A 56,157-nucleotide genomic window follows, 5' to 3' on the forward strand; every position below is an offset into this window, starting at 1 on the left:
GTTCGGTTGTTCCTCCAAACAGCGTAATAGGGTGGGAGCAGGCCATTCCATTAAAAAAGCCCCGGGCCCTTGATCAGGGCACCGGGGCGGCCTGCCTGCGGGGTCCTGCCGTTACGGGCGAACCAGCACGTAACCGGCGTCGACCAGGTCGAGGATGCGGGCGATGCCTGCCTCGACCGGCTCGGCGGCCGGGTTCATCGCCGGTTCCTTGCCGAGCTTGCGGGTCGCGCCGGCAATCGAGTTCTTGCAGGCGGAGAAGCGCACGCCCTGGTCGGCCAGCGACTGGATGCGCTCGGCGTGATGGTTGTTGGCGAACAGCATGCTGATGCCGGGACCGAAGGCGACCACCTCGACGTCGATCTGGTCGGGGCCACCGCGCGCCTTCATCACGTTGTTGGCGACGTTGAGTACCAGGTTCTGGCGCTGCAGGTCGCTCTCCGTGATCTGCAGGACCAGGTGTTCCTTGGCCAGGGTGTTGCCACCGACCTGCTCGATCTTGTCGGCGTCGGCGGCCTGTGCGGCGGTGCCGAAGGAAAACGCGGCGAGCAGCATCAGCCAGGCGGCCGGGAACAGGGAACGGGTTTTCATGAAAATCCTCCTTGAGCGGTTTTTCGTCGGTTTTTGATTATCACGGGCATGAATTGCATCCCGCCGGTCAGCATACGTGCCGGAGCAGAAAACGGGGCCCATTTCGGGACCACTTCGCCGGTTAATTTTCGAATGGGGTATCAAGAAAATCTTGGCGGGAAACGGTGCCGAACCGTTCGCGTATCCCTGCCCGGCGCATGCGGGTGCCCGGCAGGCCAAGCTGTTGACCTGACGCTATTTTTTAGCGAACATATCGATTATTCGATCGGCAGGCCTTCCGCCCGCCCCGTCCCACGTGGTTGCGATGTCGCCCGACTCGCCGCCGACTTGCGTCCCGGACGGACCGTCGAGCCAATCCAACCGTTCATGCCACGCCGGCCCACCCGCGCGTGGCGTGGCAAAGGCGTGGTTGCTTAGATTACATGACGTTATTCAAACAGCTTTTGAAAAACCCGCGCGGTCGGGATTTCATCGTCGGCGATCTGCACGGCAGTCGGCCGCTGTTGGAAAAGATCCTCGACAAGCACGACTTTTCCCCGGAACGGGATCGCGTCATCGCCGTCGGTGACCTGATCGACTACGGCGAGGATTCGCTGGGCACCCTGCGCCTGCTGGGCGAGCCCTGGTTCTTCTCGGTGGCTGGCAACCATGAGCGGGTGATTGCCAATCACCGCGATGCCCTGGCCGAACGCCAGTTGAGCAAGGCCCAGCGCGCCGACCTCGAGGCGATGGGCTCGGCCTGGCTGCTGGAGTCCTACGACAAGCTCAAGGACGACAAGTGGGACGACCTGATCACCGAGGTGATGAACCTGATCAGCCAGATGCCGCTGATGATCCAGGTCGGTAACGGGCCGGCCGCGGTGGGCGTGGTGCACGCCGAACTGCCCCTGTGGGACTGGGACCAGAACATCGCCCGTCTCGAGCGGGTCAAGAAGATGACCTACTGGGCCTCGACCAAGGCCGACCCGCAACTCGACACCCTGCTGTGGGGACGCTCTCAGGTCCACGAGGTGCTCGAGGGCAAGCGGCCCGAACGCAGCGTGCGCGGGATCGACTGGGTCATCGCCGGGCACACCATCACCGGCCAGCCGGTTCGTGACGGCAACCGCCTCTGGATCGACTGCGGTGCGTGGGACGAACGGCCCGGCCGTGGGCTGGCGTTGGTCGAGGTGGGCGATACCCTCGCCGTCAGCGCGCACTACCATGACCCCAGCGTGCGAACGCATCGGTTCGTGCGCCGCGGCCACCACTTCCATTCCGTGATCGACGCCACCGGTTGAGCCCATGCCCGATCTTCACCGCCTCTCACTGACGGAACTGCGCCGCCTGATCGAGGTGGCGCGTGCCGAGTTGGATAGCCGCGAGCGCGAGCCGGTCGACGAACAGACCGTGCTCAAGTCGCTGGAGTTGGACTTGAAGCGGCACCACCGCCGCAAGGACGAGGATCGCTTCAATCCGTTTGCGTGACTCGGGCGCCGTTTCCGGCCCAAGAAAAAAGCCCCTCGATCGAGGGGCTTTTTCGTTGCCGGGATGGCGCTCGCTCAGTGGCGGAAGTGACGCATGCCGGTGAACACCATCGCGATGCCGTGTTCGTCGGCCGCGTCGATCACCTCCTGGTCGCGCATCGAGCCCCCCGGCTGGATCACGGCCTTGATGCCCGCCTCGGCGGCGGCGTCGATGCCGTCACGGAACGGGAAGAAGGCATCCGAGGCCATCACCGAGCCCTCGACCGGCAGGCCGGCATCGGCCGCCTTGATGCCGGCGATGCGCGCCGAGTAGACGCGGCTCATCTGGCCGGCCCCCACCCCGATGGTCTGCTGGCCGCTGGCGTAGACGATGGCGTTCGACTTGACGAACTTGGCCACCTGCCAGGCGAACAGCAGATCCTGGATCTCCGCCTCGTCCGGCGCGCGTCGGGTGACGATCTTCAGATCCTCCGCACCGACCAGACCATGGTCGAAGTCCTGGACCAGCAGCCCGCCGCCGATGCGCTTGAAGTCCATGCCGGGGGCCGGCTTGACCGACCAGTCGTCGATGGCCAGTGCGCGCACGTTGGGCTTGGCGGCCAGCTCGGAGGCGGCATCCGCGCCGATCTCGGGGGCGATGATCACCTCGACGAACTGGCGCTCGACGATACTGCGCGCGGTGTGCGCGTCCAGCGGGCGGTTGAAGGCGATGATGCCGCCGAAGGCCGAGGTCGGGTCGGTGGCGAAGGCGCGATCGTAGGCGGTGGTGATGTCGTCGCCGGTGGCCACGCCGCAGGGGTTGGCGTGCTTGACGATCACGCAGGCCGGGCGATCGAACTGCTTGACGCACTCGAGTGCCGCGTCGGCATCGGCGAGGTTGTTGAAGGACAACGGCTTGCCCTGGACGATGCGGGCACGGGCCAGCGTGCCCGGCGCGGCGTCCGGCTCGACGTAGAAGGCCGCCTTCTGGTGCGGGTTCTCGCCGTAGCGCAGGTCCATGGACTTGTTCAGCGGCAGGTGCCAGGTCGGGGCGAACGCGCTGTCCTCGAACTGGCGGCCCAGGTAGTCGGCGATCATGCCGTCGTACTGGGCGGTGTGGCTGAAGGCCGCCCCGGCCAGGCGTTGGCGGGTGGCCATGGAGATGCCCTCGCCGTTGATCTCCCCGAGTACGACCTCGTAGTCGGCCGGGTTGACCACGATCGCCACGTCGTTGTGGTTCTTCGCCGCGGCGCGGACCATGGCCGGCCCGCCGATGTCGATGTTCTCGATCGCCGTGGGCAGGTCGCAGTCCGGGTCGGCGACGGTGCGGGCGAACGGGTAGAGGTTGACCACCACCAGGTCGATCGGGGTGATGCCGTGGGTGGCCATCACTTCGTCGTCGGTGCCGCGACGGCCGAGAATGCCGCCGTGGATCAGCGGATTGAGCGTCTTGACCCGCCCGGCCATGATCTCCGGGAAGCCGGTCACGTCACTGACCTCGCGCACCGGCACGTCGTTCTCGCGCAACAGACGGGCCGTGCCACCGGTGGACAGCAGTTCCACGCCAGCGGCGTGCAGGCCCTGGGCCAGCCCCAGGATTCCGGTCTTGTCGGAAACGCTCAGCAGGGCGCGGCGCGGCTTGACGGCATGATGGCTCATGGTGGGTACCCGGTAATCTCAGCGGTAAGTGGTGTCGGCTGCCCCGACGGGCGGGACGCAAACCGCGCATTGTACCCGCTCTTAGGGAAGGTCTGCACGCCTAGCCAACGCCCCTGGCTTACCGGCTTGTTCGCCATCAAGACGCCGGACCGAGGACGGGCTCATTGCCCGTCGAGGGACGGCTGCGCCGAGTGCGGGCAAACCCGCGAGCCAGAGATGCCATGGAATCGTGCAGATCTTCCCCGACCCTTGTTGAGCCGCCGCGCCCCCGTCGAGGAGGCTTAGTGCGTGGTGGCCTGCTCGCGCACGATGCTCTCGAACAGCGAGGAGTAGTCGTGGTTGCCGTGGCCGGCGTAGATCCCTTCCTCCAGCACGTGCTGCAGCCCGATCAGCAGGTGGGTGTCGATGCCCTGCCCGCCGGCGCTCTGGGTGAACAGGCGGATGTCCTTGAGCAGGTGCTTCAACGGGAAATTGGCCTTCTCGAACGAGTGGCCGAGCATGTTGTCGAGCTTCTTGTCGAAGGTGGGGGCGTAGAGGGCCGACTCGCGCAGCGTGGCCATGAACTTGTCGACGTCGACGCCTTCGCGCTGCACCAGCCCGAGGCTCATGGAGAAGGCGGCGGTGAGCGAGCCGATCAGCTGGTTGAAGGCGAGCTTGGCACCGGCACCGCTTCGAATCTCACCGAAGTGGGTCGGTGTGCCCAGCGTGCGCAGCAGCGGGTCAAGGCGCTCGACCAGGTCGGCCTCGCCGCCGAGCAGCAGTTGCAGGGTGCCGCTTTGCGCCTGCGGGATGGAACCGAGCACCGGGGCCTCGAGGTACTGGCCGCCCAGCGCCTCGACCCGGCGGGCGATCTCGGCCGACTCGGACGGAGCGATGGTCGAGCTGTTGATCACCACGTGGTCGCGAACGCCGGCCTCGCCCAGCGTGTCGATCACCTCGCGACAGGCCTTGTGGTCGCTGACCATGAGCCAGAGCGTTTCGGCACGATCGGCAAGTTCGGCCAGGTTGGCGGCGGTGGGGATGTCCTCGATCTCGCGCGGGTGACGGTTATACCCGGTCACCGCCCAGGCCGACTGGGCGAGGCGTCGGGCCATGGCAGTGCCCATCAGTCCGAGGCCGATCACTCCGATCGTGGTGTTCATGGCAGTGCCCTCTTCGCTGTTCGGTGCTGCGGATGGTCGCTCGCCACAATCGCGCGGGGCACGGTCCGTCGTCGGGTGGATTGCGGCGGGTGTACGTTATGCTTGCGCCAGCGGCCGTTCGTTTCCCTGTCGCCACTGGTGGGTTCACGGGCCTTTCAGGCCTCTGATTCGGCCTAAGGAGGCTAGCAGAAGCCGGTGGTGATTTCCGGGGTCGACAGGCCCATGTTCCGACTAGTCCCAGGCCACTCTCCCAAGGATGCGTGATGAGGCAGGATCTCGACAGCCACTGGCGCCGCTGGCTCAATTCCGACCGCCGCCGACCCCGTAGCGGGCAGGGTAATCTCCTGGCGACGGTGCCGGCGCAGACGCGCACGGCCATCGAGCGCGACTACGACCGGGTGCTGTTCTCCACCCCGGTGCGGCGCATGGCGGACAAGACGCAGGTCTTCCCGCTGGATCGGTCCGACAGCGTGCGCACCCGACTGACGCACTCGCACGAGGTGGCCAACCTGGCCCGCTCGGTGGGCATCGATCTCGTCTTCCACCACGGCGTGGCCGCGGGCTTGCCCGAGGCATTGCGCGACGTCCCCGCCCTGCTGGCCACCATCGGCCTGGCCCACGATCTGGGCAACCCGCCGTTCGGTCACCAGGGCGAGGATGCGATCGCACGCTGGTTCGAGATCAACCGTGCCGAGGTGCTGGATGCCGAGCCGGCGCTGAGCGCGGCGATGAAGCAGGACTTCCTGCGCTTCGAGGGCAACGCCCAGACCTTGCGCCTGCTGACCAAGCTCCAGCTGATCAACGACGACTACGGCCTGAACCTGACGCTCGCGAGCCTCGCCGCCCTGGTGAAGTACCCTGCGGCCAGCGACGAGATCGACCGGTCGCGCGTCACCCACAAGAAGCACGGCTATTTCCAGTCCGAGCGGGCCCTGATGGACGAGGTCTGGGCCGGGACGGGACTCGCTCCCGGCCAACGCCACCCGCTGACCTGGATCATGGAGGCCTGCGACGACATCGCCTACTCGGTGCTGGATGCCGAGGACGCGGTCAAGAAGGGGTTGCTGTCGTTTTCCGATACCATCGCCTTCCTGCGCCACGAGGCGCCCGACGACCCGGTGGTCACGGCGGTCTGCGACGCGGCGGCCGCCGAGCACAAGGCCTACCGCCAGGAGCGCCTTTCGCCGGACGAGCTCAACGACATCTCCATGCAGACCTTCCGCATCCGCGCGATCGGCGCGTTGATGGAGGCGATCGGCGAGGTGTTCATCGATTCGCTGCCAGCCATGGCCGAGGGGGGCTTCGAACAGGAGCTCGTGGACGCCTCGCGTGGCGGGCGTCTGCTGGCCGCGCTCAAGGCCTGCAACTGGCAGCACGCCTACCGGCACAAGTCGGTGCTGCGCGTCGAGCTGACCGGCCTGAGGGTCATCCACGGCCTGATGGACGCCTTCTGGTACGCGATCACCCGGCGCGATGATCCCGACGACCCGGCCAGCCAGCGATCCACGCCGCTGGCCGGCTACCTCTATCAGCGCATCTCGGAGAACTACCGGCGGGTGTTCGAGTCACCGGGCAACCCGATGCCGATCCGTTATCGCGAGGCGCAGCTGCTGACCGACATGATCTCCGGGATGACCGACAGCTTCGCCGTCAGCCTGTTCGAGGAATTCCGCGAGGTGGGTTTCCGCCCGACCACGCAGGCCTGAGGGCGGTGGCGCCCCGCTTGGCCCGGTGACGATTGCCGACCGACTTGCCAGAAATTGACCAGGAGCCCGATGAACGATTCCGACCAGAGTCCCGAGAAAAGCCACTTCTTCGCCTACCTCTCGCGGATGAAGTACATCTATCGCTGGGGGCTGATGCGCAACACGCGCAGCGAGAACGTGCAGGAACACAGTCTGCAGGTGGCGATGATCGCCCATGCGCTGGCGGTGATCGGCAACCAGGAGTTCGGCGAGGCCAACGACGTCGGCCGGGTGGTCAGCGTCGCGCTCTACCACGACGCCTCGGAGATCATCACCGGTGACCTGCCCACGCCGGTGAAGTACTTCCGCGAGGACATCCGCGATTCCTACAAGGCCCTCGAGGCGCACGCCGAGCGCAAGATCATCGGCCTGCTGCCCGAGTCATTGCAGGAATCGTTCGCCGAGGTGATCGAGAGCGCCCGTATCGAGCCCGGGGTGCTGCGGCTGGTCAAGGCCGCCGACTCGCTGTCGGCCTACTTGAAGTGCATCGAGGAGCGCGCGGCCGGCAACCAGGAGTTTCGCCGCGCCGAGGAGTTCCTGCAGGGCAAGCTCGACGAGATGACCGACCTGCCGGCGGTGGGCTTCTTCCGCGAGCGCTTCGTCGACGCCTTCGAGCTGACCCTCGACGATCTCAGTCACGACTGAGCCGACCCGTAAGCGGATCACCTTGCGCCCTGGGGCACCCCTATCGGTCGGCGTGGGCGGCGGGTTCGCCCTCGTCGCGGTCGGCGGTCGCGTCCGCGGTCTCGTCGTCGTAGAAGGTCCGCCGCGAGATCTGGCAGAAGGCGCCCTGGCGCTTGATGAAGTGGATCGAGCCGGCCACCACCAGTCCACCGATCACCAGCAGCAACAGGCTGCTCTGCACGTAGCCGAGCGTGACGATGGCCACGCCCACCAGGCCGACGTGGCGTGCCTGGATGCGCAGCAGGTCCTCGTGCGGCTGGGACAGGGCGGCCAGGGCCGCCCATTCGATCGCCAGCACGATCAGCAGCACCAGCGGGGCGACGGCCACGGCCGGGTAGGCGACCGCGATCGCGCCCAGCACGCCGATGATCACCAGCACCGCCCACTGGGCGAGACGCTGGTTGCGCGAGCCCCGGTTGCCGGCGCGCAGCGTGCCCTTCAGGCGTAGCCAGTGGATCAGACCGGTAATGCCGGTCCAGACCCCGATGAAGATGCCCAGCACCGCCGCCAGGCGCAGATCCCAGGCACCGACGTAGCGGGTGGTCTGCTCCCAGCCGATCACGCCCAGCAGGGTGATGGTGATGCCACTGCCGATCAGCACGATCGCCGCGCCGCGCACCAGGTCGATCAGGCGGGTGTCCTGGTCACGGCTGGCGCGATACCACGGCGCGGCGGCCACGCCGAAGGCGAGTGCGGCGATCGCGAGCCACGCCTTCCAGCCCATGCCGGGCAGGTCACCCGCTGCGCCCGGGAAGAGCGCACCGGCGAGCACGATCAGGATCGCCAGCGGCAGGGCCCACATCCAGACCCGCCGGCGCCCCGGGTGGGTCAGCGCCGAGAGGGTGATCAGCACCAAGCCGAGTGCGAACCAGCCGGCGTTGTCGATCATCAGTCCGATACCCATCACGCCCCCTCCTTGCCGGTCCGCTCGTGGGCGAACTGCCGTTCACGGTCGGCCTCGTCGAGCAGGTCCTGCTCGTCGGGCTCGTCCGCCGGCTCGGCATGCACTTCCTGGCGCAGCAGCAGGAAGGCGGTCGCCGCGGCCTGCGCAGCGAAGAACACCGCGACGGTCGACAGCACCAGCTCGAGCGCGCTTTGCGAGGTCAAGAGCGCGCTGACGGCCGCGACCACCAGGAATCCCGCCAGGGTGGTCACGATCAACAGCCCCCGGCCGCAGTGTTCCCGTTCGGCACGCAGCGCGCCGGTCAGGCCGAGCGCCAGTGCCAGCAGCACCACGTAGGCGGCGATGGTTGGATCCATGTCGGTGTTCCTTCGGTCGTGATGGCCGGTCGTCGGACCGGCCGGATGAAGCGGCGAGTCGTGCCGGATCAGTCGTCGAGCTTTTCCAGGAACGCCTTGGCGTCCAGGGCGGCCATGCAGCCGGTGCCCGCCGAGGTGATCGCCTGGCGATAGACGTGGTCCATGACGTCACCGGCGGCGAACACCCCGTCGACCGAGGTCGCGGTGGCGTTGCCGTTGGTGCCGCTCTTGACGCTGATGTAGCCGCCCGGCATGTCGAGCTGGCCCTCGAAGATGCCGGTGTTGGGCGAGTGGCCGATGGCGATGAACACGCCGGAGAGCTCGAGATCGGTGGTCTCGCCGGCCTTGTCCTTGATGCGCAGGCCGTTGACGCCCATCTGGTCGCCGAGCACCTCGTCGACCTCGTGATTCCAGTGGATCTCGACGTTGCCGTCCTCGGCCTTCTTCATCAGGCGATCGATCAGGATGTCCTCGGCCCGGAAGCGGTCGCGGCGATGCACCACGTGCACCTTGGCGGCGATGTTGGACAGGTACAGCGCCTCCTCGACGGCGGTGTTGCCGCCGCCGACCACGGCGACCGTCTGGTTCTTGTAGAAGAAGCCGTCGCAGGTCGCGCAGGCGGACACGCCCTTGCCGCGGAAGGCCTGCTCGGATTCGATGCCGAGATAGCGGGCCGAGGCGCCGGTGGCGATGATCAGGGCATCGCAGGTGTAGGTGCCCTGGTCGCCGGTGAGCGTGAACGGGCGTTCGTCGAGTTTGGTGGTGTGGATGTGATCGAAGATGATCTCGGTATCGAACTTCTCGGCGTGCGCCTTCATGCGATCCATCAGGGCCGGGCCGGTCAGGTCGTCCGGGTCACCCGGCCAGTTCTCCACCTCGGTGGTGGTGGTCAGCTGGCCGCCCATCTCCATGCCGGTGATCAGGACCGGATCGAGGTTGGCTCGGGCGGCGTAGACCGCGGCGCTGTAGCCGGCGGGGCCGGAGCCGAGGATGAGCAGTTTGCTGTGGCGGGTGTTGCTGTCGGCCATGGTGTGGGAGCGCTCCTGAAATGATTGGTAGTGATGCGTCGCCGAGGGTAATGGCGATACCCGGATGCATGAGCTGGCACGCGATCCGGCAATAGGTGACTCGTTTGCCTAGAATGACCCGGTATTCGGGTTCGGCGATGCCTCGCGAGGCGTCGACCGGGCACGACCAGACTGTAGGATACTCGTCGAAAATTGTTGAGGCCATCGAATGAATTACCAAGGTGAACCGGACTACAAGCACGGCAGCGCGGAACGACTGGGGGTGCTGCTGCTGAACCTCGGTACGCCGGACGCACCCGAGGCGCCGGCACTGCGCCGGTACCTGGCGCAGTTCCTCTCCGATCCGCGCGTGATCGAGCTGCCCAAGTGGAAGTGGTGGCCGATCCTGCACGGCATCGTGCTGCGCACCCGCCCGGCGAAATCCGCGGAGGCCTATCGCTCGGTCTGGGATCACCACGGCGAGGGCTCGCCGCTGTTGACCATTGCGCGAGCGCAGCAGAAGGGACTGCAGGCGCGCTTGAGCGAACAGATGGCCGGCCCGGTGACCGTGGCGCTCGGGATGCGCTACGGCAACCCGTCGGTGCCCTCGGCCCTGCACGAATTGCGCGAGGCCGGCTGCCGGCGCGTGGTCGTGCTGCCGCTCTATCCGCAGTACGCCGGCGCGACCACCGCCTCGACGCTGGACGCGGTCTTCGACGAATTCATGCACTGGCGCTGGGTGCCGGAGCTGCGCACCATCAACCAGTACCACCGCGACCCGGGCTACCTCGATGCGCTCGCGGCCAGCATCCAGGAGCATTTCGACGAGCACGGCAAACCCGACAAGCTGATCATGAGCTACCACGGCGAGCCCAAGCGCTACCTGCTCAACGGCGATCCGTACCACTGCCAGTGCTACGTCACCTCGCGTCTGGTCGCCGAGCGTCTGGGCCTGTCCGAGGACGACTACATGGTCACCTTCCAGTCGCGCTTCGGCCCGGAGGAGTGGCTCAAGCCCTACACCGACGAGACCCTCAAGGCCCTGCCCGGCCAGGGCGTCAAGCACATCGCCGTGGTCTGCCCGGGCTTCTCCGCCGATTGCCTGGAGACCATCGAGGAGATCGGCGACGAGAACCGCGAGTACTTCGAGGAGGCCGGTGGCGAGACCTACCACTACATCCCGGCGCTCAACGACCGCGACGATCACCTCGACGGGCTGGCCCGGCTGGTGCGCCAGCACACCCAGGGCTGGGTCGAGCACAGCGAGTTCGATGCGGTCGAGGACCAGCGCGAGCGTGACCGGGTGCGCGAGAACGCCCTGAAGGTCGGTGCCAAGCAGTAAGGTGTCCGGCACGATGGTGGGGCGCGAACGTGTTGGCTGACGAGGGTCGAAGCGGCCCGCTCTCGGGCATCGGCGTGGTGGTCATCGGCGACGAGATCCTCTCGGGCCGTCGCCAGGACCGGCACCTCGCCGCGGTCGCCGAACGGCTGGCTGCGCGCGGGTTGGTGGTCGACTGGGCCCAGTTCCTGCCCGACCGCGAGGTCACGATCGTCGACCTGCTGCGTCGCAGCCGGGCCGACGGCGCCACCGTGTTCTGCTTCGGTGGCATCGGCGCGACCCCCGACGATCTCACCCGGGCCTGCGCGGCCACGGCCTTCGGGCGGCCGTTGGTACGCCATCCCGAGGCCGCGGCGCTGATCGAGGCCCAGTTCGGCGAGGGGGCCTACCCCAAGCGCATCCTGATGGCCGACCTGCCGGAGGGGGCCGACCTGGTGCCCAACCCGTTCAACCGCGTGCCGGGCTTTGCCCTCGAACGGCACTTCTTCCTGCCCGGCTTCCCCGAGATGGCGCACGCCATGCTCGATCACATCCTCGCCGGCCCGCTCGTTGGGCTCGGGGATGCGGGCTACGTGGAGCAATCGCTGTGGCTGGTGGACACCCCGGAGAGCGAGCTGGTCGACCTGATGGAGGCGTTCTGCGCCGCCCATCCGACCCTGCGACTGTTCAGCCTGCCGGTGCTCTCGACCGAGCGTCGTCTGCTGGAGTTGGGCTTCAAGGGCGAGCGCTCAGAGGTCGAGCGGGCCATGACCGCGCTGGTCGTCGCCCTGGGCGAGCGCGAGATCGTGGCGCATGACCAGCGGCCCGAATGAGACCGATGGGCAGCTCCATGGGGTGTTCCGGGGGGATTGAACTTCATGCGGCCAGCCCTATCTCATCGATTTGGCCCCTCTCGACGGCCCCTTTGCGTTGGCCCGGGGCCTGGCTGTTACCTTTTGCATGATTCCGAACCGGAATAGGAGTTGGTCGATGAAGGCATTCGTGACAATCCGCCCCGCCGCGGCGCTTCTCGTGGCCGTTGCCGCGACGCTGTTGCTGCTGGGGTCGCCCGCCCAGGCGCAGTACCCGGATTTCGCCAAGCTGGCGAAGGACAACGCGCCGGCCGTGGTCAATATCAACACCGTCACCAAGGGTCAGCAGCCGGGCCGTTCCGGCCAGCGCCCGCAGATGCCCAACCTGCCGCCCGGGCCGCTCGGCGACATGTTCCGCGATTTCTTCGAGCAGATGCCGCAGCAGCCGATGCCGCGCTCCCGGCCGGCCCAGTCGCTGGGATCGGGCTTCATCATCAGCGAGGACGGCTACGTCATCACCAACGCGCACGTGGTCGGTGGCGCGGACGAGATCAGCGTGCGCCTGAACAACCAGAAGGAGTACCGCGCCGAGCTGATCGGCGAGGACCGCCGCACCGACATCGCCCTGTTGAAGATCGACGCCGAGGATCTGCCCACCGTGACCATCGGCGATTCCGACGACGTCGACGTGGGCGAGTGGGTGCTGGCGATCGGCGCGCCGTTCGGCCTGGATCACTCGGCCACGCACGGCATCGTCTCGGCCATCGGCCGCGACCTGCCCAACGAGACCTACGTGCCGTTCATCCAGACCGACGCACCGGTCAACCCGGGCAACTCCGGCGGTCCGCTGATCAACGCCGACGGTGAGGTGATCGGCGTCAACTCACAGATCTACACCAACTCGGGCGGTTACATGGGTATCTCGTTCGCGATCCCCGTGAACGTCGCCATGAACGTCGCCGAGCAGTTGAAGGACACCGGCGAGGTGCGTCGCGGGTACCTCGGCGTGATCATCCAGCCGGTCACCGACGAACTGGCGCGCTCGTTCGGTCTCGACGACACGCAGGGGGCGCTGATCGCGCAGGTCCAGCCGGACACCCCGGCGGCCGAGGCGGGCCTCGAGTCCGGCGACATCATCACCGAATTCAACGGCAAGCCGGTCAAGCGTTCCGGCCAGCTGCCGCGCCTGGTCGGCGCCGCCCCGGTGGGCGAACCGGCCGAGGTGACCGTGATCCGCGACGGCGAGGAGATGGCGTTCGAGGTGGTGCTGGCCGAGCTCGATGCCAGTGCGGCGGCCGGCGGCGGTGCGCTGTCGTCGTACGGGTTGTCCGTCATGCCGCTGGAGAAGGACGATCGCGGCAGCCTCGGCGTGCGCTACGGCATCGAGATCGAATCGGTGGCCGGCGACTCGCCGTTCGCCGGGGCGCTCGAGCCGGGTGACGTGCTCCTGGAGGTCAATCGCCGCCCGATGCGCAGCGAGCAGGATCTGGTCGAGGCGCTGTCGTCGGCACCGGAGAATCGCCCGGTTGCGATCCGGCTGCTGCGCCGGGGTCAACCGCTGTTCCTGGCGGTCGACCTCGACTAATACCCGCGGTTCGACCGGAGGAACTTTTAACGGGCTAACCAATCCCACTAAGTGGCTCCTCATGGAAGAACCGCTGCCCCGGCCCGCTGGCCGGGGTTTTTTTTGTCCGCGGACGGGCACTGGCGACCGTCAGGGGCATTGGGCATTCCTGCCGACCTTCCTTAGAATCCACCCATTTGGACGAACGCATGCGGGTAATCAGTTTCAACGCCAACGGCATCCGCGCCGCCGCGCGCAAGGGGTTCTTCGACTGGCTGGCCACGGCGGACGCCGACCTCGTCTGCATCCAGGAGACCAAGGCCCAGGCCTGGCAGCTGGAAAAGGACCCGACCTTCTGGCCCGAGGGCTACCACTGCCGCTACGTCGATGCCGAGCGCAAGGGCTACAGCGGGGTGGCCATCTACAGTCGGATCGAGCCCAGGGCGGTGACCACCGAGATGGGGCTGGCCGAGTTCGATGCCGAGGGCCGCTACTGCGCCTTCGACCTGGGCGATCTCACCGTCGCCTCGCTCTACCTGCCCTCCGGCTCGGCCGGCGACCACCGCCAGGCCTCCAAGGATCGCTTCCTCGAGGCCTTCCTGCCGATGCTGCAGCGGGTTCGGGACGAGGAGCGTTCGCTGATCCTCTGCGGGGACTGGAACATTGCCCACCGCGAGATCGACCTGAAGAACTGGCGCGCCAACCGCAACAAGTCGGGTTTTCTGCCCTATGAGCGCGCCTGGCTCGATCGCGTGTTCGACGACCTGGGCTTCGTGGATGCCCACCGGACCCTCAAGCCCGACGTCGCCGAGTACACCTGGTGGTCGAACCGGGCGAATGCCTGGAACAACAACGTCGGCTGGCGGATCGACTACCAGATCGTCACCCCCGACCTGCGCGAGCAGCTGGCCGACGTGCAGGTCTATCGCGAGGAGAAGTTCTCCGATCACGCCCCGCTGATCATCGACTACCGCTGAGCCAAGGGGAAACTCGGCACGATTCGATGGTGCCCTTGGCGGCCCGCCCGAAGGGGCCGGTGGGTTTGCCCGCACTCGGCGTTGCCGTCCCTCGCCGGGCAATGAGCCCGCCTTCGGCTCGGCGCCTTGATTGCGAACAAACCCGCCAGCCGGAGACACCATCGAATCGGGCGGAGTTTCCCTGGGGAACCCTGCGGTGCGCGTGGCATCTGACTTATACTTTTCCAGTAACTCGTCAACGCGCACGGAGGTTCCACATGAAACACTGGATGACCCTGGTCCTGGCCGTGGTCGGCCTGGCCTTCCTGTCCGGCTGCGCCAGCAGCCTCTCGAGTGGTGCCTACTCGCGCGATTCGGCCCGCCAGATGCAGACCGTCTACTACGGCACGGTCGACAGCATCCGCACGGTGCAGATCGAGGGCACCAAGACCCCGGTCGGCACCGGTGCGGGCGCCATCGCCGGCGGTATCCTCGGCAACCAGGTCGGCGGTGGCAGTGGCCGCGCGCTGGCGACCGTGGGTGGCGCGCTGCTGGGTGGCGTGGCCGGTTCGGCCGCCGAGGAAGGCATCACCCGCCAGCCGGGCTACGAGATCACCGTGCGGCTGGACAACGGCCGGACGGTCAGCATCGTGCAGGCTGCCGATGTATCCTTCCAGCCCGGCGAGCGCGTGCGAGTGATCGAGGCGCGTGACGGCACCACCCGCGTGACTCGCTGAGACCGACGGCGCGTAAAACCCGAACGCAGGAAGATGGAGAGACGATGACGGCAACGCCGCGTGGACAGCTATTCGTGATTTCGGCGCCCTCCGGGGCGGGCAAGACCAGCCTGATCAAGGCCCTGCGTGAACGTCGGCCGGAGCTCGCGCTGTCGGTCTCGCACACCACCCGTCCGCGGCGGGACGGTGAGGTCAACGGCGAGCACTATCACTTCGTCGACATCTCGCAGTTCGAGGTGATGCTGGCCCAGGAGGCCTTCGTCGAGCACGCCAAGGTGTTCGACAACTACTACGGCACCAGCAAGGCGGCAATCAGCGAGGAGCTCGAGCGCGGCCGCGACCTGATCCTCGAGATCGACTGGCAGGGCGCGGCCCAGGTCAAGAAGCTGTTCCCCGAGGCGATCTTCATCTTCATCCTGCCGCCGAGCAGCGCCGAGCTGGAAAAGCGCCTGCGCAACCGCGCCTCGGACGACGACGAGGTGATCGCCCGCCGCCTGGCCGAGGCCCGGCGCGAGATGAGCGAGTGCCACTGGTACGACTACCTGGTGATCAACGATGCCTTCGAACAGGCGCTCGACGAGCTCGACGCCCTGTTCACCGCCGCCGGGCTGGAGACCGACCGGCAGCGCGAACGGCACCCCGAACTGATCGCCGATTTGCTGGGCGAGGTCGACTGACCGTAAACTAGTGCCCCAAAACGTCTTTTCTCCCGATCCGTTCGCTTGAAGAGACACCGAATCGAGACGCGGCCCGATCGTCCCCCGGATGATCGGGCCGTCCAACCTGTATACCGAGGCTAAGACACCGATGGCACGCGTAACCGTAGAAGACTGCCTGGACAAGATCCCCAACCGTTTCGAGCTGGTGCTGACCGCTGCCAAGCGAGCCCGCCAGATCGAGCACGGCGCCGAGCCGCTGGTGCCGATGGGCAAGGAAAAGCCCACCGTCATCGCCCTGCGCGAGCTGGGCGAGGGCAAGATCGACCGCGCGCGGATCGACGAGATCGAGAAGCAGATCACCCTGTCGCGTTCCGAGATCACCGAGCAGGAAATCCGCGCCGAGCTGGCCCAGTTCGCCGACGAGAGCGCTGAACCGGCCCGCCCGGCCACGCCGGCGACCAGCGACGAGGCCTGAGCCCACGGGCCGGGCTGAGGCACCCATGGAGAGCGGGCAGACAGGGACGCCGGTCGTTGCCGCGACGGCCGAGTCGCATCTGACCGACGTCTTCTTCGCCCCGCTCGCCCAGCACCTCGCCGAGTACCTGGATGCGGCGGACATCGCCCGCATCCGCACCGCCTTCGAATTCGGCGCCCAGGCCCACGCCGGCCAGACCCGCAAGAGCGGGGAGCCCTACATCAGCCACCCGATCGCGGTGGCGCACATCCTCGCCGACCTGCGCATGGACGAGGCCACCCTGGTCGCGGCCATCCTGCACGACGTCGTCGAGGACACCGACATCGTCCACGACCAGATCGTGGCCGAGTTCGGCGAGGAGGTCGCGCACCTGGTCGACGGCGTCTCCAAGCTCGCCCAGATCCGCTTCAAGTCCAAGGCCGAGGCGCAGGCGGCCAACTTCCGCAAGATGATGATGGCGATGGTCGAGGATGTGCGTGTCATCCTGATCAAGCTCGCCGACCGCCTGCACAACATGCGCACCCTGGGCGTCATGCGCCCGGACAAGCGTCGCCGCATCGCGCGCGAGACCCTCGACATCTACACGCCGATCGCCAACCGGCTCGGCCTCAATGCCATCCGTCACGAGCTCGAGGACCTGGGCTTTGCCTCGCTGCACCCGCTGCGTCACCGCATCCTGAGCGAGGCGGTGCGCCGGGCGCGGGGCAACCGCAAGGAGATCGTCGCCGGTATCCAGGAACGCTTCGAGCAGCGCTTCGCCCACGAACGGCTGACCGCCGACACCCTGGCGCGCGAGAAACGTCCCTACTCGATCTACCGCAAGATGCAGTCCAAGCACCTCTCGTTCAAGGAGGTGTTCGACGTGTTCGCGGTGCGCGTGCTGGTCGATTCGGTCGACGACTGCTACCGGGCGTTGGGCATCGTGCACAACCTCTACAAGCCGCTGCCCGGGCGTTTCAAGGACTACATCGCCATCCCCAAGGCCAACGGCTACCAGTCGCTGCACACCATCCTGTTCGGCCCGCACGGCATCCCGCTCGAGGTGCAGATCCGCACCCACGAGATGCACCAGTTCGCCGAATCGGGCATCGCCGCGCACTGGCTGTACAAGGCGCAGGGCGACCACGGCTCGGTCACCCAGACCCGGGCGCGCGAATGGCTGCGCGACCTGCTCGAGATCCAGCAGAAGGCCGGCAATCCGCAGGAATTCCTCGAGTCGGTCAAGGTCGACCTGTTCCCCGACGAGGTCTACGTTTTCACGCCCATGGGCGAGATCATCGAGCTGCCGCGTCGGGCCACGGCGGTGGACTTCGCCTACGCTATCCACACCGACGTGGGCAACACCTGCGTGGCCTGCAAGATCGACCGGCGGTTCGCGCCGCTGTCCACGCCACTGGAATCCGGCCAGACCGTCGAGGTGATCACCGCCCCGGGGGCGGTGCCCAACCCCAGCTGGCTGTCGTTCGTGGTCACCGCGCGTGCCCGGGCGAACATCCGCGCCTACCTCAAGCACCTGCAGGACGCCGAGGCGATTCGTCTGGGTCATCGCCTGCTGGCCAAGGCCATGGTGGCCGAGGGTTGCGACATCGAGGAGCTCGACGAGGCGCGTATCGACAAGATCCTGCGCGAGTATCACCAGGAAAGCTTCAACGACCTGTTGCGCGAGATCGGCCTGGGCAACCGCATGGCCCCGCTGGTGGTCCGCCTGCTCAAGGCCGAGGCCGGCAAGCTCGACCCCGACGAGATCCTGCGCGAGGGTGGCGGCAAGCAGGCGCCGGTGATCATCAGCGGTACCGAGGGACTGGTGGTCAGCTTTGCCGGCTGCTGCCACCCGGTGCCCGGCGACGCGGTGGTCGGGTTCCTGTCCACCGGTCGCGGCATCGTGGTCCACCGCCAGGGCTGCTCGAATGCCAGCGATGCCGGCGAGCACCCGGAACGCTGGCTCGCGGTCGAGTGGGAGGCGGAGCCCACCGGCGAGTACCAGTCGCAGATCAGCATCCAGGCGAACAATGTCCGCGGGGGGCTTGCCCGGATTGCCGCGGCGGTGTCCGACGCCGGTTCGGACATCGACGACGTGCGCTTCGACGACCGCGACGTGAACCTCACCATCATCGACATCACCGTGCGCGTCACCGACCGGATCCACCTGGCCCGGGTGATGCGTGCGATCAAGCAACTGCGTGACGTGGTGCGCGTCTCGCGCCACTGACCCTTCACGGAGAGACCATGAGCCAACGCGAAATCATCCACACCGACGACGCCCCGGCCGCCATCGGCCCCTACTCGCAGGCCGTGCGCGTGGGCGACACCGTCTATCTCTCCGGGCAGATCGCGCTCGACCCGGCGAGCATGACCCTGGTCGAGGGCGGCATCGAGGCGCAAACCCGGCGCGTGTTCGACAACCTCACCGCCGTCTGCCGCGCCGCCGGCGGTGAGCTTGCCGATGTGGTCAAGCTGCAGATCTACCTGCCGGACCTGTCCCACTTCGAGACCGTCAACGGCATCATGAAGGAGTACCTTTCCGAGCCGTTCCCGGCGCGTGCGGCGCTGGGTGTACGCGCCCTGCCGAAGGGCGCCGAGGTGGAAATCGACGGGGTGATGGTCCTGCCTGGCTGATCCTCTTCGATAGTCGAAACGAGAAAAGGCCCGGTTGGCATCGCCACCGGGCCTTTTGCATGGCGACGCGCGGGCAATCCGCGCGGCGGATGCGCGCTCAGTCGAAGTTGTAGACCAGGTTCACCGAGGTGTAGGTGTCCGTCTTCTCGGTGCCCGCCGGCACGTCGGTGTTGTGCTGGACGGTGTAGGAGAGCTTCATCGCCAGCGTCTCGGTGAGCGAGGTGGACAGGCCGGTGACCGATTCGATCTCGGTGTTGTCCTGGCCGGCGAGCACGGTGACGTCCTGGTTGAACTTGGCATAGTCGGAAATGCGGTACTCGAAGCCGCTCGACAGGCGCGCGATGGCATTGGTGTCGCGCTCACCGTCCTCGGTCTCGGCGATGCGCAGACCCGGACCGATCTCGGCGTCCCAGGAACCCCGGTCCGAGATCCACAGCTTGCGGCCATAACCGGCGGCGACACTGGATTGGTACTTGTAGCCGGAGAACTCGTCGTGGGTGCCGCGCAGTACGCCGAACAGGTAGTCGCGTTCGCTCAGCGCGTAGTTGCTCTCGAACTCGCCCAGCGTCCGGTTGGCCGTGTCCTCGCCGTCCTCGCTGGACTGCAGGGTCTCGAGGCGCAGGCGGTGCGTCCACGGGCCGGTCACGTAGCCCAGCTTGAACTTGCCGTTGATGGTGGAGGACTCGGTGTTGCCGGTGGTCATCGATGCGCCGAGTTCGGCCGAGCCGGTCCAGCCGTTGTCGGTCTCGCCGTCGGCGGCCATGGCCGCCGGCATTGCGAGCGGGGCGCAGGCCAGCGGCGCGGCCAACAGCAGGTGACGGGTCTTCATGGGGAAACTCCTGATGGATTGGAACGGATGCGATCAGGTCGTCAACGTCGTGCTTCAGACACGAAAATGCCCCGACTCGGGGCATGGGCGTGACGACATTTGGCGGGGAGCCTAGTCGGTCGATCCATCGTTGTAAACGTATCCGACCCGTTTAATAGGGTTCTCGTCGGGATACGCTCGAGCCCGCAACGGGCGTCCATTCCACGCCGTGGCGTTGCCCGGGTCAGTGGCCTCCGCCCTGGCAGGCCGGCGAGGCGGGGGCATCCTGGCGGGCAGCCCATTCGGCTGGGCTGTAGGTATGCAGCGCGAGGGCGTGCAGGCCCTGCTCGAAGGCGGGCTTGAGCGGGTCCTGCGCCAGCCGGTGGCGACGGATCAGCGGCAGGCCGTCGAAGCGATCACTGACCACTACCACCCGGAAGTGGCTTTCGATGCGGTCGCCGGCGTGCTGCGCCGACTCGTCGGTGATCTCGAGATGGCTCGGGGCAAGCTCCGCTCGGAGGGTGTCCTCGATCCATTGCGCGCGTGTGGTCATCGAAAGTCAGGTCCCGTGGCAGATGAGTGGTCGGATTACAGCAGCCGTACGCCCAGCAGCGGGCGGATGGCATCGGCCGGGGTCGGTCGGCCGATCAGGTAGCCCTGGAAGGAGTGGCAGCCCAGCGAGTCCAGCAGATCGCGCTGCTCGGTGGTCTCCACCCCCTCGGCGATGATCTCCAGCGACAGGGCATTGCCCATCGCGATGATTGCCCGGACGATCTCCAGGTCGTTGCGGTCGCCGAGGATGTCGCGCACGAAGCCCTGGTCGATCTTCAGCCGGTCGAACGAGAATCGCTTGAGATAGCTTAGCGACGAGTAGCCGGTGCCGAAATCGTCCAGTGCCAGGTGGACCCCGAGCTCGCGCACGGCATCCAGCATGGTGGCCGCCTGTTCTGGATCATGGACCAGCGCGGTCTCGGTGAGTTCCAGTTCCAGTCGCTCGGGGGGCAGGCCGGAGATATCCAGGGCGCGTGCGACCCGGTCGGCAAAACAGGGGGCGTGCAGCTGAACGCTGGAGACGTTGACCGAGACGGTGATCGCCTCGCCGGTCTCTCGGCCCCACTCGGCGGCCTGGCAGGCCGCCTCGGTCATCACCCAGCCGCCGACTTCGACGATCAGCCCGGACTGTTCGAGGAAGGGGATGAAGTCCTGCGGGCCGCATTGCAGCTCCGGGTCGGGGGCATCCCAGCGCAGCAGGGCCTCGACGCCGGTCACGGCCAGGCCCAGCGCGTCCTGCTGGATCTGGTAGACCAGGTGAAAACGCTCGTGCTCCAGGCTGTCGCGCAGGGCGCCCAGCATCTCCGAGCGCCAGATCTGCCGTTCGGAGAGTTGCGGGCTGAATACCGCCACCGGTTCGCGCTCGTTCTTCTTCGCCTCGAACAGTGCCGCGTCGGCTTGAGTGAGCAGCTGGGCGACGTGGCGACTGTGCGTGGGCCAGAAGGCGATGCCGGTGCTGGCGGTCATGATCAGATTGGTGCTCTCGAGCTCGAATGAGCGGCGCATCAGCTCGCGCAGGGCCTCACCCAGTACCTCGGGGCCGTCCTCCGGCTCAACGTCGCCGGCGAGGATGGCGAACTCGTCGCCGGACAGGCGGGCCACCAGCCAGTCTTCACGCGCGCCCAGTTCCCGCAGCCGGTCGGCCACCTGGCGGATCACGCGGTCGCCCTCCTCGTGGCCATGGCAGTCGTTGATGGTGCGGAACCGGTCGAGGTCCAGCACCGCCACTGCTGCGTGGCGGTTCTCCCGACCCAGCTCGTCCAGCCGCCGCTGCGCCTCGATCTGGAAGAAGCGACGGTTGTAGAGGTGGGTGAGTTCGTCGTGGATGGCCAGGTCTTCGTACTCGGCCTGCGCGCGCAGCTGGGCGGTGATGTTGCGCGCGATCACGATGATCGCGTGGCGCTTGCCGTCGGCGTCGAAGACCGGTTGCTTGATGGTCTCGAACACCTCTTCGTCGCCCTCCGGCGAGGTCACCACCTCGGTCTCGCGGTGGATCTCGCCCGCCGCCCAGGCACGCTGGTCCGATTGCTGACAATGGTAGAAGGTGTCGCGGAAGCACGGTTCGGTCAGTTCCGCGAGTGCGTCGTCGTCACGGCCCCACCAGGGCAGGCCCTCGAGGCGGAACAGGTCGAGGGTGGCCTGGTTGGCCAGGAGCCAGCGCCCCTTGCCATCCTTGACCATGATCACGTCGGGGCTGGCGTCGATCATCAGCCGAACCAGGCGCTCGGTCTCGGCCAGCGCCGACTCGGCGCGCTTCACGCTGGTCACGTCCTGGAGCAGGTGCAGCTCGCGCGGGGTGGCCTTGGGATCGGGATGCGAGCCGAGATGCAGGTGGCGATACACCCGGTGCTCGTCGCTGTCGCTGGGCGGGTGACTGATCAGCCGCGGGCCGGCGTCGCCCTCGCGGTCGTCGAGCATGCCCTCGAGCTTGCTGCTCGCCGGCATGGAGCGCGCCGCCCGATTGATCAGGTGCAGCCGGCCATCGGCGTCGCGTCCGACCAGCGGATCGGGCAAGGCCTCGAGCCAATGCGAGATATCGTGTCGGCGATCCATCATCTCTCGGGGAAACCCTGCACGCATGCCATGCCACCCTGGCTTGGCGAGCCGTTCGTGATCAAGGCGCGCCGAGCGGTAAGGCATTCGTGCACATTTTCCCTAGCCACGGTCATCGTTGGACGCTCCCCTCGCGATGGGTCGCCGGGGGCGCGTTGCCATGAGGCGCCCGATCGGCCAGGTAGATCCGGTTGTCGACCCGTTCCAGGGCGACCGCTTCGAGCCGCTGTCCCTCGCAGGGGCCGGCGGTGCACAGCCCGTCGTCGAGCTGGAAAAAGGCCTGGTGCACGTTGCAGCGCAGTTGCCGTTCGCCCTGGCGCGTCTCGAGAAAATCGTGCCGCTCCCGCGACAGTGGCGAGCCGTTGTGCGGACAGACGTTGCGCCAGGCACAGACCCGCTCGCCGTGGCGCACCACGATCAGCGGCGCCGGCCCGCCCGACGCGCGGCCCTGCGGCCACACGCCGATGGCGTCGATCGGCTCGAGGTCCTCCAGCCGGCACAGGAGGTCCGGATCGTCGGCCGGATCGTTCGGACCCAGCCCTGCCAGCCCGGCCTGCATGAGCTTGCGTTCGGCCAGTCGCACGGCGAATTCCAGCGATTCCAGTGAACCCATCCCGCGCGCGCGGGCGTGGATGAACCCGGCGATCAGGGTGTCGCCGGCGGCGATGCTGTCAATGACCGTATCGACCGGTCGGGCCGGAACATGAGCGGGCTCGGTCTCGTCGGGACGCGACAGCCAGGCCCCGCCGCTGCCCCAACCGAGCACCAGAATGGCCTGCGGCGCCCAGCCACGGGCCTCGCGCAGGAAGGCCGCCGGCTCCTCGAAGCCGCGGCCGTGGGCGAAGGCCCTGGAGAAGAAGATGACGTCGGGAAAGGACCAGAGCTGGTCGAGGTCCGGCCGGTCCTTCTCCACCTCCAGCGAGATGGGCTGGTCGGTGACCCGCGCGCGCGACAGGGCCAGCATGGCGGCCGTCTCGTCGCAGGCGCGTGCCTCGAAATGCAGCCAGTCGTACTCGCTCGGGTCGAGGGCCATGAACGCGCCCAGGTCGAATTCCGGCAGGTCGCGCCAGTGGACGATGGTGCGGCTGCCGGTGGCGCGGTTGACCGTGATGTAGGAGGTGGGCGCGTGGCCCTCCACCCGCCGTGCGTGGCGGGTCTCGATGCCGTAGCGATCCATCAGGTCGGCGATGCGTCGCCCGTCGGCGTCTTCCGCCAGCACGCCGGCGAACTCGACCGGGTGACCGAACTGGCGCAGCACCCGCAGGCTGTTGGCGACATTGCCGCCGAGCTCCACGCGCTGGGCAACGGCGCGCTGCTCGCTGTCCTCGGCCGGGTAGTGATCGAGCTCGTTGATGATGTCCAGCGTGGCTATCCCCACGCCCAGCACGTTCGCCATGAATCCTTGAGTCCCTCAGTGACGATTCCCGGAAGAGTCTACGTGTCCCGGCCGCGCTTGGGGAGGGTTACCGCCTCCACCTGCCACTCGTCGACGGTGGCCGTCAGGCGCAGGAAGCCGATCCCGCCGAAGGCGCGCTGCCGGCCGGCGGCGCCCGGGTTGAGCACCCAGGGTGTCTCGTCGGTGTCGATCACGCGCCGGTGGGTGTGGCCATAGACGATCGCGCGCGCCTCCGGGTGACGGCGTCGCAGCCGCTCGTGGCGGGTGCGGGCGGGATTGACGCGATGGCCGTGCTCGACCACCAGCCGCCCGCCCGGCAGGTCGAGGTAGGCCTGCTCGGGCAGGGTGTCGAGCAGTGCCTCGGTGCCTTCCGGCCACTGGCCCGGGGTGTCGTTGTTGCCGCGCACGACCACCAGGTGGCCGCTTTTCGGGGCCAGCTGGCGCAGTTCACCGGGATCGAGCAGGTCGCCGGCATGGACGATCACGTCCACCTCGGCCAGCCACGGCAGCAGGACGCGTTCCAGCGTGCCGTGCGTGTCGCTGATCAGGGCGAGCGTGACTCGCTCTTGGTCACCGAGATCCATCCCGCTCTGATGCACAACCACAGGCTTCCTCCCCTGACGCTTGGCCCGATCCCTGGCTCGGTGCGCTCCGGGCCCGCCGCCGGCGCCAGTAGGCATGAATGGTGACGGCGGTCAGTACCGCCAGCGACGCGATGCCGATCGCGTTCGCTTCCATGGCGTGGCCGGCGGCCGCCCCGCTCGGCAGGCTCCAGTCGAACGCCCGCCACAGCAGGTCCAGCGCAATCCCGGCGACCAGCGCGCAGGCGATCACGGTCACCAGGTACAGCGTGATCAGGCGGTTGCCGAAGTGCTTTCTCAGGATGCCGAGCGTGCCGATGTTGGTGGCCGGCCCGGCAAGCAGGAACACCAGGGCCGCGCCCGGCGACATGCCCGCGACCAGGAGCCCGGCGGCGATCGGCGTCGAGGCGGTCGCGCAGACGTACATCGGGATGCCGATCACCGCCATCAGGAGGTAGCTGCCCACCAGGCCCCAGGCGTTGTCGAAAAAGCCGTCCGGGATCAGCACCACCGCCGTGGCGGCCACGGCCAGGCCGAAGACCATCCACGGCACGATGTCGATCAGCACCTGGCCGAAGGCGTAGGCAAAGCCGCCGGACAGGCGGTCGCGGGCACTCGGCTGGTCCGTTCTCGAGGTCGCCTCGCCATTGCCGCAGCAGGATGCACCGGATGCCGCCTCGTCGCTGTCGCAGTGGCCGGTGATCGATGGGGTCGAGTCGCAGCAGCTGGCCGCTGTCGGGTTCGTCTCCCCGCCACAGCAGCCGCTGTCCCGTTCCTCGCTACAGCAGCCATCGACGGCCGCCGAGGGGCTTGTCGTGGCCGCGTGGTCCGGCGCGGGCCCGGCCAGTCGACCGCTGACCACGCCGGTGACGATCGCGCCGAGGATCGCCGCGATCGGGCGGGCAATGGCATAGACCGGTCCCAGCATGCCGTAGCTGACACTGATCGAATCCGGCCCGGTCTCCGGCGTGGCGACCAGGAAGGCCATCGACGGCCCGCGTCCGGCCCCGGCATCCTTGAGGCCCAGCACCGCCGGCACCACCCCGCAGGAACACAGCGGCAGCGGTGCGCCGATGAATGCCGCGCGAGTGATCGCGCCGGTCGACTCGCCCGACAGGTACTTGGCGATCGCCAGCTGGTCGGAGAACGCCTTGATCAGCGCGGCGATCACCAACCCCAGCAGCAGCCAGGGGGCGGCCTCCAGCGTCAGGAACCACAGCTCGTTGAACCATTGCGTCATCGCGGACCTCCTCGTGGGCCTTCCGGGTCGCGTCAATTCCCCGGCAGGTAGTCCCCAAGTGTCGCACAGATGAAACGGGGCCAGTCGTCCGGGTTCGGGTGTCGAGGTTATTCGTCCGGGGTCGTGTCCGACGCGGCTTGGCCACGCTGTTTGGCGGGGCTATTTGCCTGGGTTATTTGCCTGGGTTATTCGTCGAGCGCGTCGCGTACCGCGCGCCAGGCGCGGCGGCTGATCATCAAGGGCTCGTCGAGGTGATGGACGTGGCAGTGGTGCTGGCCGTCGTGGTGGCTGACCGAGTGGATTTGCGAGGTGTTGACCAGGCTGTTGCGGTGCAGGCGCAGCAACTGCCCGTCGAAGCGTTCCTCGAGATCGTTGAGGCTCGGTTCGATCCAGGCCTCGCGGCGCCGACCATCGGCCGGGTCGAGCAGGTAGAGGTGGGTGGCCTTGTCCTCGGCGACCGCTGCGACCACGTGTTCCGGGCCCAGGCGCAGTTCCTCGCGGCCCAGACGCACGGTCAGGGTCGGTCGGCGGGACTGGTGGCAGCGATTGGGGCGGGCGGCGCGCTCGATCGCCGCGCGCAGGGCCTCGGGCTCGATGGGTTTGAGCAGGTACCCGGCCGGTGCGGTCTCGCTGGCGGGCAGGGCGCGGTCGGCGTGCGCGGTGGTGAAGACGATCGCCGGCGGCACGTCGGCCTCGCGCAGCCGATGGGCCAGCCGGATGCCGTCCTCGCCGGGCATCTCGATGTCGAGGAACACGAGATCCGGCACCGTGCGCATCGCCGCGCAGGCCTCGTCGGCGTTGCCGGCCTCGGCGACCACCTCGATGCCGCCCAGTCGTCCCAACAGACGGCGCAGCCGGTCGCGGGCCAGCGGTTCGTCGTCGACGATCAGGGCGCGGATCATGGCGCGGCCTTCCCGTCGGTGCGCGGCAGGACCAGCTTGACCCGGAAACGCCCGTCGACCGGGCCGGCGCGCAGCGAGGCCGCCTCGCCGAACATCAGCGCCAGCCGGTCGCGGATATTGGCGAGCGCCATGCCGTTGCCGTGGTGATCGTCACCGGGAACCAGGTCGTTCTCGATCACCAGACTGATCGACTGCCGCCCCACCTGACACTCGACCCGGATCGGGCCGGGATCGGCCTGGCGCTCGACGCTGTGTCGCACGGCGTTCTCCACCAGCGGCTGGAGCGTGAGGATCGGCAGGCTGATCGCGGGCAGCGGCTCGGGCAGCTGCCAGTCGACGTGCAGGCGCTCGACCAGCCGCCAGTGCTCGATGTCGAGGTAGCGGCGCGCGAGCTCCACTTCCTCGGCGAGCGTGCTGGTCGAGTCGCTGGCCAGCGCGGCGCGGAACACGCGCGAGAGGTCCAGCACCGCCTGCTCGGCCGCCTCGGGCCGGTCATGGACCAGCTCGGCGACCGTGTTGAGGCTGTTGAACAGAAAGTGCGGCCGGATGCGCGCGTGCAGCGCCGACAGGCGCGCCTCGGCCGCGGCGTTGATCTGGCGGGCATTGCCCAGGTGCAGCGAGAACACCCAGATGCCGATCAGCCCCACCAGCAGGGCGATGGCGAGGTTGTGCAGCAGGAATTCCCCGGCGGTCTCCTGCGGCTGCCAGCCGATCGACTGCAGCGCACCGAAGGCGACCGCGCTGGTCACGGCGGTGACGGTGAGCAACAGCACCACGATGATGGTCAGCAGGGTCGGCAATGGCAGCCGGTCGAGCCAGCGTCGCGCGGCGCAGAGCAGCGCCACGGTCACCAGCGCGATCCAGGTCACCAGCCAGAGCGTCGTGCCGAAGCGCGCCCAGCGTTCCGGTCCCACGCCGGGCACCAGGGTCAGCAGCAACGAGAGTGCCGCCCCCATCGCCAGGGTGATCAGGATCACCCGCGCGGTGCAGAAGGCCGGCAGGGCGGCGGGCAGCAGCGCGCGGTCGCGGGCGGCATCCCTGGCTGGCGGGTTGGTCGGATGAACGGGCAAGCGGCGACTCCTTTCGCGTCGATGACCTGACGGGGTCTATCTTGCCTCAAGGTCTCACGTGAATCGATTCGGGCCTCAGGGTGCCGGCGCTGGCTGCGATATACTCGCGCCACGTTCAAATTCCGACGGCGGCCGGCACGGCCGACCCGATGCGAACCCGATTTGCCGAGGATCACCATGACCGATCGTGACGACAAGCCTGCCGCCAAGCTCTGGGGCGGCCGTTTCTCCGAGCCCACCGACGCCTTCGTCGAGGCCTTCACCGCCTCGATCGGCTTCGACCAGCGCCTCTACGACGAGGACATCACCGGCTCGATCGCCCATGCCCGCATGCTCGCCCGCGTCGGCGTGATCACCGAGGACGAGGCCAAGAAGATCGTCCGCGGGCTCGAGGACATCCGCAATGATATCGAGCGCGGCGATCTCGCCTGGTCGGTGGAGCTCGAGGACGTGCACATGAACATCGAGGCGCGCCTGATCGACCGCATCGGTGATGTCGGCAAGAAGCTGCACACCGGCCGTTCGCGCAACGACCAGGTCGCCACCGACATCCGGCTGTTCATGCGCCGCGCCGTCGACGCGATCATCGAGGAGGCCAACCGCCTGCGCCGCGGGCTGGTGGACCTGGCGGAGGCCGAGGCCGAGACCGTCATGCCCGGCTTCACCCACCTGCAGGTCGCCCAGCCGGTCAGCTTCGGCCACCACCTGCTCGCCTGGCACGACATGCTCGAGCGCGACGTCGAGCGCCTGATCGACACGCGAAAGCGCATCAACATCATGCCGCTGGGCTCGGCCGCGCTCGCGGGCACCTCCTACCCGCTCGACCGCGACTGGGTGGCCAACGAACTGGGCTTCGACGGCATCAGCGAGAACTCGCTCGATGCGGTTTCCGATCGCGACTTCCAGATCGAATTCCTGTCCGCGGCCTCGATCCTGATGATGCACCTGTCGCGCATGAGCGAGGAACTGGTGCTCTGGACCTCCGCGCAGTTCAACTTCATCGAACTGCCCGACCGCTTCTGCACCGGCAGCTCGATCATGCCGCAGAAGAAGAACCCCGACGTGCCCGAGCTGGTGCGCGGCAAGACCGGCCGCGTCTACGGCAGCCTGTTCTCCCTGCTCACCCTGATGAAGAGCCAACCGCTGGCCTACAACAAGGACAACCAGGAGGACAAGGAGCCGGTCTTCGACGCCGTCGACACCCTGATGGGCTCGCTGCGGGCGTTTGCCGACATGATTCCGGCCATCCAGCCCAACCGCGAGCGCATGCGCGAGGCCGCCCGCCAGGGCTTCTCCACCGCCACGGATCTCGCCGACTACCTGGTGCGTCAGGGCGTGGCCTTCCGCGATGCCCACGAGATCGTCGGCAAGGCCGTGCGCCAGGCCACTGACAAGGGCTGCGATCTCGCCGACCTGTCACTGGCCGAGCTGCAGGCGCTCTCCGGTCACATCGGCGAGGACGTCTTCGACGTGCTCACCGTCGAGGGCTCCATGGCCGCCCGCGACCTGCCGGGCGGCACCGCGCCCAAGCGCGTCCGCGCCCGGGCCGTGGCGGCGCGGGCGGCGCTGGATGCGTTCAAGATTGCTTAATCTCTGCGGTCAGTCCGCGATATCAATGCCTTTCGGCGTCGAGTTGTTGCGTTTAATCCGGGGGTGGCTGGTGTGACTCCCCAAGGCCGAGGTTTCTTAGTATTTCCCAGACGGGCAAGAAAGCCCTGAAGGATTTGTAGGAGTATTTTGGCAAGTCATCACTATAATAAATCTCGTCCTCTTTCTGGTCGAATATGTACTTGATGTATTCTTGATATATCTCCCTTATGATTCCGGTTTGATAAACATCTAGGTTGTGGTTGAATACGGAATCAAGCATACTTGTTTTTATGCATTCCCAGTTAGGCAAGGAGATTTCTCTGCTTAAGCGAGAGTTATCAGTGCTTTTAAAGCAGGCTTCGAACTCCTCTATAATTATTTTCGTGGCGAGCCCTTGGAAGTTTTGTTCCATTTGGGCTAGCCACATTTCTTTTTCTTCTTCGCGGAGCTGGTCTTGTATTTGCTGAATTTCTCTGATTCTTTTTGAGCTTGAGTTGCCAAAAACTATCCCTTGCTCGTTTGCGCTCCTGAATGATGAGAATGGGTTTAGGAAGACCGCATATATTACATTTGGATAGGGTATTTCTTGGGCTATGTTCCCCCATTTTTGGGAGGCGTATACAATTGCATGAAACCCCTCTGATTCAAGTCTGTGTGACGCAGAGTTGGCGATGGTGTTGAGAGCTGCTTTAGAGTATTCGGGTATTTCACCATGTTTACTCTTGAGATCTGAATCGATCCATCCGTCAATGATTGGAAACGCCACCGCAACAGTGCACATGGACCGATCATCCAGCAAGCTGTTCTCAAACCACCGATAGTAATGTTCCTCAGGGTAGTACGCTTGTAGTTGGATCGATCCATCCTTCTCCTTGGGAATTAGGGCGGCCGATCTTTTGTTGTTTCCTATAATTTCTTGAGCGTAGGCATCCCTGACAGTCCGTGATCTCATTGGAGCCACAAGTATGGTGTTGATGGCCTCTTCATTTAGCCCGGGGAATATGGAGCAGAAGTGATTGGCATAAGCGAGGAGTTCGGTATAGGACTGCCTTTCGGTTTGTTTAGACTTTTTTAGCTCTATTATGGTTAGGCTGCTGGACTCCGAGAGTCCGAATAAGTCAATTCGTGTGGTGGTGTCTTCTGATTTTTCTAGGCGCAGCTCGCGGGCCGAGAGGGATAAGCTGTAGATCCCGTCTAAAGTTTCGTTTATTTTGACCTCTGTGGCTCTTTGAATGAGGAGTTTTATTGGCGGGAATCCATTTCCGTTCCATTTGGCTGGCGCCCGTCGTCCTGTGATTAGGTCAGATATTGAGTGTTTGTGGTTCTCATAGAGGAAGTCTCTGAGCTCATTCTCGCTGAAATTAATTGCTTCTTCTTCCATAGTGTCTTTCCTTTAAAGCCCGCTTCTTCCTCTTTTTTGAGTTCATTGAGCTTTATTTTTCAGGCCCTCGCAGATTTTCTGCCAGCCATGCGACGATATCTTCAAGTTCCTCCGGCAGGATGCCGTGCTCGACCGGATAGTGCCGCTCGGTGACATTCGTCAGACCGCAATCCTGCAGGAACGCATTCACCATGCCGGCGGCACGTACCGGGATCAGGGTGTCGTGCTCGCCGTGGCCGATGAATACCACCGGGTCGCGGCCGTCGCTGGGCCGGTCGATCTGCTCGGGGGCGGGCAGCCAGGTCGAGAGCAGCAGCGCGGCCAGCGGCGGGCGCGGCAGGCTCAGCATCAGGCGGTTGGCGAGCACGCCGCCCTGCGAGAAACCGCCGAGGATAAAGGGGTCGTCGCCGACCGTGTCCTGCACCTGCTGCTGCAGGTCGAAGGTGATGCCGGCGAGGCTGTCGCGGTCGGCCTCGATATTGCCGTCGTCGGCGATCAGGTCGAACCAGCTGGGCATGGGCATGCCGCCGTTGAGCGACACTGGCGAGACCGGCGCGTCCGGGCGATGCACGGCCCAGTGGTGGTCGGTCAGCGGCACGCGCTCGGTGATCAGGTCGCTGATCGGGGCGAGGTCGTCGCCGTCGGCGCCGAGGCCGTGAAACAGGAACAGGTGCAGCGGTCGGGTCATCGTCCGTGGTCCTTTCTGGAAACGTCGCGTTCGTGTGCCCTATAGTCTCGCACGGCAAACACGTTGCAACAGGAGCTCCCATGGCGGGCGAATTTGATCACCGTGCCGACCGGCGCGACTACCTCCACGGCGTACTGCATCGCCGCGACCTGGCCACCGATCCGGTCGACCAGCTGGCCCAGTGGCTGATCGCCGCACGCGAGGCGGGCAACTTCGACCCCACCGCGATGTGCGTCTCCACCGTGGACGCCGACGGCTGGCCGTCGGCGCGCTACGTGCTGTTGAAGCATTTCGATGCCCGCGGCCTGTGCTTCTACACCGATACCCGCAGCCGCAAGGGCCGGGAACTCGACGCCAACCCGCGTGCCGCGCTTACCTTCTTCTGGCCGGAGGTCGATCGGCAGGTACGCGTGGCAGGCTTGGTCGAGCGTTTGTCCGACGAGGACAACGAGGCCTACTTCCGCCAGCGCCCGCGCGGATCGCGGCTGGCGGCGATCACCTCCATCCAGAGCGCGGCGATCGAATCCCGCGAGGCCCTGGAGGCGCGCTTCGAGGACATGGCCGAGCGCTACCCGGAAGGCGAGGTGCCGCGCAACCCCGCCTGGGGCGGCTACCGCGTGGTGCCGCGCGAGTGGGAATTCTGGCAGGGCCGGCCGTCGCGCCTGCACGATCGTTTCGCCTACGTGCGCGACGGTGACGGCTGGACGATCGAACGCCTGATGCCATGACGGATTCCGCACTTCAACGTGTCCAGATGGAGCCGGCGTGGCGCGAGGCGCTCGCCCCGGTGCTGCTCGATACGCCCATGCAGCAGCTGCGTCAGCGGCTGCTCGAACAGGGCAAGCGCGGCACGGTGATCCACCCGAAGCCCGACGAGTGGTTCCGTGCCTTCAACCACACCCCGCTCGATCAGGTGCGGGTGGTGATCCTCGGCCAGGACCCGTACCCCACGCCGGGGCACGCCAACGGGCTGTGCTTTTCCGTGCGCCCGGACGTCCGGCCGTTGCCGAAATCCTTGCTGAACATCTTCAAGGAGCTGGCCGACGATCTGGGCATCCAGAACCGCAACGGCGATCTCACCCACTGGGCCGACCAGGGCGTGCTGCTGCTCAACGCCGTGCTGACCGTCGCCTCGGGCCAGGCGGCCTCGCACCAGGGCATGGGCTGGGAGCAGCTGACCGATCACGCCATCCGCGTGCTCGCCGAGCAGCCGCGCCCGATCGTGTTCGTCTTCTGGGGCGCGCAGGCGCAGAAGAAGGCCGCGCACGTGCATCGCCCCGAGCATCTGGTGATCAAGAGCCCCCACCCCTCGCCGCTGTCGGCCTACCGCGGCTTCTTCGGCTCCAAGCCCTTCTCGCGCATCAACGCCTTTCTCGAATCGCACGGGCTCGAGCCGATCGACTGGCGGACCGGGGTCGAGTCCGGCCCCGAGTCGAGCGGCATCTGATCACACGCCCAAGAGGCCCCACTGTGGGAGCGGGCCCCGCCCGCGAAGGCCGCTCCAGCGGCCGCCCCGGTCGAGTTCAGGCACGAAACCGAGCCCGGAACTCGCGCGTTCCGCGCGATTCGCGACCGAGGGTCGCTCCCACAGTGGGGCTCTGGTTCGAAAGGGCCTCGCCCGCCATCGCGCCGGTGGAATCGATAACGGTCTGGGGTGGGTGCTAACGCGCCGAGGCGTTGTTGTTCGTTCAGACGGCCGGCTGTGGCAGCTGTCCATTGACGCGGAAGGTGTCGGCGGGGAAGCGTTCGATGCGTCCGCCGGTGAGCTGGAGGAAGGTGACGAGTTCGCCGGTCACCTCGCACAGCCAGCCTTCCCATTCGGTCGGCGATCGTGAGGTCAGGGCCGATGGTTCGAACAGGCCGACATTGATGCCGCCGGTCGGGTCGCGCGCGGAGGGGAATTCGAAACCCCGTATCCCGGCCTCGCGCATGGTTCGGCCGAGCTGCTGGGTGGCGGCGTAGTCGGCCGGATCGGTCAGGACGGGCCGTTTGCGGTCGCACGGTGGGCGATGCAGACGCAGGCCGCCATCCGTGCCGTATCTCGCCCGAAACAGGGTGTGGCGGCTGCGAAGCGGGGATGAGGGCGGCGTCTGCATGCCGGACCAGAACACCAGGCGATAGTAGGCGGCTTCCGCCAGCGCGGTGTCGGTGGCCAGCGATCCGTAGAGCAGGGACGGCTCGAATCGGCCGCCGAAGCGCGAGCCGTGCCTCAGCGGTGGATAGCGGAAGGGCGTGAGCAGCAGGTAGTGCAGATCCTCACTGCCGGGGCGCGGCGGGGGCTTGGTCGCCTCGAGCATCTCCTCGAGCACGCTCTGCTCCTCGAGGGTGTCGACCAGCCCGGTCGTCGCGACCTGCTCCTGGCTCTCGACGATGCGAGTCAGCACGCCGCCGATCGGCTCGATGCGTTCGGCGAGTTCGCACTCCTGCCACAGGTCCGGCACGCCTCAGACCTTGCCGCGAATCGCGTCCAGGTAGTCGCAGACATGCACCAGCCCGACCACGGAGAGCATCTGCTCCGCCGGGATGCCGCCGGTGTGCCGGTTGGGCGTGTGCATCCAATGCTTCATCTGCGCCTCGTCGCCGTCCATCAGCGCATACAGGCTTCGGTAGCAGCGCACGAGCAGCAGGGCCAATTGGCCGTTCTGGCTTTCCGGGTCCACGCCCGAGCGGGTGATGGTCGAGCGGTTCTTGCCGACGATCCGACCGATCCGGGTCTGGCTCAGGCCGAGCCCGCGTCCGGCGTTGAACAGGGCCTTGGCCAGCACCATGGCCTTGTCTTTCGAGGCGTTGTTGGGGGCGACGGCGAGGGTCATGTCACGACTCCGGTGTTGCGTATTCCAACGATAGGATCAAAAGTGTGCGTATGCAACAACAAGGCATGGCGTGTTGCAGGCGCTGGTGTTCAAGCGAAACCCTTTGTGGGAGCGACCCTGGGTCGCGAATCGCGCGGGACGCGCGAGTTCCGGGTTCGGCGGTGTGCAACGTCCAGATCGGGACGGCCGCTGGGGCGGCCTTCGCGAGCGGGGCTCGCTCCCACAGGGTGCGTAGGAGCGCCTTCAGGCGCGATGGGATCGGGTGCCGCCTCGTTATTTCGCGGCTAAAGCCGCTCCTACAGCAGCCCCCGCTCGGCCATCGAGATGCAGGGCCGGCCCACCACCACGTGATCGAGCAGGCGTACGTCGATGAGATTGAGCGCGTCGCGGAGCCGTTCGGTCAGGCGCCGGTCGGCGCTGCTGGGTTCGGCGACGCCGGAGGGGTGGTTGTGGGCAAGGATCACCGCCGCGGCGTTGTGGCGCATCACGGCCCGGACCACCTCGCGCGGGTGGACGGCTGCCTGGTCGATGGTGCCGAAGAACAGTCGCTCGAAGGCGAGCACGCGGTGGCGATTATCCAGGTACAGCACGCCGAATACCTCCTGGGTCTCGCCGTCGAGCTCGGCCTGCAGGAAGCGGAACACCGCCTGCGGGCTGGCGATATCCGGCCCGACGCGCAGCTCTTCGGCGAAGTAACGCCGCGCCAGTTCGAGCACCGCCTGCAGCTGGCAGAACTTGGCATCCCCGAGCCCGCGGGCGTGAGCGAAGTCGGCGCGCGAGGCACTGAGCAGCGCGCTGATCGAGCCGAAGTGCGACAGGAGATCTCGGGCGAGATCCACGGCCGAGCGGCCGGCCACGCCGGTGCGCAGAAAGATCGCCAGCAGTTCGGCGTCGGAGAGGCTGGCCGGCCCTCGGGCCAGCAGGCGTTCGCGTGGCCGCTCGGTGGTCGGCCAGTCGGTGATGGGCATGGTGATTCCCTCCCTGGAATCGTCATGACAGATGAATGGTGTCCGGTCAGTTCGGCGGACGCGCCCCCAGCAGGAGCCCTGCCGCGCGCCACTGTTCCAACTGCTCGTCGGCAAAGCCCAGCAGTTCGTCTACCGGGCGGCCGAAGGCCTCGGCCAGCTGCGCAATGATCTCGCGGCCGGTCTGCTCCTCGGCCTCGGTGAGCGCGAGCAGCAGCTGGGCGCTGCCCGGCGTGAGATTGAGCGCGAACGGCGCGCCGTGCTCGTCGCGGTGCAGGGCCAGGTGGTGCATACCCGCCGGCGGGATTTCGGGCCCCTCGCCGGCCTCGAGGGCCGCGGCGAGGCGGTCGACCGGGTAGGCGGTCACCATCAGGCGCACCAGCGAGGAGACCACGGGCTGACCGGCGAGCAAGTCGCCGTCCGCGTCGAGGTCGGCCGGGGCGGGGTCGGCGTCCTCGGCCATCAGCTCGAAGCGGGCCAGCTCGTAGGCGGCCAGTTCGCGCTGCCAGTCGGCCAGCTCGGGGCGTTCCTGCAAGAACTCGGCGAACTCGGCCGGCAGGTCGCGCAGGATCGGCGAATGGGCCGGGTGGTCGCGGAAGAACGGCCGGGTCAGCCCCTGCCAGTCGGCCTCATCGAGGCTGGCGCGCAGCGCCGGGAAGGCGTTTTCCAGCGTGCCGTCGATGTTGTTGAAGAACAGCTTGGCGTACCAGGCCATCCGCTCGGGCTTGCTGCCCGGGGGTGGCGGGTTGGTTTCCGGATCACGCACGTAGCGCGTGAATGCCTCCTGGGTTTCCTTGAAGCTCGATCCCATCAGGCGGCCTTGCTGCCCAGCGCCCGTTCCCCGGCGCGGCGGATCTGGGCGACCTCGCCCATCAGCTCGTCGAGCGGCGGGATGTCGAAGTCGCGTTCCAGCAGCGTCGGCACCGGGCCGACGTGGCGGTAGGTGTGCTCGAGCAGGTCCCACACCGGGGCGCTGACCGGCGCGCCGTGGCTGTCGATGATCAGGTCGTCCTCGACCTGGTGGTGGCCGGCGACGTGCAGGTAGCGCACCCGCTCGGCGGGCATCGCGTCGATGAAGGCGTAGGGGTCGTAGCCGTGATTGACGCTGTTGACGAACACGTTGTTGACGTCGAGCAACAGGTCGCAGCCGGAACGCTCGAGGATTGCCAGGATGAACGTCCGCTCGTCCATGGTGGATTCCACCGGCGAGTAGTAGGAGACGTTCTCCAGCACCAGTCGGCGGCCGAGGCGCTGCTGGACGGTGCAGATGCGCGCGACGACGTGATCGATTGCCTCCTCGGTGAAGGGGATCGGCATCAGGTCGTAGAGGTGGGCGTTGTCCGAGCAGAACGACAGGTGCTCGCTATAGAGCGCCGGTCGGTACTCGTCGAGGAATTCGCCCACGGCGTCGACGAAGTCGAGGTCCAGCTCCGCCGGGCCGCCGATCGAGAGCGACAGGCCGTGGGTGTAGAGCGGGTAGTCCTCGAGCAGGGCCTTGAAGCGTTCCTTGACCGGCCCGCCGAAGCGCAGCCAGTTCTCGGGCGCGACCTCGAGGAAGTCGACGTTCGGGCGTTGCTCCTCGATCTCGCGCATGAGCGGACCGCGACGCAGGCCGATGCCGACGGGAACGTGTTGCGTGACGCTGGGGCTGGCGGATTGGGGGCTCATGGCAGGCCTCCCGGAACGCTGGATGGCCGACGGCGGCAGCCACCGGCCGGGGGTGTTTTGGGGCCGACGGCACTCGGCCGGCGGCCTTCATCGGCCGGCGACGGCCACGCGGGCCGCCGCCGTCAGGGCGTGGCTCAGGACTTGTCGTCGTCCTTGTCGCCATCGCCCTTCTCTTCGTCCATGCTGCTGCCGCACTGGCCGGCACCGCAGGCCATTTCGGCGGTCTGGAAGGTGCCCGCGTGGGTGGACTCGGAGGCGAACGGGTTGCCGTTGCCCGCGGCCATGGCCGAGGAGCCGGCGATGGCGGTGGCCAGGGCGGTCGAGCCGATCAGCAGGTGCTTCTTGGTCTGGCTTTTCTTGGATTGGGCTGTCATCTCGTCAGATCCTCTCGTTGGGGTTCGCGCGGCCGGGCCGCGTTGACGTGAAGGTGGCCGGGATGGCCACCGGTGAATTGATCATGGCCAACATTAGACCGTAAAACCAGAGCAAGTTGCTGCGATTTGATAGCCCCGTCAGCTGGTTGCCCACCCACGGGTTCCGTGTGTGGCCGGCTGCCAGGCTCGCCAAGGTCTCACTGGGCCGTCAGGTCGCGACGTGGCTGGTCGATGCCGTCGGTGCAGACCTCGAGGGTCGGGTCCTCGATGCAGCGCTCGGCGGCCCGCAGCCGCTGGTCGAGGTACTGCGGGTAGAAGTCCGGCACGGTCACGCCCTTGAGCTCGTCGACCACTTGCTTGCCGTCCGGGGCGAAGTAGATCACCTCGGGGACCAGCTGTACGCCCTGCAGGCGGGCGAACTCGACCGGGGTGTAGGCGGTGCCCTGCCATTCGATCTCCGGCAGGTCGGAGTCGATCTCCACCCGGCGGATGATCAGTCGGCCCTCGTAATCCGGGTCGTTGGCCATGGTCTGCAGGAACTCGTCGTCGACCGTCCGGCAGTAGGTGCAGTAGGTGGCGTGGAAGAACATCAGCATCGGGATCTGTTGTTCCTGCATGTAGGCCAGATCCGCCTGGACGTTCTCCAGGTCGCTCATCAGGGGCACCTCGTCACGCGCGGTGCTGGCGGTCGGCTCGTCGGCCTGCCCGGGCGGGGTGGCCATGCCCATGAGCAGTAGGCCGGCCAGCGGCGCCAGCGTGGCAAGGGCGAGACGGGTGACGTAGCGGGTTGGGGTGATTGCAGGCAAGGTTTTCTCTCCCGGCTGGGCCAGTGACCGATTGGGTCCCGGATTGTATGCGTTTTGGACAATGTCGCTTCAGCCCGGTTCCCCGAGTGCGTTGTCCGAGTCGGTTGCCCGGGCCCCGTGTCCGACCGCGGCATCCGGGTTACCATGGCGCCTGTTTCTCGACGTGGCGGACACCGCTTCCGCCCCGTCCGGTTGCCAGAATGAGGATGACAGATGAGCAAGGCATTTTCCGAGGGCCGCGTGCTGCGGATCGCCACCCGAGCCAGCCTGCTGGCGCTTTGGCAGGCGGACTTCGTCGCCGCGGAGCTGAAAAAGCGCAATCCGGGCCTCGAGGTTGAGCTGGTCAAGATGACCACCCGCGGTGACCAGCTGCTCGACAGCCCGCTGTCGAAGATCGGCGGCAAGGCGCTGTTCGTCAAGGAGCTCGAGGTCGCCATGCTCGAGGATCGTGCCGACATCGCGGTGCACTCGATGAAGGACGTGCCGATGCAGTTCCCGGATGGCCTGGGGCTGATCGCCATCCTCGAGGGCGACGACCCGCACGATGCCTTCGTCTCCAACAAGTACGGCAACCTCGACGAGATGCCGGCCGGCAGCGTGGTGGGCACCTCCAGCCTGCGCCGCGAGACCCAGGTGCGCGAGCGCTTCCCGGACCTCCAGGTCAAGACCCTGCGCGGCAACATCCACACCCGCCTGCGCAAGCTCGACGACGGCGAGTACGACGCGATCATCCTGGCCGCCTCGGGCCTCAAGCGCGCCGAACTGGCCGATCGCATCACCCATCGCCTGTCGGCCGAGGAATCCTTGCCGGCGATGGGCCAGGGCGCGCTCGGCATCGAGGCGCGCAGCGACGATGCGGCCGTGCATGCGCTGATCGACCCGCTGATCGATCGTGACACCACCACCCGGGTGACCGCCGAGCGGGCCTTCAACACGCGTCTGAACGGCGGTTGCCAGGTGCCGATCGGCGGGCATGCCCTGCTGGTCGCGGACGACCAGCTCTGGCTGCGTGGCTTGGTCGGTCGCCCGGACGGCTCCGAGACCCTGCGCGACGAGATCACCGGGCCGCGCGATCAGGCCGAGGCGCTGGGCATCGAGCTGGCCGAGCGCGTGCTGCGTGCGGGTGCCGACAAGATCCTCGCCGAGGTGGGCATCGAGACCGAGGCCCCCGGTCAGGGCTGAGCCCGTGACCGACCACCGCTTGCCGCCGATCCGCGAGGTGGTGCTGACGCGACCGGCGGGCAGCAACGCCGGGCTGCAACAGGCCTTACTCGAGACGCGCCCCGCCGGCTGTCCCCAGCCGATCGTCACCATCCATCCGCTGCTGGCAATCCGGCCGCTCCCTCGAGGGGGCGACCTGCCCGACGCGCTGGCGACCATGACGTCCGCGGATCTGGTGGTGTTCGTCAGTCCGCGCGCGGTGGAGGCGGCCCGGGCCGTGCGCCCGCTGACCGACTGGCCGGCGCGCGAGTTTGCGGCGGTGGGGGCGGCCACCGGGCGCGCGTTGGCCGATGCCGGTCGACCCGCCACCTTCCTGCCCGATTCCTCGGAGGACAGCGAGGGATTGCTCGACTGCCTGCGCGAGGCGCCCATGAGCGGCCGGCGCGTGTGGATCGTCCGTGGCGAGACCGGGCGGGAACTGCTCGCCGACACCCTGGCGGCACGCGGTGCCGAGTCGCGTTTCGTCGCCGTCTACCGGCGTGAATGCCTCGAGCCGCCGGCAGCGGCGCCGGCCGGGCCGGCCAGCCTCTGGATCATCACCGCCCCGCAAGCACTCGACTGCCTCGCGCGGCTCGCCGCCGGCACGCATGGCAGCGAGTCGGGGCTGCTAGACTCCTCCTTGCTGGTCATCAACGAACGTGCGCGCGAGCGGGCGCGGGCGCTGGGCTTCCGCGGCCCGGTCGCCCTGGCCGGCGGCCCCGGGGTCGATACCCTGGCCCGAGCGACCTGGCGGCTGATTGCCGACCGGGCCGATCGGCAGACGGCCACGCCGCCGAGACATTGAGCGGGCGCCGTGCGCATGACCGCCTCCATCCGATCGCATCCAGACTGGGGATGAGCATGGACAAGAAAGACAACGACAAGCAGGCCGAGGAAACCCGGGCCAAGGAAAGCCAGACCAAGGAAACCGGGGCCGGGACGCCTGCCCGCGCGGGCAAGACATCGGCCTCGTCCAACGCCTCGACATCGTCTGCCACGGCGGGCAACAAGGACAAGGGCCAGAACCCGGGGGACAAGGGCCAGTCCGGCAAGGGCGACGCCCAGAAGGCTGCCGCCCAGAAGCCGACCGCAAAGGGTGGGGCCAAGCCGGGCGAGAAGCCCGCCGCCTCGGGCAAATCGGAACCCCCCTCGACGACTGGCGGTGACAAGACCGCCGGGGACAAGCCGAAGGACGTCTCGCCGACCCAGACAAGCGAGTCGGACGCCTCCGCTGGCGAAACCGCCAAGGGCAAGGGCGCGAACGGGGGCGGCAAGCAATCGGGCGGAGCCAAGGTGACCGCCTCCGCTGGCCGGCCCCGCCGGTCGGCCACGCCGTGGCTGGTGATCGGCCTGCTGGTGTTGTTCGCGCTGGCCGCCGTCGGCGGATGGCAGCTGTGGCAGCTTCAGCAGACCGTCCAGTCGCAGGCGAGCGAGCAGGCCGCACAGGACCAGGCGTTGGGCGAGCAGCTCGAGCAGCAGGTCACGCGCCTGAACGACGAGTTGGGGTCGACCCGCTCGGCCGTTTCCGCGCTGGAAGATCGCGGCGAGGCCATCCGCAAAGAGGTCGAATCCGGTCTGCAGGCCCAGCTGGCGGACCTCGCCGAGCGACAGGATCACCTCGACGAGCGGATCGCTCGCATCGACGATCGTCTGTCGCGTGGCGAGATCGCCTGGAAGACCGCCGAGATCGGTTTCCTGCTCACCCGCGCCCAGGAGCGGCTGACCATTGGCCGTGACCCGGACGGGGCGATGCTTGCCCTGAGGCTGGCCGACCAGCGCGTCGCGGCGCTGTCGCGCCCGCACTGGCTGCCGTTGCGTTCGGCGATCAGCGATGCCATCGCCGAGATCGAGGCGACCGGCGAAGGCGACCGCGTGGGGCAGGCCCTGGCGCTGCGCCGCCTGACCGACCGGGTCGAGGACTGGCCGCTCGCCGACGAGGCCGGCGCTGGTGACAGCGAGCCGGCCGAGGCCGCTGCCGAAACCCCCGAGCCAGGCGAGTCGTTGCCGGAAGACGCGGCCTGGTACGAGAAGGCCTGGGCGGCCACCCGCGGCTGGGTCGCCGGCCAGGTCAGCGTGACCCGCTCGGACACCCCGACCCAGCTGCGCGAGCGCGTCGCCACCGATCGCGAGATGCGCCTGTGGTTGACCGCCGTGCGCGAATCCCTGCTCTCGCGCGACCAGGACGCGCTTTCCACCACGCTCGAGGAGGCGCGCGGCTGGCTCGAGTCGCACTACGCGACCGACGCGGACGGACCGGCCAAGGCCCTCGAGGCACTCAAGCGAACCCGGGAGCGGTTCGCCAGCCGCGACTTCCCGTCGATCGACGCCGTGCTCGACGCCTGGGAGCGGGCCAACGCCCGCGAGAAGGCTCGCGCCGACTCGGTCGACGTGACCGCTGAGACCGGCAAGGAGGACCCGTCATGAAGCGCCTGATCGTCTGGATCGTCCTGCTGGCCGCCGCGGTCGCCGCGGCCGTGTATTTCCTGCCGGGTGCCGGCGTGGCCATGCTCGAGTTCGCCGGCTGGCGGGTCGAGACCACCGCCATCGGTCTGGTGTTGATGGTGCTGGTCGCGCTGATCGTGTTGCAGTTGCTCTGGCGGCTGATTGCCGGGGTCTTGCACCTGCCGGCGCGCCTGAGCCGCCGGTCGGCCGAACAGCGCCGTCGCGCTGCGGACGAGAAGCTCCTGCGCGCCTGGGCCGAGCGTCAGCGTCGTCAGACCGAACTGGCGCAGCGTTACGCGCTGGCCGGGGTGGAGGACGGCAGCCTGCCGCCCATGCACTTCCAGGTGGCGATCGACGCCCTGCTCGACGGGCTTGACCCGTCACGCCAGGGCGCCGCCCCGCGCGGTCGTGCCGAGACCCGCGAGGAGATCGGCGACCTGTTCGAGACCGTCGGGCGCCGGTTTCCCAAGTTCGCCGAGTTCCTACGGCTGCACATCGTCCAGCGCCTGATCGCGCTGCGAGAGGTCGAGTGGGCGCGGGCCATGGTCGAGCCGCTGGTCGAGACCCATCCGCGCGACGAGGCCATCCTGCTGATCCGGGCGCAGTTGCTCGAGATGGCCGGCGAGTACGAGGACCTCGCGCGACTGCTGCCCACCCTGCGCCGCATCAAGGACAAGCGCCTGACCGCCGACGAGCTGCTGCGCATCGAGCGTGTGGTGCTGCTCGGCCGGATCGAGGCCGCCTCGCGATCGCGTGACCTCGATGCCCTCTCGCGGCTGTGGTCGGAGGCCGGGCGCAACGTGGTCGACAGCCCGTCGGTCACGATCGCCTACGCCGAGGCGCTGGCCCGAGGCGGGGCCGAAGACGCCGCCGCCCGCGTGCTGGAGAAGCGGCTCGGGCGCACACTCGAGGCACAGACGCTGCATGCCTGGGCCGAGCTGCGTCACGACAAGCCGGTCGAGGCGCGCAAACGCCTGCTCAAGCTGGTGCCGGACGACTGGAGTGAACCGGCCAATGCCCCGGACGTGGGCCGCGCCCGCGAGCGGGCCGCGTTCGCCTACGCGATGGCGCGCCTGGCCCTGGCCGAATCCGATCCCACCGCCGCCCAGCTGTGGGTGAGCCGGCTGGGTCCGCTCGACCAGGAGCTGCGCTATCTCGCCGTCGCGGCGCGGGTGCACGCCCGTCTGCGCGACAGCAACGAGGCCGCGCTGCTCTACGAGCGCGCCCTGGCTCGCGCGGGCCTGGAAACGAGTCCGGCCCCGCAACCCGTGAAACCGTCCGCGACCGACGATGGCCGCTGATCGGGCGGCCAAGGCGGCCAAGGCGTCCAAGGGGGCGCTGGCCGACCTGCGGCGCTTTCTCGACCAGCTCGAGCGCCAGGGTGAACTGGTCCGGGTGACCGAGCCGGTCGACCCCGACCAGGAGATGACCGTGCTGGCCGACCGCGTTCTGCGCGCCGGCGGCCCGGCGCTGCTGATCGAGAACCCGGTCGGCTTCGACACGCCCGTGCTGCTCAACCTGTTCGGCACGCCCGAGCGCGTGGCCCAGGGCATGGGTGGTCAGACGCTCGAGGACCTGCGCGAGATCGGTCGGCTGCTGGCCTTCCTCAAGGAGCCGGATCCGCCGGCCGGTCTCAAGGAGGCCTGGCGGAGCCTGCCGATCTTCAAGAAGGTGCTCGACATGGCGCCGCGCCGGGTGAAGAAGGCGCCGGTCCAGGAGGTGGTGATCGAGGGCGACGAGGTCGATCTGGCCCAGTGGCCGATCCAGACCTGCTGGCCGGAGGATGCCGCGCCGCTGATCACCTGGGGGCTGACCACCACGCGCGGCCGGCCGCGCAAGGGCGGCGGGCTCGAGTCCAACCCCGAGGATGCCGCGGCCGCCGGCCGCGAGCGCCTGAACATGGGTATCTATCGCCAGCAGGTGATCGGCCGCAACCGGGTGATCATGCGCTGGCTGGCGCATCGCGGCGGGGCGCTGGATTTTGCCCATTGGCAGGAGACCCATCCCGGCGAGCCTTTCCCGATCGCCGTGACCCTGGGCGCCGACCCGGCCACCATCCTCGGCGCGGTCACCCCGGTGCCGGACACCCTCTCCGAGTACGCCTTTGCCGGGCTGCTGCGCGGCGAGCGCACCCGGCTGGTCGAGTGCCTGTCGCACGACCTGCTGGTGCCGGCGAATGCCGAGATGGTGCTCGAGGGCTTCATCTATCCCAACGACACGGCCGTCGAGGGCCCGTACGGGGATCACACCGGCTACTACAACGAGACCGAGACCTTCCCGGTGATGACCATCGAGCGCATCACCCATCGCAAGAACCCGATCTACCACAGCACCCACACCGGCCGCCCGCCGGACGAGCCCGCCATCCTCGGGGTGGCCCTGAACGAGGTGTTCGTGCCGCTGATCCAGAAGCCGTTCCCGGAGATCGTCGACTTCTACCTGCCGCCGGAGGGCTGCTCCTACCGCATGGCCGTGGTGTCGATGAAAAAGCAGTACCCGGGGCACGCCAAGCGCGTGATGATGGGCGTGTGGAGCTTCCTGCGCCAGTTCATGTACACCAAGTTCGTCATCGTGGTGGACGACGACGTCGACCCGCGTTCCTGGGAGGACGTGATCTGGGCGATGACCACGCGCATGGACCCGGTGCGCGACACGCACCTGGTCGAGAACACCCCGATCGACTACCTCGACTTCGCCTCGCCCGTCTCCGGGCTCGGCGGCAAGATGGGGCTGGATGCGACCACGAAATGGCCGGGCGAGACCGACCGCGAATGGGGCCGGCCGATCCGCGCCGACCGGCAGGCCGAGCAGGCGATGGCCTCGGTCTTCGAGTCGGTGATGGCGCGGGCCGAGGCCGCGCAGAAGGACTGAATTCCCGCTTCAGCCCGGGCCCGCGCGGTCAGTCGACCGGGTCGGCCGAGAGCACGCAGCGATTGCGGCCCTGCTCCTTGGCCTGGTAGAGCGCGTCGTCGGCGCGCGAGAAGACCGTCTCCATCTCCTCGTTGGGCTCGAACTCGGCCAGTCCGCAGGATGCGGTCACGCCGATCTCGCGGCCGCGGTAGCGCAGCTTGGTGCGCGTCAGTTTCTCGCGGATGCGCTCGACCACCTTGAGGGCGTCGTCGCCGGCGGCGGTCGGCAGCAGCATCACGAATTCCTCGCCGCCGAAGCGCGCGATCATGTCGACGTCGCGGATCAGCTTCATGAAGGTCTGGGCGACGATGATGAGGGTCTTGTCGCCGGCCTGGTGGCCGAGCTGGTCGTTGATCTCCTTGAAGCGGTCGAGATCCCAGATCGCCAGGGTCAGCGGCGTCTCGTCGCGGCGCATGCGGGCCATTTCCAGGCGCACGCGATGGTCGAAGGCCAGCCGGTTGGGCAGCCCGGTGAGGTTGTCGCGGAACAGCTTCGCCTCGCTCTGCTTGAGCTGCTCCTCGAGCATGCGCGTCTGGTCCTCAAGGCGCGCCAGTCGTTGCCGCAGTTTCTCGTTGTCCGCCTCGACGTCTTCCTGGCGGCGCTCCTCGCCCTGCTGGAAGGCCTGTACCTGCTGGCGAATGCGATTGATGCGTTCGCGTACCACGAGCTTGAGGCCGTCGAGGTCGTCGGCCGATTCCACCTGGGCGTCGATGTCGTCGACCTGCTGGCGCAGCGAGTCGTCGAGCTTGAGTCGCGCGTCGCGCTGCACGGCGAGATCGTCGCTCTGGGCCTGGCTGAACTGGTCGATGTCGGCCAGGGCCTCGGTGACCTGCTCGAGAAAGCGGGTGAGTTCGCCCTTTTCCTTCTCGATCGCCTGGCGCATGTCGTTGATCAGCGTGGCCGCGCGGTCGATCAGGATGCTGGGCAGGGTGCGGTCGCTGGGGTCGTCGATCGCGGCGATCAGGCGGGCGCGACGGCCCTCGAGCGAGTCGACGAAGGCGATCCGGTCGAGCAGCAGGGGCAGCACCTCGCGCACGTGCGCGGCCGAGCCGTTGTGCGTGCCGTGGCTGGCCGGGGCGGGTTCCGGCTGATCATCCACGTCGGGCTGGCTGGCCTCGAGCTCGCGGATCCGTCGCGCCAGGTCCTCGAGTTCGCCCTTGAGCCGGCCGACCTCGAAGGCGTGCTCGTCCTGCTTGCGCGCCTTGTCGCGTATCCGGGCGGCGGCGTCGGCGAGTTCCGGGTAGGCCTTGTCGACGGCGAACAGCACCCGCGAGAGGGTCAGCTTGAGCAGGCCACCCAGTTCCTGGTCGTGGTCCTCGAGTCGGCCGAGTTCGCCCAGCAATTGTTCGTAGCGCTCGCGGTAGTCGTCCTGTTCCGTCGACGCGGTCGGTGCCTCGGCCATCGTTGCGTTCTCTCCCTGGGATCAAGTGCCTAGACTAGTTCGGTTTATGCGGCGATGGTAGCGCGATGCTCATGGCCACCGGGATGTGGTCGGAACCGCCGATCGGGCGCGCCTCGGTACCGCGGATGTCGAGCGACTGGCTCACCGCGATGTGGTCGATGGCCCGCTGCGGCTGCCAGCGCGGGTAGGTCAGCGGCGGGCGCGTCGGCAGCTTCAGGCCGTTCTCGATGCACCACTGCTGCATGCCCGGATCGTCCGGCTCGCAGTTGAAATCCGCCATCACCACCACGTAGCCCGGCACGTCGGCCAGCTCGCCCAACTGGTCGAACTGCATCTGGCGGGCCCGACGGCTCAGGGCCAGGTGGGTGTCGATCACGCGCAGCGGGTGGCCGTCCCAGCGGAAGTCCGCCACCAGCGCCCCGCGACCCGGCATGCGCCCGGGCAGTGGACACTGGGTGATGTCCCGTGGCTGGATGCGGCTGATCAGGCCGAGCGCGTGCTTGCCGAACTGGCCCAGGTCGCGGTTGACGCGCACCGCCCAGTGGGAGAGCTCGGCCAGTTCGGCCAGGTGCTCGGCCTGGTTGAGGAAGCGGCTGCGGATCGAGCCGGCATCCGCCTCCTGCAGGCCGATGATGTCGAAGTGCGACAGGGTCGGGGCGATGGCGGCCAGGCTGCGGGCGCGGTCGGCGCTGGGCAGCAGGTGCTTCCAGCCGCCGGTGAGGTAGTCGCGGTAGCGGTGGGTGGCGATGCCGACCTGGATGTTGTGCGAGAGCAATCGCAGCGGCTGGTGGCCCCGCACGGCGGTGAAGTCGTCGGGCCCGCCGGTGGCCGGGCTGCAGCTCAGGCAGCGTCGGCTGGCCGCCCGGCGGATCATCCGCCCACCAGGGTCTCGCCGAGCCGCCGGGTGAGCTGCTCGTTCTCGCGGTAGTCGACCGGCACGTCGATCACGCAGACCGATTCGCTGGCCATCGCCTCCTTGAGGATCGGCAGCAGGCCGTCGCCGGATTCGACCCGGTAGCCCTTCGCACCGAAGCTCTCGGCGAGCTGGACGAAGTCCGGGTTGCCGAAGTGCACGCCGGTGGAGCGGCCGAAACCGCGGCGCTGCTTCATGTCGATCAGGCCGTAGCCGCCGTCGTTCCAGATCAGCACGATGATCGGCGTGTTGCAGCGCACGGCCGTCTCGAGTTCCTGGACGTTCATCAGGAAGCCGGCGTCGCCGGTCGCGGCGACTATGTGGCGTTCCGGGTAGAGCAGCTTGGCGGCGATCGCGCCGGGCAGGGCGATGCCCATGCTGGCAAAGCCGTTGGAGATGAGGCAGCTGTTGGGCCGCTCGGAGCGGTACATGCGTGCCAGCCACATCTTGTGGGCGCCGACGTCGGAGATGACGATGTCGCGGCTGGAGAGCGCCGTGCGCAGGTCCCAGATCAGCTTCTGCGGCTTGATCGGCAGGCAGTCGTCGTCCGCGTGCCGGTTCATGTCCTCGATCAGCGCCTCGCGCAGGTCGCGGAAGGCCGGTCCCTCGTGCGGGGTGGTCAGCTCGCCCAGGCGCTGCATGGCGGTGTTGATGTCGCCGACGATGCTGGTCGCGACCGGGTAGTGGGCGTCGACCTCGGCCGCCTCGGTGTCGACGTGGATGATCTGCCGATCGCGGGTGGGGTGCCACAGCTGCGGGTGGTACTCGACCAGGTCGTAGCCGATGCAGACGATCACGTCGGCCTGGTCGAAGCCGACGTTGACGTAGTCCTTCGACTGCAGCCCCACCGAGCCCAGCGCCATCGGGTGACGGAACGGGATCACGCCCTTGGCCATGAAGGTGTTGGCGACCGGGATGTTGAGCCGTTCGGCCAGCTCCGCCAGGGCCTCGCTCGCCCCGGCCCGCACCACGCCGTGCCCGGCGAGGATGATGGGATGGCGGGCGGCGCTCAACGCCTCGGCGGCCTGCTCGAGGCTCGACTCGCGCGGCTGGCTCGCCCCGTTCGAGGTCACCGGCAGGGGCGAGGCAAACCCCGATTCGACCGGCATGGCGGCGACGTCCTCGGGCAATTCGATGAAGCTCGCCCCGCCCTTGCCGGCCTCGGCGAACTTGGCCGCCCGGCGCACGGTTTCCGGGATGGCCGAGGGCGTGATGATCCGTGAGGCGTAGCGGGTGATCGGCTCGAACATCCGCACGAGGTCCAGCACCTGGTGCGATTCCTTGTGCAACCGGTCGATGCCCGCCTGCCCGGCGATGGCGATCAGCGGGGCGTGGTCCATGTTGGCATCCGCCACGCCGGTGACCAGGTTGGTCGCCCCGGGGCCGAGGGTGGAAAAGCACACGCCCGGCTTGCCGGTCAGTCGGCCGACGATGTCGGCCATGAACGCCGCGCCCTGCTCGTGACGAGTGACGATCAGCTCGATCGAGGACTCGTTGAGCGCGTCGACGAAATCGAGGTTCTCCTCGCCCGGGATACCGAAGACGTACTGGACGCCCTCGTTCTCCAGGCAGCGCAGCAGCAGCTGGGCACCGGTGCTCACGGGGTGATCCTCGCGGCGATCAAGGGGGCGATCAGCGGCGCTCGTCACGAATCTGCTCGACCAGCGAATCGACCACCTCGAGCATTTCCACGTTGCCGCCGGCAAGGCGGCCGGTGACCAGGAAACGGCCATCGACCAGCAGGGCGGGCACGCCGCGCACCTCGGCCGCCTGAGCGATCTGGCCGGTCTGGCGGATGGCGTTCTGCGTGCCGAAGCCATTGAAGGCCTCGAGGAAGGCCTCGCGGTCGACGCCTTGCTCGGCGTAGAAGTCGGCGATCGAGTCGGCGTCGGTCAGCCGGGTGCCTTCCTCGTGGATGGCGTGGAAGACCTTGGCGTGCGTTTTCTCGACCGCGTCGAGCTGGTCGGCGGCGTAGAAGGCGCGGGTCAGCGGGAGCCAGTGCTGGCCCAGGGCGAGGGCGCGACGCTCGAAGACCACGTCCTCGTCGAGTTCCTCGAGCCACGGCTCGAGTTCCCCCTCGAGGTAGTAGCAGTGCGGGCAGCCGTACCAGAAGAACTCCTGGACCAGCACCTTGCCTTCCGGCGAGCTGACGTCGGTCTGCACCTCGCGGTAGCCGTTGCCCTCGGCGGCCATGGCCGGCGTGGTCAGGATCAGGGCGGCGGTGGCGAGCAGCGCGGTGGCCAGTGTCTTGAGGCGTGTGACGAGCATGGAGCGTCTCCGTGTGTCGGTCGTGTCGGTGTTGGGTAGCGGGTGGGCAGCGGACCGGCCCGGACCCCGGAACGAAGTATGGGGCAGTCCTGCTGCGTTTGCAGCCGGCTGCCCCATCGGTTGGTCGTGGCCTGTACCGGTCAGAGTTCGCCGTAGGAGTGCAGGCCCGAGAGGAACATGTTCACGCCAAGGAAGGCGAAGCTGGTGATGAACAGGCCACCGATGCTCCACCAGGCCATGACCGGACCGCGCCAGCCCTTGGTCAGGCGCATGTGCAGCCAGGCGGCGTAGTTCAGCCACACGATCAGGGCCCAAGTCTCCTTCGGGTCCCAGCTCCAGTAGCCGCCCCAGGCCTCGGCCGCCCACATGGCGCCGAGGATGGTGGCGATGGTGAAGAAGGCGAAGCCCAGCGCGATTGCCTTGTACTGGATGTCGTCCATCACCGACAGCTTGGGCAGGCGGTCGTTGGGGCCGTCGCCGCCCATCTTGTGCTTGATCAGGTAGGCGATGCCGACCATGGCGGCGATGGCGAAGGTGCCGTAGCCGACGAAGTTGGCCGGTACGTGGATCTTCATCCACCAGCTGTTGAGCGCCGGAACCAGCGGCTCAATCACGTGGGCCTCACGGTCGAACTGGTACCAGAGCAGGAAGGCCAGCGCGATGCCGATGATCAGCATCACGAAGCCGCCCAGGCTGCGGTTGTTGTAGCGCTTCTCGTAGTAGAGGTAGAGCAGCGCGGTGAACACGGCGAAGACGATGAACACCTCGTAGAGGTTGCTCACCGGGATGTGGCCGTAGTCGAGGTTGATCAGGTAGCCCTCGCGCCAGCGGGAGAAGAAGGCGACGAAGCCCATCACCGAGCCGGACCAGACCAGCGCCGAGCCGACCTTCAGGCCGTACGTCGAGCGTGCCAGCGTGGCGATGAAGTAGGTCGGGATCGCGAGGAAGTAGAGCGCGACCATCCACATCGTGGCCGAGGTGCTGGAGAGGAAGTACTTGAACAGGAAGGTCGATTCCTGGAACTCGGCCAGCGCGGCGCGCCCGATGGCCCCGTCGGCGCCGAGGATGTTGTACTGCCAGACGGCGTAGGTGGAGATGATCGCCACGATCCCCACCAGCCAGCGCGTCGCCGGCCAGACCCAGCCAAGGAAGCCCAGGCCCAGGGCGGTACCGAACAGGGTGCCGGTGGTGTAGAAGTCCAGCGACTCGCTGTACTGCACGTAGCCGATACCGGCGATCACCAGCATCGCCACCGTCCACAGCACGTCGACCAGGCCGACGCGTCGCGGTGACGGCAGGTTGGAGGTGGGTTGATAGCCGTTGACCATCTGTTCGTTCGGGACAGACATCGTCGTTTTCTCCTGCGCGGATTGTCCGGCGCCTCTAGCCCTTGTCGGGCGTCGTGGACGCGTCATTCTGGTCATTTGACCCGGTCTGACGCATGAGTTCATCGCTGAACTGGGCGAAGGCCTGGTCGAAGTCGATGTTCTTGCGGGCATCCGTGCCGGCGACCACCACCCGGTGGTGCGTCGGTTGGCCATCATCGTTCACGCCGGCGGGTTTGATCAACACCCACAGCCGACGGTAGTGGATGTAGAACAGCATGAAGATGCCGACCGTCAGCATCAGCGAGCCCAGGTACACCCAGAACATGCCCGGCGCGCGGGTTACCTCGAGGCCGGTCGACTGGATGTGATTGAAGCCGGTGGGCGCGACGAAGATCGGCGAGCCGTAGTTGGGGATGACCGTGACCACGTCGAGCGCCTTCTCGAAGAAGTCGGCGTCCTGGTCGGTGAATTCCTCGATGCCCTGCGCTTGCAGCGTTTCCATGAAGGCGCGCATCAGCACCGACTGGACCACGCGGAACGAGGACTCGCGGGCCTGCTCGGCCATCTCCGGCGGCATGTCGCGTTCGGCGAGCTGCCGGTCGACCTGCTCGCCCAGGGCGGAGAAGCCCTGCTCGACGAAGGTCCCGACCATGTCGGCGATCGAGCGGGCCGCGGCGCTCTGGGCCGCGCCGCCCTGGCCGCCCTGCGGGGTCTGCGCGACCAGGTCGGCGGCGATGCGGGTGACCTCGTCGCGGTCCTTCAGGGTGGCGTAGAAGCCCATGAAGGTTTCGAGCGAGCCGTTGCGGTCGGCGGGGATGAACAGGAACTGCTGCTGGGCCCCGACCTCCGGGGTCACGCCGCTCAAGAAGTACTTGGTGCCGTCGAATTCGACCGGCTGGAAGTAGTTCTCGTACTCGATCGCCTGGCCGGCGGCATCACGCAGTCGGAAGGTGACCGACGGGCCGAAGTTGGTGTTTTCGCGGTTGCCGTCCGGGCCCTCGGTGGGGTTTACGTTGAACAGCGAGAAATCGCGGAACTCGAGGGTGTACTTCTCGCCGTTGAAGTCGAAGGTCCGCTCCTGGTTGATCTTGCCCTCGAGCGCCTGCTTGGTGCCGGCGTCGCCGAACAGCTGCCAGGCGTTGAACTCGAGCTCCGTGCCGCCATCGCCGAAGCTCGACTGGAAGATGTTGTAGCCCTTGTACTTGAGCGGGTGGTTGACCCGGATGGTCTCCTCGATCACCTCGCCCGTTTCCTTGTCGGTCAGGGTGAGATCCGAGTTGAAGGACTTGGGCATCCCGGTGTCGTAGTGCTCGATGTGGAAATCGTTCACCTCGATCTTGAACGGCAGGTTCTGCACCACGTAGCCGTCCTTCAGCCCGATGAAGGCCACGTCGCCCCACTTGCCCTCGGGGATATTGACCGACCCGCGGAAGCCGGCCAGCGCGCCCGGCGGCAGGTGGGATTCCTCGGGCACCTGGCTGACCGGCAGGTCGCGGGTCTCCACCTCGACCACGCCCAGCATGTTGAGCGTCTTGAGGTACATCTTGCTGTCGATCAGGCCGCCGACCAGGATCACGACCATCCCGAGGTGGGTGAGCACGTAGCCGATGCGGTTCATGCCGCCCTTGCGCGCGGCCACCAGGGTCTCGCCCTCGCGTTCCTTGACCCGTGCCTTGTAGCCCAGCTGGCTGAACAGGCCCTGGGTGCGCTCGACGATGGTCGCCGCCGGCAGGCCGCTCTCGTACTGGCGGGAATGGGCGAAGGCCCGAAGCGACTTGTCCTGGGCGTTGAGGCGGAAGCTCCGGATGTCGCGCATGAAGCCCGGGGTGTTGCGGATCAGGCAGGCGCTGGTCGAGGCGAGCAGGAACAGCAGGATGGCGACGAACCAGCCCACCGAGTAGACGTCGTAGAGCCCCAGGGTGTTGAACACCTCGAACCAGAACGGGCCGAACTCGATCAGGTAGTCGTTGAACGGCTGGTTCTGCTGCAGCACCGTGCCGATCACCGAGGCGATCGCCAGGATCGACAGCAGCGCGATCGCCAGGTTCATCGACGTGAGCCAGGTGTACAGGCGCGAGCTCAGGCTGCGGCGGCGTTTGCGGGCGGTTTGGGCCTGGGAGGTCATCGGCTAGCCTTCGCGGGATTCGGGTAGGTTCGTGGCGACGGTCGGCATCGAGATGCGTTCGCCAGCATGTTCAGACGCCGGCATGCCGCCCGGGTTCCCCGGCAGGCGGGGCTCGGGCCGGCGTGCCGGCTGACTCGGCTCAGTCGAGGCTGGCGATGTGCGCGGCCAGCACGTCGATTTCGTCGTCCGTGAGCTCGGCGGCCAGTGGCGTCATCAGGGCGGCCTGGCCGGCGGTGCGCTTGCCGTCACGGTAGTCCTTGAGCGACTGGGCGACGTAGCTGGCGGACAGGCCGCGCAGGGCCGGGAAGCCCGCCGGCTGGTTGCCGTGGCCTTCGCTGTGGTGACAGGCGGCGCAGGCGGCGACGTTCTCGCGGCCCTGGTGGTACAGGTCCGCGCCCAGCGCGGAGCCCTCGGCGGCGGGGCTGGCCACCTTGCGCTCCTGGGCGGCGTAGTAGGCGGCGATGTCCTGGATCTGCTGGTCGCTCAGGCCCGCGGCCTGGCCGTTCATGATGGCGTTCTCGCGCTTGCCGTCACGATAGGCGGTCAGTTGCGAGGCGATGTACTTGGCCGGCTGGCCGGCGAGCGACGGGAAGGCCGGGTTGTTGCTGTTGCCCTTGTCGCCGTGACAGGCAGCGCAGGACTGGGCGGCCTCGCGGCCGGCCTTGATCGAGCCGCCCTCGCTGGCCTGGGCGGCGCCGGCGAGGAAGGTAAGCCCCAGAAGCAAGCCGGCGGTGAAACGGCCGCGACGCGGCATCGGGTGAACTGCTGTCATCATCGCTAACAATCTCGTTGTGGTTCGCGTTCGGCCGGCCCTGGCCTTGATCAAAGGGGTTTCGAAGCGCCCCGAGTATAGGAATTCAGCCGAGCAATTCACTGCGGTATTCCCGGATTGGCTCGAAGCCCCATCAAAACGACCCGTAATCAAACCGCATAAGTCACTCGCTTGCAACCTTGCGGCGTGGCAGGATGCCTGGGGAAGGTCTGCACGGCTACCAACGCCTCTGCGGGTCGCCAGACGTCCAGCTGCTAGGCGCAGTGCGCCGCCCAATGGCCGTCGTCATTGGCAAGCGCTGCAACGCCGCAGATGGGCGTCTGGCGTCCCGCCCTGCGGGGCTTGTTGGTGTGCCCGCCCTCGGTGTTGCCGATTCTCGCCGGGCAACGAGCCCGCCTTTGAATCGGAGCCTTCCGGCGCCTTGATGGCGAACACGCCGGCAAGCCAGAGGGATTGGTAGCCGTGCAGGCCTTCCCCAATGGGAAAACACGGGCTTGGGTCCGTGGCGCCCTCCCCCTTCCGCTTCACTCTCCTTACTGCAACGCCGGGTTGATCCGCATGACCAACGACGCCACTCGACACCAACGCCGCCTGTTCGATGCCGCCACCTTCATCAAGAGCGCCCCGCGCCTGGCCGACATCGGCGAGGACATCGGCGCCGAGGTCGCCTTCGCCGGACGCTCGAATGCCGGCAAGTCCACCGCGCTCAATGCGCTGGTCGGCCAGAAGGCGCTGGCGCGCACCTCGCGCACGCCGGGACGCACCCAGATGATCAACCTGTTCGGCCTGGGCGGCGAGACGGAGGGCGCGCGCCGCCGGCTGGTCGATCTGCCCGGTTACGGCTTTGCCAAGGTGCCCGAGCGGGTGCGCCGTGCCTGGGGCGAGGCGATGGCGCAGTACTTCGCCGAGCGCCAGTCGCTGGTGGGCGTGGTGGTGATCATGGACATCCGCCATCCGCTCAAGGCGCTCGACCAGCAGATGATCGACTACGCGGTCGCGCGCGGCCTGCCGGTGCTGGCCCTGCTGACCAAGGCCGACAAGCTCAGCTTCGGCCAGGCCAAGCAGACCGTCGCGCGGCTGGCCCGCGAGCACCCCCTGCCCGATGGCGAGTGGATGGCCTTCTCCGGCACCAAGGGCACGCACGTGCGCGAGGTGCGCGACGTGATCAGCGCCTGGCTCGACCGGGCGCCGGACTGACGCAGGCGGACTCAGCGCGTCTCGAGCGCCAGGTCGGCGACCAGCGGCAGGTGGTCGGAGATGCGCGGCACGATCGGATCGCGGATCGCCTTGAGTGACCGGGCGTGCAGCGGCCCGCGAATCCATATCTGATCGAGCGGCAGCAGCGGCCGTCCCGCGGGGAAGGTGCGTCGTGCCGGCAGCCGGGTCAGCTCACGATGCAGCACCCGCAGGCTGCGCGCCCGCGGTAGCCACTCGTTGAAATCACCGGCCACCAGCAACGGCTCGCTGCCGGGCAGTTGGGCCAGCGCGTCGGCCAGGCGCCGGCCCTGTTCGCGCCGCTCTACCAGGCTCAGGCCGAGGTGCACCGCCCAGCAATGCAGTTCGCCTTCCGGCAGGTCGATACGCGCCCGCAGCGCCTGGCGGGGTTCGCGGTTGACGTGCGAGAGCTCCAGCGGGTCGTCGGGGTGGATCGGCCAGCGCGAGGCGATCAGGTTGCCGAACCCGGTCACTTCGCCGGGGCGGTGCAGGCAGCCGCGCTCGTGGGTCGGGGCGAACAGCCAGTGCGGCAGGATGGGCGCAAGCGCCCGCAGCAGCCGGTCGTCGGCCGGGTCGGCGGCGAGGTTGGCCTCCTGCAACGCCACCACGTCCGGGTCGAGCAGGCGCAGCACCCGCGCGGTGCGTTCCGGGGTGTAGCGGCCGCGATGGTCGATGCAGCTGTGGATGTTCCACGTGACGAATCGCAGCCGACGTCCACCGTGCGTCATGATCCCCCCGAGGCCTGCTCCCGCAGGGCCAGCCAGCGAGACAGCCCCCAGCCGATGCCGATGAACGCCGCGGTGATCAGTGCCAGCAGGCCGATGGTCGTCGCCGAGGGCTCGAGCAGGGTGCGCAGGAGCTGGTCGGAGAAGATCGTCAGCGCGATCGTGCCCGGCGCGAGGCCGGCGAGGCTGCCGATGAGGAAGTCGCGGAAGCGGATGTGGGTGGCGCCGGCGACCAGGTTGACCACGGCGAAGGGGGCGAGCGGGACCAGTCGCAGCGAGAACACGGTCAGGATGCCGCGTCGGGCGAGTCGTCGCGAGAGCCGGTCGAGGCGCCTGCCTGCCAGCCGGCGCAGGGCCTCGGCGCCGAGAAACTGACCACCGAGAAACCCGGTCAGCGCGGCCGTCACCAGGGCGCCGTAGGCCAGCCCGAACCCGGCCCAGGCGCCGAAGAGCAACCCGGCGACCACCACCACCGGCGTGGCCGGCACCCCCAGCAGGAGCCCGACCACCGCCAGGCCCAGGAAGGCCCAGGCGCCGCCGGCCGCGTCGCGCAGTGCGGTCAGCCGGTCGAGCAGTTCCCCCGGGGCCAGCGCCTCGCCCAGCGGCGTGAACTTGAGCAGGCCGGCGATCACCACGAACAGCGCGATCAACAGGGCAAAGCCCGCGGCCTTGCGCCGCACGGGGCGGCGCGCCTTCTTCTCGATGAACATGTCGATCAGTTCCTCCGGCGGGCGGGCGCGTTCGGGGTCGATCACCGCCGCGTCGGGCACCTGGCGGTCGATGGCCGGGTCGAGCGTGATGGTCAGCGGCTCGAGCCAGCGCTCGGTCCCGGGGTGGTTGAGGGCATCGATGGCCGCGCTCACCGAGCCGTGTTCGCCCTCGGCCGCGGCGACCGCCGCCGGTGTGCAGCCCAGGTGCTCGGCGAGCAGGTCGCGACGCATGGCGGCGATGGCCGCGCGGCTTGCCTCGTCGTCGCCGAGCACGGAGAGATTCAATTCGCTGTCGAAGCCCATCGAGCGATTCGAGGTGTTGGCCGAGCCGAGGTTGATCTCGCGGTCGTCGCCGATCACGAGCTTGGAGTGCAGGCTGACCATGTCCGGCTCCAGCCCGGCCACCGCCGGGTAATAGAGCCGCAGCCGGCCGTGCCGGTCGGCCTCGCGCAGGCGCTCGACCAGGCGGGCGCGCAGCACGTCCATGGTCAGCCGTTCGAGCCAGCCGTCCTTTTCCCTCGGGAGCAGCAGGATGACCTCCGGGCCGTGCGCGTCCTCGAGTCGTTCGATCAGCGCCTCGCCGATGCGGTGGCT

Annotated in this window: 54 protein-coding genes (1 of these 54 only partly in view); 22 read left to right on the plus strand and 32 right to left on the minus strand. The window is 67.7% G+C overall.

The genetic code is table 11. The features are described from left to right. Positions 1-111: 111 nt before the first annotated feature. Entirely contained in the window at positions 112-588 is a 477-nt protein-coding gene (locus LV475_RS04930) for a DsrE family protein (RefSeq protein ID WP_169303657.1), read from the minus strand. 422 nt (positions 589-1,010) lie between these two features. On the opposite strand from LV475_RS04930, the gene LV475_RS04935 reads away from it, so the two are divergent. Together LV475_RS04935 and LV475_RS04940 are read left to right on the plus strand one after the other, a co-directional pair. Beyond that, positions 1,011-1,868: a metallophosphoesterase gene (locus LV475_RS04935; RefSeq protein ID WP_136867682.1), complete on the plus strand. Its 858-nt coding sequence runs from the start codon at positions 1,011-1,013 to the stop codon at positions 1,866-1,868. A 4-nt stretch (positions 1,869-1,872) separates the two neighbouring features. Beyond that, the gene (locus LV475_RS04940; protein ID WP_136867681.1) at positions 1,873-2,055 is read left to right on the plus strand and encodes a hypothetical protein; all 183 of its coding nucleotides are present in this window, start codon (positions 1,873-1,875) and stop codon (positions 2,053-2,055) included. A gap of 74 nt (positions 2,056-2,129) precedes the next feature. Here LV475_RS04940 and purH read toward each other — a convergent pair whose 3' ends face one another. Then, positions 2,130-3,692: a bifunctional phosphoribosylaminoimidazolecarboxamide formyltransferase/IMP cyclohydrolase gene (purH, locus tag LV475_RS04945; protein ID WP_136867680.1), complete on the minus strand. Its 1,563-nt coding sequence runs from the start codon at positions 3,690-3,692 to the stop codon at positions 2,130-2,132. A 281-nt stretch (positions 3,693-3,973) separates the two neighbouring features. Further along, positions 3,974-4,834, minus strand: a complete 861-nt coding sequence (locus tag LV475_RS04950) for an NAD(P)-dependent oxidoreductase (RefSeq protein WP_250105855.1) — start codon at positions 4,832-4,834, stop codon at positions 3,974-3,976. A gap of 263 nt (positions 4,835-5,097) precedes the next feature. On the opposite strand from LV475_RS04950, the gene dgt reads away from it, so the two are divergent. Both dgt and yfbR read left to right on the plus strand, forming a co-directional pair. Beyond that, positions 5,098-6,540: a dGTP triphosphohydrolase gene (dgt, locus tag LV475_RS04955; protein ID WP_250105856.1), complete on the plus strand. Its 1,443-nt coding sequence runs from the start codon at positions 5,098-5,100 to the stop codon at positions 6,538-6,540. A gap of 69 nt (positions 6,541-6,609) precedes the next feature. After that, positions 6,610-7,224, plus strand: a complete 615-nt coding sequence (gene yfbR, locus LV475_RS04960; RefSeq protein ID WP_156227219.1) for a 5'-deoxynucleotidase — start codon at positions 6,610-6,612, stop codon at positions 7,222-7,224. Between the two features lie 40 nt (positions 7,225-7,264). Here yfbR and LV475_RS04965 read toward each other — a convergent pair whose 3' ends face one another. The 3 genes from LV475_RS04965 to trxB all read right to left on the minus strand — a co-directional run bounded on the left by LV475_RS04965 (position 7,265) and on the right by trxB (position 9,551). After that, the gene (locus tag LV475_RS04965; protein WP_156227221.1) at positions 7,265-8,167 is read right to left on the minus strand and encodes a hypothetical protein; all 903 of its coding nucleotides are present in this window, start codon (positions 8,165-8,167) and stop codon (positions 7,265-7,267) included. Next, positions 8,167-8,523: a hypothetical protein gene (locus tag LV475_RS04970; protein WP_136867675.1), complete on the minus strand. Its 357-nt coding sequence runs from the start codon at positions 8,521-8,523 to the stop codon at positions 8,167-8,169. The genes LV475_RS04965 and LV475_RS04970 overlap by 1 nt, the downstream gene beginning before the upstream one ends. 68 nt (positions 8,524-8,591) lie before the next feature. Then, the gene (trxB, locus tag LV475_RS04975; protein WP_136867674.1) at positions 8,592-9,551 is read right to left on the minus strand and encodes a thioredoxin-disulfide reductase; all 960 of its coding nucleotides are present in this window, start codon (positions 9,549-9,551) and stop codon (positions 8,592-8,594) included. Positions 9,552-9,759: 208 nt separating this feature from the next. On the opposite strand from trxB, the gene hemH reads away from it, so the two are divergent. From hemH to LV475_RS05020, 9 genes are all read left to right on the plus strand, one after another. After that, positions 9,760-10,872 carry a ferrochelatase gene (hemH, locus tag LV475_RS04980; protein WP_136867673.1) on the plus strand — a complete coding sequence of 371 codons (1,113 nt, stop codon included), beginning with the start codon at positions 9,760-9,762 and terminating at the stop codon, positions 10,870-10,872. Between the two features lie 29 nt (positions 10,873-10,901). Next, the gene (locus tag LV475_RS04985) at positions 10,902-11,681 is read left to right on the plus strand and encodes a competence/damage-inducible protein A (RefSeq protein ID WP_231505779.1); all 780 of its coding nucleotides are present in this window, start codon (positions 10,902-10,904) and stop codon (positions 11,679-11,681) included. A gap of 157 nt (positions 11,682-11,838) precedes the next feature. Continuing rightward, on the plus strand, positions 11,839-13,245 hold the full coding sequence (locus LV475_RS04990) for a DegQ family serine endoprotease (protein WP_136867672.1): 1,407 nt from the start codon (positions 11,839-11,841) through the stop codon (positions 13,243-13,245). 188 nt (positions 13,246-13,433) lie between these two features. Next, the gene (locus LV475_RS04995; RefSeq protein ID WP_136867671.1) at positions 13,434-14,201 is read left to right on the plus strand and encodes an exodeoxyribonuclease III; all 768 of its coding nucleotides are present in this window, start codon (positions 13,434-13,436) and stop codon (positions 14,199-14,201) included. 257 nt (positions 14,202-14,458) lie between these two features. Further along, complete coding sequence (locus LV475_RS05000; RefSeq protein WP_136867670.1) at positions 14,459-14,917, plus strand: outer membrane lipoprotein; 459 nt, start codon at positions 14,459-14,461, stop codon at positions 14,915-14,917. Positions 14,918-14,991: 74 nt separating this feature from the next. Next, positions 14,992-15,594, plus strand: a complete 603-nt coding sequence (gmk, locus tag LV475_RS05005) for a guanylate kinase (protein ID WP_347709473.1) — start codon at positions 14,992-14,994, stop codon at positions 15,592-15,594. Positions 15,595-15,724: 130 nt separating this feature from the next. After that, positions 15,725-16,051 carry a DNA-directed RNA polymerase subunit omega gene (gene rpoZ / locus LV475_RS05010; protein ID WP_136867668.1) on the plus strand — a complete coding sequence of 109 codons (327 nt, stop codon included), beginning with the start codon at positions 15,725-15,727 and terminating at the stop codon, positions 16,049-16,051. A 25-nt stretch (positions 16,052-16,076) separates the two neighbouring features. Next, entirely contained in the window at positions 16,077-18,260 is a 2,184-nt protein-coding gene (locus LV475_RS05015) for a RelA/SpoT family protein (protein ID WP_136867667.1), read from the plus strand. A gap of 17 nt (positions 18,261-18,277) precedes the next feature. Continuing rightward, positions 18,278-18,667: a RidA family protein gene (locus LV475_RS05020; RefSeq protein ID WP_136867666.1), complete on the plus strand. Its 390-nt coding sequence runs from the start codon at positions 18,278-18,280 to the stop codon at positions 18,665-18,667. A 97-nt stretch (positions 18,668-18,764) separates the two neighbouring features. Here LV475_RS05020 and LV475_RS05025 read toward each other — a convergent pair whose 3' ends face one another. The 8 genes from LV475_RS05025 to LV475_RS05060 form a co-directional block, all read right to left on the minus strand. Continuing rightward, positions 18,765-19,496 carry a DUF481 domain-containing protein gene (locus LV475_RS05025; protein ID WP_136867665.1) on the minus strand — a complete coding sequence of 244 codons (732 nt, stop codon included), beginning with the start codon at positions 19,494-19,496 and terminating at the stop codon, positions 18,765-18,767. A gap of 223 nt (positions 19,497-19,719) precedes the next feature. After that, positions 19,720-20,028 carry a BolA family protein gene (locus LV475_RS05030; RefSeq protein WP_136867664.1) on the minus strand — a complete coding sequence of 103 codons (309 nt, stop codon included), beginning with the start codon at positions 20,026-20,028 and terminating at the stop codon, positions 19,720-19,722. Between the two features lie 35 nt (positions 20,029-20,063). Next, positions 20,064-22,079, minus strand: a complete 2,016-nt coding sequence (locus LV475_RS05035) for a putative bifunctional diguanylate cyclase/phosphodiesterase (RefSeq protein WP_169303656.1) — start codon at positions 22,077-22,079, stop codon at positions 20,064-20,066. Between the two features lie 112 nt (positions 22,080-22,191). After that, the gene (locus tag LV475_RS05040; RefSeq protein ID WP_156227225.1) at positions 22,192-23,475 is read right to left on the minus strand and encodes a PfkB family carbohydrate kinase; all 1,284 of its coding nucleotides are present in this window, start codon (positions 23,473-23,475) and stop codon (positions 22,192-22,194) included. A gap of 38 nt (positions 23,476-23,513) precedes the next feature. After that, positions 23,514-24,059, minus strand: coding sequence for a metallophosphoesterase family protein (locus LV475_RS05045; RefSeq protein ID WP_136867684.1), 546 nt, complete (start codon positions 24,057-24,059; stop codon positions 23,514-23,516). Then, the gene (locus tag LV475_RS05050) at positions 24,046-25,296 is read right to left on the minus strand and encodes an SO_0444 family Cu/Zn efflux transporter (RefSeq protein ID WP_136867662.1); all 1,251 of its coding nucleotides are present in this window, start codon (positions 25,294-25,296) and stop codon (positions 24,046-24,048) included. Before LV475_RS05050 ends, LV475_RS05045 begins: the two co-directional genes overlap by 14 nt. A gap of 185 nt (positions 25,297-25,481) precedes the next feature. Next, the gene (locus tag LV475_RS05055) at positions 25,482-26,198 is read right to left on the minus strand and encodes a LytR/AlgR family response regulator transcription factor (protein ID WP_136867661.1); all 717 of its coding nucleotides are present in this window, start codon (positions 26,196-26,198) and stop codon (positions 25,482-25,484) included. Then, positions 26,195-27,268, minus strand: coding sequence for a sensor histidine kinase (locus LV475_RS05060; protein WP_136867660.1), 1,074 nt, complete (start codon positions 27,266-27,268; stop codon positions 26,195-26,197). The genes LV475_RS05055 and LV475_RS05060 overlap by 4 nt, the downstream gene beginning before the upstream one ends. A 177-nt stretch (positions 27,269-27,445) precedes the next feature. Here LV475_RS05060 and argH point away from each other — a divergent pair, with 177 nt between their 5' ends. Further along, entirely contained in the window at positions 27,446-28,858 is a 1,413-nt protein-coding gene (argH, locus tag LV475_RS05065) for an argininosuccinate lyase (protein WP_250105857.1), read from the plus strand. Between the two features lie 52 nt (positions 28,859-28,910). Here the strand turns inward: argH and LV475_RS05070 are convergent, their stop codons facing one another. Together LV475_RS05070 and LV475_RS05075 are read right to left on the minus strand one after the other, a co-directional pair. Then, the gene (locus LV475_RS05070) at positions 28,911-30,239 is read right to left on the minus strand and encodes a hypothetical protein (protein ID WP_136868022.1); all 1,329 of its coding nucleotides are present in this window, start codon (positions 30,237-30,239) and stop codon (positions 28,911-28,913) included. Positions 30,240-30,291: 52 nt separating this feature from the next. Continuing rightward, positions 30,292-30,927, minus strand: a complete 636-nt coding sequence (locus LV475_RS05075; protein WP_136868021.1) for an alpha/beta hydrolase — start codon at positions 30,925-30,927, stop codon at positions 30,292-30,294. An 80-nt stretch (positions 30,928-31,007) separates the two neighbouring features. On the opposite strand from LV475_RS05075, the gene pdxH reads away from it, so the two are divergent. Then, positions 31,008-31,655 carry a pyridoxamine 5'-phosphate oxidase gene (gene pdxH / locus LV475_RS05080; protein WP_136868020.1) on the plus strand — a complete coding sequence of 216 codons (648 nt, stop codon included), beginning with the start codon at positions 31,008-31,010 and terminating at the stop codon, positions 31,653-31,655. After that, the gene (locus LV475_RS05085) at positions 31,652-32,374 is read left to right on the plus strand and encodes a uracil-DNA glycosylase (protein ID WP_250105858.1); all 723 of its coding nucleotides are present in this window, start codon (positions 31,652-31,654) and stop codon (positions 32,372-32,374) included. The genes pdxH and LV475_RS05085 overlap by 4 nt, the downstream gene beginning before the upstream one ends. 241 nt (positions 32,375-32,615) lie before the next feature. On the opposite strand, the gene LV475_RS05090 is transcribed toward LV475_RS05085, so the two are convergent. From LV475_RS05090 to LV475_RS05120, 7 genes are all read right to left on the minus strand, one after another. Next, positions 32,616-33,368 (minus strand): RES family NAD+ phosphorylase, encoded by a 753-nt coding sequence (locus LV475_RS05090; protein ID WP_250105859.1) that lies wholly within the window; start codon positions 33,366-33,368, stop codon positions 32,616-32,618. Positions 33,369-33,371: 3 nt separating this feature from the next. After that, positions 33,372-33,740 (minus strand): MbcA/ParS/Xre antitoxin family protein, encoded by a 369-nt coding sequence (locus tag LV475_RS05095; RefSeq protein ID WP_136868017.1) that lies wholly within the window; start codon positions 33,738-33,740, stop codon positions 33,372-33,374. Between the two features lie 296 nt (positions 33,741-34,036). Beyond that, positions 34,037-34,708: a RadC family protein gene (gene radC / locus LV475_RS05100; protein ID WP_136868027.1), complete on the minus strand. Its 672-nt coding sequence runs from the start codon at positions 34,706-34,708 to the stop codon at positions 34,037-34,039. A gap of 46 nt (positions 34,709-34,754) precedes the next feature. Next, positions 34,755-35,516 carry an HvfC family RiPP maturation protein gene (locus LV475_RS05105; RefSeq protein ID WP_250105860.1) on the minus strand — a complete coding sequence of 254 codons (762 nt, stop codon included), beginning with the start codon at positions 35,514-35,516 and terminating at the stop codon, positions 34,755-34,757. Further along, entirely contained in the window at positions 35,516-36,373 is an 858-nt protein-coding gene (locus tag LV475_RS05110; protein ID WP_250105861.1) for an HvfB family MNIO-type RiPP peptide maturase, read from the minus strand. Before LV475_RS05110 ends, LV475_RS05105 begins: the two co-directional genes overlap by 1 nt. A gap of 134 nt (positions 36,374-36,507) precedes the next feature. After that, on the minus strand, positions 36,508-36,747 hold the full coding sequence (locus LV475_RS05115; RefSeq protein WP_136868030.1) for a hypothetical protein: 240 nt from the start codon (positions 36,745-36,747) through the stop codon (positions 36,508-36,510). Positions 36,748-36,944: 197 nt separating this feature from the next. Continuing rightward, positions 36,945-37,553 carry a thioredoxin family protein gene (locus LV475_RS05120; RefSeq protein ID WP_136868031.1) on the minus strand — a complete coding sequence of 203 codons (609 nt, stop codon included), beginning with the start codon at positions 37,551-37,553 and terminating at the stop codon, positions 36,945-36,947. Positions 37,554-37,766: 213 nt separating this feature from the next. On the opposite strand from LV475_RS05120, the gene hemC reads away from it, so the two are divergent. From hemC to ubiD, 5 genes are read left to right on the plus strand one after another with little or no spacing between them, the layout of a single operon-like run. Then, positions 37,767-38,735, plus strand: coding sequence for a hydroxymethylbilane synthase (gene hemC / locus LV475_RS05125; protein ID WP_250105862.1), 969 nt, complete (start codon positions 37,767-37,769; stop codon positions 38,733-38,735). Positions 38,736-38,739: 4 nt separating this feature from the next. Then, positions 38,740-39,558, plus strand: coding sequence for a uroporphyrinogen-III synthase (locus LV475_RS05130; RefSeq protein ID WP_250105863.1), 819 nt, complete (start codon positions 38,740-38,742; stop codon positions 39,556-39,558). 56 nt (positions 39,559-39,614) lie between these two features. After that, positions 39,615-41,177 (plus strand): uroporphyrinogen-III C-methyltransferase, encoded by a 1,563-nt coding sequence (locus LV475_RS05135; RefSeq protein WP_250105864.1) that lies wholly within the window; start codon positions 39,615-39,617, stop codon positions 41,175-41,177. After that, positions 41,174-42,496: a heme biosynthesis HemY N-terminal domain-containing protein gene (locus LV475_RS05140; protein ID WP_136867445.1), complete on the plus strand. Its 1,323-nt coding sequence runs from the start codon at positions 41,174-41,176 to the stop codon at positions 42,494-42,496. The genes LV475_RS05135 and LV475_RS05140 overlap by 4 nt, the downstream gene beginning before the upstream one ends. Further along, complete coding sequence (gene ubiD, locus LV475_RS05145; protein WP_136867446.1) at positions 42,486-44,066, plus strand: 4-hydroxy-3-polyprenylbenzoate decarboxylase; 1,581 nt, start codon at positions 42,486-42,488, stop codon at positions 44,064-44,066. The genes LV475_RS05140 and ubiD overlap by 11 nt, the downstream gene beginning before the upstream one ends. A gap of 28 nt (positions 44,067-44,094) precedes the next feature. Here the strand turns inward: ubiD and LV475_RS05150 are convergent, their stop codons facing one another. From LV475_RS05150 to LV475_RS05180, 7 genes are all read right to left on the minus strand, one after another. After that, positions 44,095-45,507, minus strand: a complete 1,413-nt coding sequence (locus LV475_RS05150) for a GGDEF domain-containing protein (RefSeq protein WP_136867447.1) — start codon at positions 45,505-45,507, stop codon at positions 44,095-44,097. 34 nt (positions 45,508-45,541) lie between these two features. Beyond that, entirely contained in the window at positions 45,542-46,381 is an 840-nt protein-coding gene (locus LV475_RS05155) for an endonuclease/exonuclease/phosphatase family protein (RefSeq protein WP_136867448.1), read from the minus strand. Continuing rightward, complete coding sequence (locus LV475_RS05160; RefSeq protein ID WP_250105865.1) at positions 46,378-48,021, minus strand: acetolactate synthase large subunit; 1,644 nt, start codon at positions 48,019-48,021, stop codon at positions 46,378-46,380. Before LV475_RS05160 ends, LV475_RS05155 begins: the two co-directional genes overlap by 4 nt. A gap of 31 nt (positions 48,022-48,052) precedes the next feature. Next, positions 48,053-48,688, minus strand: a complete 636-nt coding sequence (locus tag LV475_RS05165) for a thiol:disulfide interchange protein DsbA/DsbL (protein ID WP_197039165.1) — start codon at positions 48,686-48,688, stop codon at positions 48,053-48,055. A gap of 140 nt (positions 48,689-48,828) precedes the next feature. Then, entirely contained in the window at positions 48,829-50,037 is a 1,209-nt protein-coding gene (gene ccsB, locus LV475_RS11135) for a c-type cytochrome biogenesis protein CcsB (RefSeq protein ID WP_347709474.1), read from the minus strand. A gap of 34 nt (positions 50,038-50,071) precedes the next feature. Then, entirely contained in the window at positions 50,072-52,141 is a 2,070-nt protein-coding gene (locus tag LV475_RS05175; protein ID WP_136867452.1) for a cytochrome c biogenesis protein ResB, read from the minus strand. 139 nt (positions 52,142-52,280) lie between these two features. After that, complete coding sequence (locus tag LV475_RS05180; RefSeq protein ID WP_136867453.1) at positions 52,281-52,916, minus strand: c-type cytochrome; 636 nt, start codon at positions 52,914-52,916, stop codon at positions 52,281-52,283. Between the two features lie 555 nt (positions 52,917-53,471). On the opposite strand from LV475_RS05180, the gene yihA reads away from it, so the two are divergent. Further along, positions 53,472-54,110, plus strand: coding sequence for a ribosome biogenesis GTP-binding protein YihA/YsxC (gene yihA / locus LV475_RS05185; protein ID WP_136867454.1), 639 nt, complete (start codon positions 53,472-53,474; stop codon positions 54,108-54,110). Between the two features lie 11 nt (positions 54,111-54,121). On the opposite strand, the gene LV475_RS05190 is transcribed toward yihA, so the two are convergent. Together LV475_RS05190 and LV475_RS05195 are read right to left on the minus strand one after the other, a co-directional pair. After that, on the minus strand, positions 54,122-54,856 hold the full coding sequence (locus LV475_RS05190; RefSeq protein WP_250105866.1) for an endonuclease/exonuclease/phosphatase family protein: 735 nt from the start codon (positions 54,854-54,856) through the stop codon (positions 54,122-54,124). After that, positions 54,853-56,157 carry the 3' portion of a VTT domain-containing protein gene (locus tag LV475_RS05195; RefSeq protein WP_136867456.1) on the minus strand. The gene runs 840 nt beyond the window's last position, so only the last 1,305 of its 2,145 coding nucleotides appear in the window; its start codon lies beyond the right edge, outside the window — the gene reads right to left on this strand; the stop codon is at positions 54,853-54,855. The genes LV475_RS05190 and LV475_RS05195 overlap by 4 nt, the downstream gene beginning before the upstream one ends.

Source organism: Guyparkeria hydrothermalis, from assembly GCF_023555375.1.
GTDB classification, from domain to species: Bacteria; Pseudomonadota; Gammaproteobacteria; order Halothiobacillales; family Halothiobacillaceae; genus Guyparkeria; species Guyparkeria hydrothermalis.

Bases quoted from the DNA above. Each gene is read 5' to 3' on its own strand.
- LV475_RS05000 (WP_136867670.1), top strand. From the start codon at position 14,459: ATGAAACACTGGATGACCCTGGTCCTGGCCGTGGTCGGCCTGGCCTTC.
- LV475_RS05115 (WP_136868030.1), bottom strand. From the start codon at position 36,747: ATGACAGCCCAATCCAAGAAAAGCCAGACCAAGAAGCACCTGCTGATC.
- LV475_RS05180 (WP_136867453.1), bottom strand. From the start codon at position 52,916: ATGATGACAGCAGTTCACCCGATGCCGCGTCGCGGCCGTTTCACCGCC.
- rpoZ (WP_136867668.1), top strand. From the start codon at position 15,725: ATGGCACGCGTAACCGTAGAAGACTGCCTGGACAAGATCCCCAACCGT.
- hemH (WP_136867673.1), top strand. From the start codon at position 9,760: ATGAATTACCAAGGTGAACCGGACTACAAGCACGGCAGCGCGGAACGA.
- yfbR (WP_156227219.1), top strand. From the start codon at position 6,610: ATGAACGATTCCGACCAGAGTCCCGAGAAAAGCCACTTCTTCGCCTAC.
- ccsB (WP_347709474.1), bottom strand. From the start codon at position 50,037: ATGTCTGTCCCGAACGAACAGATGGTCAACGGCTATCAACCCACCTCC.
- LV475_RS05040 (WP_156227225.1), bottom strand. From the start codon at position 23,475: ATGGCGAACGTGCTGGGCGTGGGGATAGCCACGCTGGACATCATCAAC.
- LV475_RS05070 (WP_136868022.1), bottom strand. From the start codon at position 30,239: ATGGAAGAAGAAGCAATTAATTTCAGCGAGAATGAGCTCAGAGACTTC.
- LV475_RS05095 (WP_136868017.1), bottom strand. From the start codon at position 33,740: ATGACCCTCGCCGTCGCCCCCAACAACGCCTCGAAAGACAAGGCCATG.
- LV475_RS05030 (WP_136867664.1), bottom strand. From the start codon at position 20,028: ATGACCACACGCGCGCAATGGATCGAGGACACCCTCCGAGCGGAGCTT.
- LV475_RS05190 (WP_250105866.1), bottom strand. From the start codon at position 54,856: ATGACGCACGGTGGACGTCGGCTGCGATTCGTCACGTGGAACATCCAC.
- yihA (WP_136867454.1), top strand. From the start codon at position 53,472: ATGACCAACGACGCCACTCGACACCAACGCCGCCTGTTCGATGCCGCC.
- LV475_RS05075 (WP_136868021.1), bottom strand. From the start codon at position 30,927: ATGACCCGACCGCTGCACCTGTTCCTGTTTCACGGCCTCGGCGCCGAC.
- LV475_RS04935 (WP_136867682.1), top strand. From the start codon at position 1,011: ATGACGTTATTCAAACAGCTTTTGAAAAACCCGCGCGGTCGGGATTTC.
- LV475_RS05105 (WP_250105860.1), bottom strand. From the start codon at position 35,516: ATGGGATCGAGCTTCAAGGAAACCCAGGAGGCATTCACGCGCTACGTG.
- hemC (WP_250105862.1), top strand. From the start codon at position 37,767: ATGAGCAAGGCATTTTCCGAGGGCCGCGTGCTGCGGATCGCCACCCGA.
- LV475_RS04990 (WP_136867672.1), top strand. From the start codon at position 11,839: ATGAAGGCATTCGTGACAATCCGCCCCGCCGCGGCGCTTCTCGTGGCC.
- LV475_RS05150 (WP_136867447.1), bottom strand. From the start codon at position 45,507: ATGGCCGAGGCACCGACCGCGTCGACGGAACAGGACGACTACCGCGAG.
- LV475_RS05155 (WP_136867448.1), bottom strand. From the start codon at position 46,381: ATGATCCGCCGGGCGGCCAGCCGACGCTGCCTGAGCTGCAGCCCGGCC.
- LV475_RS05110 (WP_250105861.1), bottom strand. From the start codon at position 36,373: ATGAGCCCCCAATCCGCCAGCCCCAGCGTCACGCAACACGTTCCCGTC.
- LV475_RS05055 (WP_136867661.1), bottom strand. From the start codon at position 26,198: ATGATCCGCGCCCTGATCGTCGACGACGAACCGCTGGCCCGCGACCGG.
- ubiD (WP_136867446.1), top strand. From the start codon at position 42,486: ATGGCCGCTGATCGGGCGGCCAAGGCGGCCAAGGCGTCCAAGGGGGCG.
- LV475_RS05165 (WP_197039165.1), bottom strand. From the start codon at position 48,688: ATGCTCGTCACACGCCTCAAGACACTGGCCACCGCGCTGCTCGCCACC.
- LV475_RS04995 (WP_136867671.1), top strand. From the start codon at position 13,434: ATGCGGGTAATCAGTTTCAACGCCAACGGCATCCGCGCCGCCGCGCGC.
- LV475_RS04965 (WP_156227221.1), bottom strand. From the start codon at position 8,167: ATGGGTATCGGACTGATGATCGACAACGCCGGCTGGTTCGCACTCGGC.
- LV475_RS05135 (WP_250105864.1), top strand. From the start codon at position 39,615: ATGGACAAGAAAGACAACGACAAGCAGGCCGAGGAAACCCGGGCCAAG.
- LV475_RS05025 (WP_136867665.1), bottom strand. From the start codon at position 19,496: ATGAAGACCCGTCACCTGCTGTTGGCCGCGCCGCTGGCCTGCGCCCCG.
- trxB (WP_136867674.1), bottom strand. From the start codon at position 9,551: ATGGCCGACAGCAACACCCGCCACAGCAAACTGCTCATCCTCGGCTCC.
- dgt (WP_250105856.1), top strand. From the start codon at position 5,098: ATGAGGCAGGATCTCGACAGCCACTGGCGCCGCTGGCTCAATTCCGAC.
- pdxH (WP_136868020.1), top strand. From the start codon at position 31,008: ATGGCGGGCGAATTTGATCACCGTGCCGACCGGCGCGACTACCTCCAC.
- argH (WP_250105857.1), top strand. From the start codon at position 27,446: ATGACCGATCGTGACGACAAGCCTGCCGCCAAGCTCTGGGGCGGCCGT.
- LV475_RS05045 (WP_136867684.1), bottom strand. From the start codon at position 24,059: ATGGATCTCGGTGACCAAGAGCGAGTCACGCTCGCCCTGATCAGCGAC.
- LV475_RS05140 (WP_136867445.1), top strand. From the start codon at position 41,174: ATGAAGCGCCTGATCGTCTGGATCGTCCTGCTGGCCGCCGCGGTCGCC.
- LV475_RS05175 (WP_136867452.1), bottom strand. From the start codon at position 52,141: ATGACCTCCCAGGCCCAAACCGCCCGCAAACGCCGCCGCAGCCTGAGC.
- LV475_RS04930 (WP_169303657.1), bottom strand. From the start codon at position 588: ATGAAAACCCGTTCCCTGTTCCCGGCCGCCTGGCTGATGCTGCTCGCC.
- radC (WP_136868027.1), bottom strand. From the start codon at position 34,708: ATGCCCATCACCGACTGGCCGACCACCGAGCGGCCACGCGAACGCCTG.
- LV475_RS05050 (WP_136867662.1), bottom strand. From the start codon at position 25,296: ATGACGCAATGGTTCAACGAGCTGTGGTTCCTGACGCTGGAGGCCGCC.
- LV475_RS05015 (WP_136867667.1), top strand. From the start codon at position 16,077: ATGGAGAGCGGGCAGACAGGGACGCCGGTCGTTGCCGCGACGGCCGAG.
- LV475_RS04940 (WP_136867681.1), top strand. From the start codon at position 1,873: ATGCCCGATCTTCACCGCCTCTCACTGACGGAACTGCGCCGCCTGATC.
- LV475_RS04970 (WP_136867675.1), bottom strand. From the start codon at position 8,523: ATGGATCCAACCATCGCCGCCTACGTGGTGCTGCTGGCACTGGCGCTC.
- LV475_RS05085 (WP_250105858.1), top strand. From the start codon at position 31,652: ATGACGGATTCCGCACTTCAACGTGTCCAGATGGAGCCGGCGTGGCGC.
- LV475_RS04950 (WP_250105855.1), bottom strand. From the start codon at position 4,834: ATGAACACCACGATCGGAGTGATCGGCCTCGGACTGATGGGCACTGCC.
- LV475_RS05020 (WP_136867666.1), top strand. From the start codon at position 18,278: ATGAGCCAACGCGAAATCATCCACACCGACGACGCCCCGGCCGCCATC.
- purH (WP_136867680.1), bottom strand. From the start codon at position 3,692: ATGAGCCATCATGCCGTCAAGCCGCGCCGCGCCCTGCTGAGCGTTTCC.
- LV475_RS05035 (WP_169303656.1), bottom strand. From the start codon at position 22,079: ATGGATCGCCGACACGATATCTCGCATTGGCTCGAGGCCTTGCCCGAT.